The following is a 57671-nucleotide window of genomic DNA, read 5'->3' as shown; positions in this document are numbered from 1 at the left end:
CTCAAATGATGCTGGAGTTTGATCCGGTGAAATATGTGGTTCAAAACCTGAGTATGCTCGCACAACTCAAAGGTACTGATCCTGAGACTCTCCTAGTAGAGACAATGAAACAAGAAACAGATGCACCACTATTGGAGGAACTTGAACTTGTCTAAAGAAATCAAATGCTACGATGAGATGGTTAAGCACCAAATCAATGGTGTTGCTAATCGTAAAGCAGTCATTGAAGGCATCCTAAGAGACATGAATTGCGATTCCTACAGTAGCTTCACTGCACTAACTGATGCAGTTGCCGCGAAATTTACCAAGCAAGAAGGCGAATCTATGAGCGGCTCGACTATTAGGCGTAAAGGGAGTAAATACAGGAGTCTTGTTGAGAGCTATTACAAAACTGAAGAGCGCATAAAAAAGCAATTCCAAAACAAGGAATCTCAGTTGCAAGAGGAATTGATGATTGCACAACTTGAACTGAGTAAAACCTCATCTGAGTTGAACTCAGCTCGTAAGGCGCTCCAGCACGCTAATTCTGAGATGGATAGGCTAAGGCTATCTGATATTGAATCTCGAACTGATGAAGGCGTAAAACAAGAGTATTCAGATAAAGAGGTTGCCGCATACAAGGTCTTAGTGGAACTAGTGAAGGCTTGCGAAGAGTCTGGGCTTGATATTGATGGCTATCAAATCACAACCCTTGGTTTCCAAGGCGTTAAAACGCTAATCAGTCAGGAGAAATGCCCAGCATTCTTCAAATGGTACAGGGAACAACTTAAGGGTTAGCCTGCATGAGTTTAGAGACAGGTCAAGAAAGGCATTCTACATTTCGACTATGGGTTTATGACCATATTGATATGGTTAAGTCATGTGAAAATGAGGCAGCAAAACTCAAAAATATTAAGGAAGAACTAGACCTAAGCAACCTTACAATTTCTGAGGAAGGGGTCTTAGACCTCCTTGCTCATATTAGTAACCAAACAGGCGTTTTCGCCCCACAGACTCTTGCTGATACGCTTGGCTTCCCTAACCGGGATAGTGTTCGCAAGAGCAAGTCCATACAGGCTGATCTTAAGTCACTGCTGGATTACCTAGTTCTAAACGAACACCTGCAACCACAGAAAGGTAAAAAAGGCTCCACAGCAAAAGGTAAAGCGTCATCAACAAGTAAAGTCAGCATAAATGATCAGGCACTTATTGCTGAAAATGAAGTGCTCAAAGCTAAAATCGCACAACTTGAGTCTGAGCTGGAAAGTCGAGGAAAGGCAGGCAGGTTGGCTGATGTGATAGCTAAACACGGAGTGGTTTTCCTTGAAGAGCATTAATCAACTCTGGACTATGCGTGTAATTGCCATTTGGTTTTCTAACGCGAACTTAGTCTTTACGGCTGAGCGAATTGAAGGGCATGACGCTGATCCAGATTTAAATGATAAAGACAAGCTGTATGTCGTTAAGGCACCAAAGGACTCTAACGCCATCCCCCTCTCTAAGGGGCAGCTATGGAAAATAGAGGGCGACTACGAAGGATACCCAGAGGAACTAAAATTCAGTTCTGGCAAAACTCGTAAACGCTATACAATCAGAGCAACCAACTTGCGCTGTTTGATGCCTGACACAGGTGATGAGTTCAAGCGCTACGTATCCGACAGTCCTGACTTTAAAGGGATTGGTGCGCATAAAGCTGAAGTTATATGGACTAAGTTAGGTAAAGATGTCTTCAGATTCGCTTACGAAAATGACTTGTCGAAGTTCGACTTTTTGACACCTGAGACAGCTAAGGTATTCGTAAAAGCCTGCAAGCAATACTCAACATTAGAGCACGCTGAAGGGCTAAGGAAATTTGGCTTTAAAACATCAGCAATCAATAAAATCATCACCTTTCATGGCACCGACTCGATTGAAGCAATCAAGGAAAACCCATACGTCGCCGTCTCTCTAGGCATGACATTTAATGAAATAGATGCTCTCGCTCAGAATCCAAACACATTCAATATATCCAGCACGGACGATGAAAGGCGGCTGGTTGCTGCACTCGAATATGTAGTTAAAAAAGAGCTTGAGAAAGGTCATACTGTTAGCGACGAGAAGACTCTCTACAGGCCATTAAGAAGCCTTCTGGAGAGCCAAAGTTTAGCATTCAAGGCATTGAGTCTAGCGAACAAATCCTTGCAAATTCGTAAATCTGAGTTCGGCTTTCATGCTTCAGCCCCGTTAATCATGGAGCATTTTATTGCAGTAGAATTACTCCATCTGAAGTCCCAAGTATCAAGCTGGTCTTCTGAGATGGACTGGGCATTCAATGTTGCTCAAAAGGATCTTCCATTTGAATTAACTGCAAAACAAAAAGAGGCAGTCAAAACAGGGATGTCCAGTGGGGTTTTCATACTGACAGGTGGTGCTGGCACTGGAAAGACAACAGTGCTTAAAACCCTATTCAAGGCTTTGAGCCATACTGGCTACAAGGTTTATCCGATGGCGCTCGCGGGGCGAGCCGCAGAGTGCATCCGAGATACGACGGGATATTTATCTCAAACGATACATGGTGCCCTCATGAGAGGTGATATGAAGTCGGGAGATAAGTCGGTTGTAGTCATTGATGAAGCTAGCATGGTGGACATCCCAATATTGTTCCGCCTACTGCGAAAAGTTCCTGAAAACACTAGATTCATCTTTGTAGGTGATCCATACCAATTGCCGCCAGTGGGATATGGTTTGGCACTGCATGATTTCATTAAGGCCAAATGCCTACCAACTGTCGAACTAGATATTGTTAAGCGCTCATCTGAACAGAGCGGGATTCCAGAGTACACCAGATTGATTAGGCACGGTGTTACACCGGATTGTTTGACTATGGGGAATATCACTTTCCACAACACCCCAAGACAACTGTTCTCTAAGAAAGCTGTTGAGTTGATGACGGAGGCTTGTGGTGACGCTATGGTGGTTGCTGGGAGTAATACTAGAGTGACAGAAATCAATCGAACCACACAGTTTTCTATCAACCCTGACGGTACGCCTATCTTTGATCCAGAAGAAGGAGATTTTGTGGACAATTACAAAATCATTCTACGAAAAGGTGATCCTGTTGTGTTTAATAAAAACTACTGGGATGAAGGCGTCCAAAACGGGACTATGGGGCTTTTAGAAGTGGTGTCTAGGCGGAAGGGCAGCTTTGGAGACGTAACCCTGTCAGACGGCTCTACAGTGGCAATAACCGGCTCTCTATTACAAAGCCTCTCAGCGTCATACTGTATCACAGTACATAAAGCTCAAGGTTCGCAGTTCGACAGAGTTATTGTAGTTGTTGATACGTCTAGAGTTGTAGACAGGTCTTGGATATACACTGCCTTGACTCGTGCAAAAATCAAAGTGGATATCATCAGCACGGAAGAGATATTCAAAGAGACCGTCAAAGCTCCACCACTTTTCCAAAAGAGGCGAACTTTCTTATGGCACTTGCTTAACAACCCAGACTTTAAAACGGCTGCTTAGTCAGCTCAAGCTAGGTAGCACAGTTATGAAAAGGAGCTTCCTAGCACTACAATTTTCGATTTCGGATAAAAGCGAACGAAATGTTCCAACCTAGCTCAGAATTGTCCCTTTCCTATTTAGTGCTTCTATTCATTCACATCCTGTTCATGGGCTTTTCCCTACTAAAAGTTATCCATTCTTCTAATGCATTTCTTCGTGAATCCTCCGTGTTGTATCAAGGGGGTAAATCCCAACTCCTGACTAGCTTTGGCAATTGACATAATGCAAATTGAATCATACGACTATTCATGGCACTCTTTTATTAACTACGACAAACTTATTTAGGGCTGCGCTTGGATATCAAAGAATTCTTAACAAAAATAGATAAACATGAAAGTCTAACAATGTCTTTTCTGGATAGAGAACTAGATGTTTCCGGTGTTTTTGAACAGCAAGGTATTGATGTTTTCATTAAAATAGATTCACCTAGACCTTTTGATGATAACTTCATAGATCTCAGCGTTAGCACCGATACAATTGATTCAACCATATCTGTATCTATAATTAAGATGTCAATGTTATCTTATGAAGGAAAAGTTCAAGAGATTAGAGTTTCTGATAAGGTCGGTAACTATATTGATAAATTCGATTATCTACTAGCAGGTGTTACATCTCCATTTATTGTTAATGATTATAAATGGGAAAGAACATATGAATTCGATGGTGAATCGATAGATGTTAATTATCATTTTGTTAGTTTCTCTGTCACAGCAACGCTGTCCACGAAAATTAGTAGAAATAGTAATGTTTTTTCTTTTATTTCCCAGAAAATAACTGATGAAATTGATGTCCTTACTTGGTGTTACGGCTTTTGCAGAAGTGCTCGTTCTGAGTGGTATATTAGAAGAGAGTTATTTAATGACAAGACCTTTTCTTGTCATTATCTTAGCTCAAATGCTACAGAGTCTTACTCAAACAGAGTAAACCCAATGAGGCAGGAACAAGAGATGTTTAAGCCTTTTATAGAGAATGCAATTAAGAAAGGCTATAGCAAGGAATTGTTGACGAAAAAAGGTGTTTTTCAAGCTATACGCAACTTAGAGTGGAATTCGAAATCTATAGACGATTGGACGCTGCTGTCACATGTGGCTGCGTTAGAGGGGTTTGTTAAGAGTAAAGATGTAACTATTTTGAGCCGCAGTAAGTACAGAAAGATAAGAGATATAATGTTAATAGCTTTGAAGGATAATTATTCTAATTTTAATATAGATATAAAAGACATAGATCAGATTTCTCAGAATATTTATTCAAATAATAGAACGTTAAATGGTTATCCAACTAAGTGGTATGTAGATAAGGCACTCTGTGACTATAACTTGATCGGTTTTCGAGATTTGTATATAGATGATATAAATCAAGCATTATCTAAAAGAAATAAAATAGCTCATGACGGCTGGGGACAACAGTGGGAGCGATGTGTTTTTGATCATGTTGAAGTTGTGCGTAACACTCTATATGTGCTTCTAATGAGCTTTTTTGGTTATCAAGGCGACTTTTATCTATTTGGACAAGGAAAATCAAACCTACAAGAGTTTAAAAATAGTAACTCTGAGTCATAATCAAAAGCCCCAGAGTTAAAGTAATAATTAGCAATAATTTGCCTTATAAAAAATTATTCACGAATTGCTAATGTTAAAATTTTTGAAATACATTTTTGTCCAAAGCCGTGCTTGCAAAACTACAGCTAGCACGTTTCTGACCCAAACTATTTAGCGAATACTGTTAGTAAAGATATGCCGGGTTCATTTTGGCCTAAATTTTCTAATACTAAAGTGTCGACGGTCTTCAGTCTTTACCAAATTACGCCGAACGTGCAATAAAGTCACTGGTTATTAGTAGAAAAAATTAGTTATTCTCAGATAATCCACGAGGTGCCGATGCCAGTGCCATGTTCTACAGTATCATCGAGACAGCCAAGGCGAATGGTCTTATCCTTTATAACAATATGCTTGAGTGCATGAAAGATGCGGGATCGTGGCACGCTTAGGGATGTTCACTCGGAAGGGCTTGGACGTTCTGTATTCAACTACCTAAATTCTGAATCTATGTCTGTACCGTCGGTTGAACAATACAACGGGCATAAACAGTTATTGCTTATGCCCTTTGACTTACTGTTCGTTTTCAGCAGCATTAAGCTGGTCAATAATCGCTTGAATGTTGGCCAATGGGTTTGGTGACGTTGTTTTCCCAAATGCAAATCCATAAATTGGAACATCATCAGGGATCATATCTAACTCTAGCAATACGGATGCTACTGCATTCATTTGTGCACCAGATGTATATACATCATCTAGAAGCACTACTGCCGTAATATCATCAGGGAAGTTAGCTTCATCTTCTAGATACACACCTAGTGTTTCGATGTGTGCCTCAGGGGTTCTAGCATCATTAGATTTGTGTGAAGGCTTTTTAGGCTGCCACCTTTCAATAACCTGATGCGCCTTTATTCTATAGGGTAGTCCCCTTTTTGCATTAGCCCACTCTTCCCACCACATCGACACCTGAATCATGGGTCTGGAATGGTAGCACTCTTCTGGAACAGAACTTGGTATCGGCACTAAAGCGACTCTACCCTCTAAACCAACACCTTCAGCCCACTCGTAAAACTTCTGAATATAGATACCTGACAAACGTTTTAGTGCAACGTTGCGACCATTACTGATTTCTCCTGCATTAGTACAAAAAGGAACACCAAGGTTTCTATTTAATTGCCCATAAGTACGATTTTTAGCTGGCTTTAGACCGTAATAAACATCAAACCAAGTGCTTCTGTATTGCGGTGTATTACAGTCACGATACCTTGGAATAAAATGTCTGGCGTAACCTATATTTGCATCAGGGATTGTGTAGACGTTTGTGTCTTCAAGCCTCACTGTACGGAAGTGTTGTTGGAAATCATAAGGCTCGTATTCTAAGTCGTCATTGATGAAATCAGTGATCACTTCATCTAGTTCATCAATGTTACTCACAACTGCGGTAGGCATCGCGTTGTCTGTAATGTATTTGACATTGAACTCAGTACCCCAAGTGCAAAATACTGATGGTGATTCAATGTAATGACCAAAGTGTATGTCTTTAGCAGTGTCACCGACGACTAAAACCCGAACATCGCTAAAGTCTTGGTCATGATAAGCTGCCAATTCCTCCAAAAACACCTCAATCTCACAACAAGGCTTTCCAGCGTTAGATAAAATGTGCTGGTTATCATACTCGAAACCATGTAAGTTCAGCACAGTTTCACAGTACCTACAGTCTGGGGAATTTGGTGAATCAGTAACGAAAACAACATGCGTATCATGATACATCTCCGATAGCTTATTGATGTAATCAACAATATTTGGGTCGTAAAGTCTGGTTTGGACTTCATTCTCCCGAAGTTTATCGACGATTAATGCTCGACCATGCGTTGTACGCAAGTAAGGTTGGCAATCTGTTGTATCGACTAGCGTATTATCCAGATCAAAAATAATAACTTCCATCGGCTGAACTCCAATAGATTATTAGAATTACTGCCTGATCACTTTCATATTATCTTTGTATTTTTGAACCCACTGGTACTCAGGTTCATAGATGTTGTTTTCTAGGGCGTATAGTTGTTTTCCCTGCTCGACACAGTGCCTAATAGCGTACTGTGTTCCACTTCTATCACCCGCTCGGGCGACTACAACACCTTCACTTGATAGACCGACTGTTGTTCTGTTCCTGTTAGCAAAGAAAGAACCAAAGCTACGTATGCCGATCGGATACTCAGATACCAAAAGATGATTCTTGGCAATTTCATCTTGAAGTTCCCTGTTTTCCTTTGGAAAGTACTGGTCTAAAGGTGTCCCTAGAACCGCTATAGTCCTTCCTGAATGCTTTAATGCAGCTTGATGACCCAATGTGTCAGAACCAGCAGCTAAACCGCTTACAATCGCTTGGTAACCAGCATTCAGCAGTCTACCGATTACTGCATCCCCATGCCTTATGTGCTCGGGGTTGTGTAATTCCCGTGTTCCAATGAATGAAATGGTTTTATTTGCATTTAGCAGGCTCAAATCACCACGGCAGTACAATACAGGTGTTGCACCCTCTACAGACCTTAATTTCTCCGGATATTCAGGATCATTTATGGTGATTACTTTGAAGTCGAAGTCAATCTTGCTGTAAGTCCTATCCAATTGATTTTCAATCTTTTCTTCAATTGGAAACATACCAAAATGCTGATTATAGATGTCTTCAAAAGAACCTATGTTCAACAACATGTCTCGTAGCTTGTTATTAGCTGTGACACTACCTACTGAAACCTTTTTGGTCAGTATCAGGGCTGCGTGACACCATGCAAGTTTTTGATCTTTATTCAAATTAATCACAATAATACTCCAATCACTCTCGAATTTATGCTAATAGGTGCAGTAATTGCAATTGAATATAACTACTTTTTGTCTGCCAATTGATTTAGTTCAAGTTTTAGTCTCATAAGTGGTACTAATACTTTACAACAGCATTTATAAGTGGTGAAAAGTCAATAGATTACACTAATTCTGGGGTTTGCTAAATGATTGATGCTGTTTGTACATATGATGGGAAACGTAAGACTTACAACATCTTTAATTTTCAAAAGATGTCTGATTCAGACATCGAAAAGTACAGGCAGTACCTAGAATGTCCTAATCCTAAATGTGCAGCAGAAGCGTACTACCGCAGACAAAGTGTCGATGGCAAAGCAGCATGTTTTGGTTCACGATACCATGTCCAAGGATGCAACGAAGGACGTTCATCACCGCAACGTGAACGTGAAGTTAAGCATGCACTCGAAGTAGATAAGATCATCGCTGACTCAAATGAAGTTATTTTTGACTTTTTTGCTGCTGTCTCTAAACCATCAGGAGAAAGTAAAACTGATCGCCCATCGAAACCCAAGCCAACTGGGTTGGGCAGCACCAAATCACATACTGGTGCTGTAACTACGGTTAGAAATACTGTCTTAGGCATGGAAATAGCGTTGAATAGTTTAATGCGTGGAAGCGATTTAGCTCAATCAGACACGATCATCACAATAGATGAAAAGTATCCCTACAAAGCTAAGAACTTGTTCGTGAATTTTGCAGATGCAGAACCAGCAGATAACCCAAAAGATGCCCGTCCTAAGATGTTTTGGGGGACAATCTCGCATTCTGACGCAGATATGGAATGGTTAAATCCTGCTGACTGTGATGATGTGGGGATTCCAATCAAAAAACATAAAGATAAGATTTTTAATCGCTTTAAAATCACCGAAAGACGTGATCTAGAAGGTGCGGGATTTATCTTATTTGGCAAGTGCTTCTGGAATGCTCAGAAAACTAGAAAAATCATTGAACTGTGGAATGCTGATAGGATTTTTATATCAGTCGATGAAGACTAAAGCACATTGGTCTGAACTTGTAGTTCCCCCCTCTAATAACGCTAAACTTTAGTGGATGAGAGATTTTGGACAATCTATAAGAGGATTTGCAATACCTTAGGTTGTCCGTTAAATGCTAATTTAGCGAAAGCTGTAGCTTATTTGTGTCCATAAACGTTTTTAGTGGTGCTAAAGTCAGATTTGTACTAATAAGTCAGGTTGCACCACTAGGATACTGATTTTAACTTGAGTATTTTAGCGACTAGTTCTCTTGTGACTCCCTCTCCAAACCTAGAACTTAGGTAACGTTCTGGGTATGGCTGAAATAGCTCTTTGGAACCAGTATCGCCGCAGACATACCATTCAGCGTTTAATCTATGGGCGTGTGCTATCAATCGACGTACAGGGTCACTGTCGTCCATTCCCATCTTAAAAGGCAGTTCAGCTTCGGGAGCTAACGCATCTTCACTAAATACACCATATTCTATAAGAAGCTCACGGGTGTAATAAGGACCTAGCGGGTAAAGCAAAAGTCCAGCTTCTAATGCAGCACTTCTTAGCCTATTTACACCTTTAGGATCAGGTTTCACCATTTTTAATAGCATCGTTGATGGAGTTTTGACCCACTTTTCGAACGCAGCATGCACACTTTCATCGCTGTGAATGTATTGATGTGAGTATAAAAGGCTACGCGTATCGAAGTATAAAATTCTCACTGATATCACCGAATGCTATTGTGTTTTCTGTACTTGATTTGCACTACGCCTATCAAAGGTTAGCATTCAGCATTGATAGACAAAGTGAGCGACTAAAGAGCGGTCATCATTTACGACGCTTAATATATTTCACTGTAGCAAACGCACCGACAAATATACCGATGATGACTCCTACCAAAATAGGCACAACAATATAAGTATTAATAAGTAACATATCTTCCATTAATCGACTTCCCTTTTTGAGTTAATCGTTAACTATCCGGATTTTTTCCAATAGCCTTACGGTACTAAATTCTGGTGAGATTGGGCCCCGGTCTATGAGAGAGCTGATTTCAGAACGAAGATATCTATAAGTGCAACATTTTCCGTCCCAATAGCTCATAGACGCCAAATAATAATTTAAGCGTTCAAGCCCCGGTGGTGGTAGTGGACACTCCTCTTCAACCTCTTCTGAGTTAGTCCAGTAAAGGCATCTATAACCCAGTTTTATGACCTGAAAAACAATATCCCTTAGGTGATCTATATCATTAACAAGAAACGATAACAGGTCTGAATTATGTGGCTGTTTCGTGTGATACGAAACATCGAGTAATTGAGCTTTTTTGTCTAACGTTACGTAAGCACTATTTCCCTGAGATGGATAGTAATTTTCGGCGCAACTCATACTCATCGCCGAACCTATTCTTTTTGAAAACTGTAAAAACCAAGTTCCTTCGGTTCGACTATCACATCTGAAACACATAGCTCCTCCTCACTGCGCTTTAACGTGTTTATATGTATAAAGTAAAAAACACCGTTTGGCAAGAAGGGGTTTTGAGTCAAATGTTTTTAAAAACAAAGACTTACTTGTCATTGCGTCACCAAGTAGAAGGTTGTTGTCCATGCGTAAGTCTTTTGCATTTTATTCACTTTTCAATAGGCAGTCCTAGTCAGATAGGTGAGATCGCCAATAGATTTTCTGCTTGTTTTAATACAGGTTTGGGAATGTGAATAAATTAACTTGAAATGAAAATAAGGTACTGATTATTAAGGGTTAAAGTTTGAGTTTTTGGTGTGACAAAATTGTTTTGTTGGGCGATCTTGATCTATGGGCATGGGAGGCTTCGGAGCTTTAGGTGATAGAGTTTCGATTTCTTCCATGAGGGTTAACATTGTTAAGGATGGTGAAATTCTTGATGTCGATAGATTCCGAGACAGACTTGAAAAATAGCTGCTAATTCTGACTCGCCAAAAGAAAGGGTTGCTTTTGTCAATCAGTTTTTCGAAGTCTGGAGCACCTAGAGAGAACGTTAAAATTGGTTGGCACCTAATCAAATTAATCTACACAATAGTATTTGTGAGCAGAGTTAACAGTCAGGTATTCGAGCAAAGAGAAAGCGACACGCTCTCTCTTTGTTCTCACCAGTAATGTTACTTAATTAGAACTCTTGAATGGGTGTTAAAGGTAGGTAGGACTCTGCTACTTTCTCCCTTTTCTCTATAAGGGTATGAAACCCTTTTTTTGCAGAGAGAGTGGCATACTGAATAATCTTTTGAATATTTGTATTAGGGGTCTCATTAAAGGGGCGACCTGTTAGTTCCACCGAGAATTTCCAATATATGACACACATATCAAATGTCCAATTAGGACGATTTTTTCTGAGTTCGCGAAAATCTTCGTTATTATCTATTGGTGGTTCACTATCCATATAATCTAGCCACAGAACCATTCGCATTTGAAGAGAGGCAGTCAGATCAATGGGGCGCTTATCCCAGTCGGGGAACTGAAAATGGATCGTCCTGTCTGGAGCAAGAACTATATCGTAATGTCTGTAGTTATCCGGAATGAAGTCTTCGACTAACTGGTAGTAGCCTAGCGAGTACATACCATGGTGGAAGGTATGGGAATCTTCAAAACTTTCGATTTTTACTGTTCGGTACGCTTGGCCTTCATCGTTCAGTACCGCACTAAAAAATGTTCTGTCTGAGCCAACTCGCGCACGCAAATTCTCAGAGAAACGACTTGGCTTATGACTTGATATAAGCTCCTTGACATCTTCATCCTTCATTGACGGGCGCATGCCGTGGATAGTTGAGGAATGTACCTTGCCATTAGGTGAATATAAGACAGTCACAGGGTAGATGTCGGCAGTATCACCTATGGACAGTTGGTGGATAGCCTTGTGCCAACCTCCAGACAGACCATTTTTTTCTGCAATGATATCAAGAGCTCGACTGGTACTCAGCTTGTTGCCTGAAGACGCAACTTCTTTCTTAAGTCTCTTTACGTCGTTACGGCAGGCTTTCACCGTTCTGCCGGAAGGGAATACTAGATGGTTGGTTTTATTCGATTGTGATTTAGACACAACTAACTCCTTAACACAGGATAATGTGTAGCCACCGACACACCTGCATCTCTAGTTAAGTTGCAAGAGTAAGAGAGTCTGTTTGTCTACTGTTGGTCTGAAGCGACCTTCGCCATTGGGTGGCTAACTGGGACACATGAAGACCCATACAAGCCAAAGCTAGCATAAGCCTCGTCGTTTTGACAAGCGGTTAAGACTTGAAGGATGATAAATATATTCTATTTAACAGAATGTTAGAGGTTAAGGTGTTTACAGTTTATGGATTAGTTGATCGTCCAATCATACTATTTTTTATGTTGGGTGCACTGATTAGAGTATACGCTTAGCTATACTCAGATCTCTGCAAGAGGTTATGGGTATGCCGAAGAACCAAATTTAGTTTTGGAACATATTTTTTGAATCGTAACCGAAATAGTCACTGATTTCTTGAAAGGAAGGATTAACGAGGGCTCTTGTTATTGTTTTCTGTTCGATGTTGCTCATTACTAGCCTTAAACATGGAAAGGAGACTCTTCATTGTGTCTTCTTTTGTTTTATCGACCACTGGAACGCCTCGGTGCAGATCACCGATTTCGCTTGCCATTTTTAGCAGGTCTAAGTTTGGGTTAGTCATAGTATCTACTTGTGTTTTTATAGTTGTGTCGTAAACCCATACATACCACAAAGATACAGTATAGAACTATGAGAACCAATGTTTTTCAGTTTCTACCCACTGAGCTGCTGTCCAGACTTGGTAAACACTTTACCTCATCGCAAACAGCAACTTGCGCGAAGGGTTGGTCGTTTTTTTGAGCATGTAAACCAAAACATTTTCGGCAGATCATTCGTAAAGGCTGAGTATCCCTATACGAGTGCAAATTCTGTTAATACGGACTTACCTTATCAAACGTTATCCGAAGTAACGTAGGATTACTGAGCGTGTCGACTTCCTGTTCAAGTCATTAAAACCTGTGCAGCACTTAAGTGTTGTGCTAGCTAAGTCACTTAAGCAACTACCCAAAAGAGTTATAAAAACAATATCAAACAGTTAGAATATGTCTATTCAAGTAGGTAGGGTAAGACATGTACTTAAGTAACTTAAAAGCTGAAGGTTTTCGGTGTTTTGGTAAAGAATTCAATATTCAACTAACAGATGGGTTAAACGTGATAGTGGGTGAAAACGGAGCAGGTAAAACCGCCGTCATAAGTGCAATTCGACAGCTATTTCACGACTCTGAATCAGGCATATACAGCGTTACCAGCGATGACTTTTTTAGCCCTTTTGTTGTTCGCGGAAAAACCGCACCATCTTTCTCAATTAGCGCTGAGTTTGATGGACTAGATGTGGGGGATAAAGTAGCTTTTCTTCCATGGGTTGGAGCTTCCAGTACAGCACTATTAAACCTACAAGCCGAAAATAAGGAAATACGAGGGCGATTCAAAAAAGTCATATGGGGAGGAAAGTCCAAAAGCTCCCTGTTTGATCCTGAGTTACTAGATCTAATCCAGTGTATTTATTTGCCACCACTAAGGGATGCTGAATCAAAATTGTCGAACGGGCGTCAGTCCAGACTATCCAAACTTCTTAAAGCCCTAAATCGTAAACAGCTAAAACAGTGTAAAAAAGACAATGAACTACACCCTCTTGAATCCAAGCTGAAAGAATTCAACGAATCCTTGGCTGGTGACGAAAAATTAGGTATCAAGGATGCCAATAAACTCATTACAGAAAACCTGACTAATGCAATCGGACACTACTTCGGGCAAAACACCAGCATCCAATTTGCAGAAAGTGATTTTACTAAAATCGCTGAAAGCCTAACCTTGCTTTTCTTTCCTGACTTATCTGTAGAAGATCAGGAACTATTCCGTGAGCTGAGCCAAAATAGCTTGGGCTATAACAATCTACTTTATATTGCTTCAATTTTGGCGGAACTTACGCTAGATGATGAAGATGAAGAGCAACCCCTTTTTAAACTGCTGCTTATAGAAGAACCAGAAGCTCATTTGCACCCACAATTGCAAATTAGGCTGCTAAATCATCTCAAATCCGTAGCGAATGAAAACAAAAGTGTTCAGGTTATTGTGACGACACACTCGACGGTTTTAGCCTCTTCAGTTGAACTTGAGTCAATCATTCATTTATCGAAGTCACCAGAGCCAACCGCGACACCTCTACGTACCTGCGGGTTGCCTACTGCTAGCAGCCAATTCATCAATCGATGGCTAGATGTGACAAAGTCAAACCTACTATTTGCAGGCGGTGTAATCCTTGTTGAAGGGATTGCGGAACAAATGATAATTCCGACTTTGGCAAGAATAGCTCTAAAAGAGCAAAAGGAAGGGCGAAAAAGCCTTGAAGATCTTGGGATTTCGACAATTAACCTAAACGGGATCTACTTTAAGCATTTCATGCAATTGTATTGCAACATTGACAATGTGGATGATGCAAAAGGAGAGCTTGTAAGTAATAGCATTCCAATAAGGTGTGCGGGGCTAACCGATCTAGACCCACCCAAAGTGACAAAAAAAGACGTTCCAGACCCTAAGAATAAAGGGAAAACTAAAGAAATAGAAGAAAACTTCATCCCATACGAAGGCAATATGAAAGCTGGGACTAACCATGCTATCAAACTAGTTGATTCTATCAATAAGTCAACTAATGCACGGCTATATGTGAGCAAGTACAAGACATTAGAGTATGACTTAGCCATGGAGGGAAACAATGCAGCATTAATGTCCAAAATAATTGCTTCTCTGTGGCCTAAGCCCCAAAAAGGAGAAAGCTCTGTAATCAAGGATTTTGCAGCAATGTCCAAAGTAGATTGGACTAAAAAAACACCGCAGGAAATTGCCGAGGCAGCCCATAAAATTCTTAAACGAATTGATGATGACAATATTGGAAAAGGGATGTTCGCTCAAGTGTTGACCGATGAGATCCAATGTGATGGTTCTAATTTTACTGTTCCTGAATATATCAAAAATGCAATTTTCTGGGCTTCATCGATAGATGTTGCAAAGGAAAAGTGATGAAAATCGAATTTACCGATGAACAACTTGATTATGTGAATTCCAGCATTGAAGAGCACACTTTCTTGGAAGCCTGTCCCGGAAGTGGCAAAACCGAGGTGGTTGCTGCGAAAGTGGCTAAGGAAATCGATTCTTGGAAGAAAAAGCCCGGAGGACTGGCCGTACTCTCTTTTGCCAACAGTGCAACGGATGAGTTAACAATCAGGGTATCAAAGTACCTTCCTCATGGTCAGAGTATGTCCCCTCATTTTTTAGGTACTTTTGATAGTTTTATCTACAAGAATGTTGTATCTCCTCTAGCTACAGAGCTTACTGGATATTTAGGGGAAGGTGGTGACGCGTCGATACGCATCATTGAACCTAGCGCAAATTTAGGCTTTAGAACAAAATATGGTATTGCTAGTCGGGGGAAGATAAATGCTCATCATTATTCTTTCGATCTAATAAATAAAACTGTAGTTTTTGAAACAGGAAAGCCTGAACTAGATAAAGTGCTTAATTCTGTGACTCTAAAAGATTGGGAATTTAAGCACCTTCTAGAGACCAAAAGAAGGATGCTAAAAGGTGGTTTTGCCACTTACCGAGATATTGAATGCTTGGCTATAGATGCCCTTTCTGATGATAAATATCAGCACTTTGTTGAGTTATTTGTAAAGCGCTTCCCACTCATCATTATTGATGAATGCCAAGATCTCTCTGAAGAACAGTTAACTATTCTTCAAGTGCTTGCAAATAAAGGAACCAAGATACATTTTATTGGGGATCTCCATCAAGCTATCTATGGCTTTCGTGACGTTGACCCAGCCAAAGTACAGCAGTTCGTAAAAGAAAATCACTTCACTAACTTACCGCTGACTAGAAACTTTAGGAGTTGCCAGAACATCGTCGAACTTTGTGCCAAATTGACAGGGCGAAATGACATTGTTGGAAATGTATCATGGCTAGACCCTAGATGTTTGGTTGTTCAATACGACAACTGCCCCACTGAGCTGATAGATACCTTTAAAGAAAAGTGTAACGGCTTTAACGACAGTGTACTAGTCTCGAGAGGCCACTCGCAGATTGGCAAATTTCAGGCCTCCGTTACCCAGCCTAATAACATCCAAAAATTGGCTCTTTCTATGAAACTTTACAATCCTAAAGACATGGAAGCTCTAGGTCACTCATTGAAATATTTTTCAGAGTTTATCCGATACCACCTCAGAGAAAGCTGCAAACCAAATAGCCTCAATTGTCCTCAATCTATCGATTCAAACCTTTCTTGGCGAAAGTTCTTGTTTGATTCATTAAACTATCTGATAAACAATAAATTGAGTAGCATTGAAGTTAACTGGTCGACTTGGACAAAGAATGCAAAAACATTAATTCGAGATCTTCCAAGACAGGATTTCTGTTCAGAAACAATTGCTAACATATTAGCTCCCTTACTAGAGGTAAATTTAACCTCTCCATCTGGCTCAGCCAAACTTGAAGTAGCTTCATCATTGGGCTCTACTACTACATCATTAATCCCGTACAGGAAATCAACTATCCATGGAGCAAAAGGTGAAAGTCATGATGTTACCATAGTCATATCATCTGCTCGTGCAGGCAATGATTCTCACTGGAAGAGTTGGATTAAAAACCCTGATAGTGAGGCAGCTAGATTTGCTTATGTTGCGTCATCACGGCCAAAAGAATTTTTGATTTGGGCCGTCAAAACTCTTAAGCCATTAGAAAGGAAGCAACTGGAAGCTGTTGGGTTTAGCGTAATTTGATCTCACACATTCAATTTATCACTTTTCCATACTTCAGCTTACGCAAAATGGATACCTGTGTTTATACAAGGATGATGATCAACATTACTCATATGACTTTCAGATAAGCTAGAAGTACAAATGAGAAAGTGAGTTTAGTATGCGATTAGAACAAATGACTGGGTATTTATTCCCAACTTTAGCTGTGTGGCCTAAACCTTGGTACGAGGGTGGGTTATGGCAAATGTATGATTTTAAACTTCGAGAAGACGGCACGTTGGAATGGTATAAAAGCTACATAGCGACTGCATCAGGTCATGCTAAAGCTGATGTTTATGAATCTTACGAAGATGCCAAAGAGGTTGCTGTAAAAAGAAACGGTGAACTAAAAAGCGTACTTGATAAACTAGGTGTTTCATCCAGCCAGAAGGCATCTCTGTCATTAAAGGTTGATAAAGCAGTCACAAGACAAAGTCGTCTTTTCGGTGAAGAACAACTCATGTTATTGGAAGGTATACGTCGACATAGTGAATCTCCTCGTCCTCAAGAACACGAAATAGTCTTGCCAAAAAATTGTACTTCACTTCTAAAGCCGTTGATGGATGTGTTGCAAGAAACTCCGTACGTAAAACTGGTACGACTTAAATCTTTCGGGGTTAGTTTACTCAGACAGGGAGACCATGATTGGTCAACATTGGCAAAACATACGAAATTAACAGCAAAGTATTTTTATCGAGAAAAAATAGCCGCAGCATATGGTTTGGATGGAGCAGACCATTGGGGACAAACTAAAGCTAAAATTCGAGAAATATTACTGCCTAGAGCAAATCAATTACTCCAGTTGACAAGCGTAAAGCGAATGCTCTCAGAAGCAGAACTCAAAGGAAAGAAAGTCGTTGTTGCTTCTGGATTTGTATTCTGGTTTGAAGATAAAGATAGTGTTGGATGGATTGTGAAAGAAGCCAGCTATTCACAGGCGGAAAAATCTGGAAATATCCTTTGGAAGGAAGGAACTATTTTGTCAAAAAACCACGGGCGTATTGTCGTTCTTCCATACGTAAAGGAGAATGGAGAGCTCGTTCAAGGTCATACAAAGAATGCCCCTCATGATGGAAAGGCAAAGCCAAGGCACCCTAAAGAGTATGTGGAGCTTCCTTTTGAAGTGCTCGAAGATGATCTAATGATAGGCTTGTTTGGCGATTTGAAGTATGAGTAGTTTGGGATTTTCGTATAAAGGGTACTGTGAGGCCGTATTTGAGCATCACTTAGGTTAGCGTTAGGCAGTACGAGTGTAGTTTAGTCGCAATAATAATATTTTTAATGAGAAGGTAAGTTTTATGGGAACTTCGATAGAGCTACGCCTAGGAAAGGTTTCCCTATCGTATTCCAAGAATCATATGGGGATAGATTATGGCTTTTTATTTCAGGAAGGTGACTTAACACGCCGAAAATCAGAGCCAATAGGTTACGAGTACTACGAAAAATACCCAGAAGATAAGCAAGAACTTGACGAAACGGAGGAGGTTTTCGCTAGAACTCTATCTCGCGTCTTGCCTCGTCTCAATTTGCTTGGCTTTACTCTCAAGACTGCACGCGCTGAGTACCAAGCACTGGTTGCAGAAGCTGAAGAAATATCAAACGATATAGAAGAGTTAAAAAAGGAATTTCTTACGTTTGAAGAGTTCTGCGATTTGGCATGTCGCTATCCGTTGATAGATTTGAAAGACGACTATGTTGATTATGATACACCAAATCGAGACTTAATTTCTCAGGGATGTTTTGCTGCTGATATGGATCTATTTGAGCGAATTCCTTCGTTTGAAAACTCAGATCTTTATTGGTCCGAAGCCAGTTACTTTTCCGATAGGGTTTGCATTCTTAGTGCGGAATCCATGCTTCAGGTCTTTTCATTAAATGCGGATAATGCTGAGGTTGAAGTTACATGGGAGTTTGGCCCTATTGTCGATGCTGGCTGGGTTCTACGTGAAGAATTTCGTCCCGGAGCGCGACAAAGACAAAAAGTTTTAATTGCAACCGAGGGAACATCAGACTCACGCATCATTCGAAGAGCTCTTGATGTCTTATCTCCAGACGTGGCTGATTTTTTCAATTTCGTAGATGTTGATGAGCGCCATCCTTTTTGGGGAACTGGAAATCTCGTAAAATTCGCAGAGGGACTTCTACGAATCGAAGTTATGAATCAGGTCTTATTCGTTTTCGATAACGACGCAGAAGGCGTTGATGCTTTTCGCAAACTTGAAAAGTTGAATCTTCCTTCCAACATGAGAGCGATGCTCTTACCTGCTCTTGAGGAATTTAAGGAGTTTACTACTCTCGGACCTGAAGGCGTGAACATTTCTGACATCAACGGGCGGGCAGTTGCGATAGAGTGCTATCTTGACCTTCTTTTAGAACAATATCCTCCTGCTCAGGTCACATGGAGTAACTTCAAAAAGGATATCAATGCATGGCATGGGGTATTGGATTTTAAAGAGTCCTATTCAAAGCACTTCTATGATCAGTCCGATGAACAGCTGCTAAATGGTAGTTACAACGTACAGAAATTATTGAAACTGCTTGATTCGTTAATCCGAGAGGCGGGATTGGTGATCCCAGTTATTTGAAAAGAGCCTTTTGGATTAATCGCTCTAACACCATCAGTTATCAACTAAGTGAACATTAAGGTTTTAACAAGGATACTTTGTTGTTCACTTAGTGTGGTGTGATACAACATTAGTTATAAATCTTAGCAAAATCTGCCTACCTTTAACCAATCCCCCTGACATTGTCCATGCCTCTTTTTATAAGGGCAATATAATGGACTTTTAGTGAGTTAAGGCTGAAATGGGGTCGAAACGGAAGTCAGCCTTTTTATGGTCTCCTAGGTTTCGTTTCGAAAGATATAAATGAACCATTAATGAATCATTTACAGCTCTCTTAATACCTAGTAATGCCGCTTCTACCGTCTGTGAAGGGTGAGTTTATCATTTCTGATATCAAACTTCGCTATTTAACATATAGTGCATAAAGCGCCGTACATTCAGGGCTGGCCAAAAGAAAAAGCCAGTTCCATGCTGCCCATTAATTGTTATTACGCTACAATAGCCTTGTCACTGGAATTGCAGCACACCAAAAGATGAGTGAATCTCAGTAACTGGGGAGTTGGCGCTCCCCAGTTCAACTGAGAAGCTATGCGCCCTCACAACTATGCCTGTTTTCGTCAACAGCAGTGCTTAGCATAGTTATCTCTTCTTTCGCTGCGTCCAAGAGCCATTGCTAATGTATTAAATACGTAACATTAAGCGTGCTTATACCACTCAATGTTACGTATTTAACACATTAAACTCCTCTCATACAGTTAGTTACTAATGTTCAATGTTACTATATAGGCATTAGTTACTAACGGATTGCCTCTACACAAGTCCATCTTAAACGTCTGGACTAATCAAGCTACGTTGCTTAGGTGATTTGAATTAATCATTCTGTCGAATATGCGTTAGTTCTCACTGTAAAGCTATGTGGCTGTGTGGCAGCCCTCATCTATTGTCTAGATTTATTCATCTATGATGGCTGCTGTGATTCAAATGCATGATTTTTAAGCGTTACCATCAGTTGCGAATGGGTATAGCGTGGTATGATGATTAGTAACTAATGGTGTGGAAGGTAACAATGGCGAAGATTAGTAAACCCGCAATATCCAAGATGAGAGAGCACGAACTAGAAAAGATGCTCAAATACTTTCAGACAAGGTTGATCAAAAGGGATGAGTTACTGATTGAAGAGTTAAGGCAGATGGATGCTTATAAGCAGACGGCGAAAATCTCCGGTCTTAATCATGGCTCAAACGAACTGGATGGGCGAGTTATAGATAACTGCCTACGTGCGCTTTCAACATGGAATAATGAGACGTTTGAAGATGGTAAGTGGAGAGAGCTGGCTGATAAACAGGAATATGTTGATACATGGGTAAATAGGTACATATCAAAGAAAGCGTGGGGTAGATATCTAAACTCCGTAAGGGTTTCACGAGCTTCAAGGCTTTCTACATCAAAGGCGGATAACACATCAGCAGTAAAAGTAACGTCGCCTAGAAACCAAACATACTTTGAAGGGAAGCTGAAGAGTCTTTCTAAAGAGTTCGGTACTTCGATGCCCGAGACACGTGGAATTGCAATGGAACTGGGTGTAGAGCTTTTAGAACTGTTTCTAGCTGAAGCTAAAGAGGAGGAGCACAGTGATATTAGAACTGTGATTATCTCAAAGAATCTCAAAGAAATGACTCTAGATGAAGAGAAGCAAGCACGGATCAAACTCGGTGTATATATTGGCTCAGTGGTAGACTCAGCTCGAAATAATATTGCAGACTTTAATGATGACAAAAAGGTAAAGCGTTAAGTAGCCATGACCGTTAACATTTATTGTTAAGCATGTGTTACATATGGAATCGATGAGAAATAAGAAGTAGCATTATTTTTGATCTACGTTTGCACTCGGATGCACTGATTGAGAATTTCACGTTTGCACTTCAGTGCATCAATAAATTATCGCGGATGGGTTGACGGAAAGATCTGCACTTCCTATATTGAGCGCATACATAGAAGGCTAGAACCCTTGTCCTCCATGTGTTCAGGCAAGTTACGCCGATTGAGAAATGGCAATGTGGTGCGGTGAGATTACCCACCCACCCACCGAATGGATATAGGATTTATACTCTATAAAGGTTCGAATCCTATAGGGCGTGCCATTTATTCGAAAAGCCCCGATAGCTCAATGAGTTGTCGGGGCTTTCGCGTATTTGGAAGCAATGTTTTATGCTTTGGCTAGGGATGCTTTTATCGTAAGAAGAAATGTATGAGCACGATGCGAAATTTAGCCCTCTTTGATTTTGATGGCACCATTACCAGCGAAGATACCTATTCAAAATTTCTATATTTTGCCACACCTAAGCCACGGCTTGTTATTGGGTTATCTTTCATATGGCCTGCGATTGCTTTATATCGATGCGGAGTGTTGCCCGCCAGCCGTTTGCGACCGGTACTCTCATTTCTCGCTTTTTGGCGACGTGATGCTGACGAGGTAGAGTGCCTTGCAAAACGGTTTACCCAACAATATTTACCAAGCGTGATTAGAGAAATCGCTCAAACGCGTATCGATTGGCATTTAGAACGTGGCGATGATGTTTTTGTTGTGTCGGCAGGCGTGGATCCGTATTTGAGCATCTGGACTGAATATCAAGGTATCAAGTTGGTGTGTAGTGAGCTCACTAGACGTAATGGTCGATTCACTGGTCGCTACCAAGGTGGTGACTGCAGTAGCGAGAACAAAGTTCGGCTGCTAGCAAGTCGTGTGGATGTTTCCGCTTACACTAAGGTCTTCGCTTATGGCGATACCTTCGAAGATGTCCCCATGTTGCGTATTGCTGATGAAAGCTACCTTAACTGGAAACCGTTCGGTGGAGTAACGCCTGACTCCATTAAAGCATCTTAAAAAAGAAACGCTTGCAGCGAGTTTTCACTAAAATAATATCCATATCGAAACGTTACATATTAGTTCTGCTTATAAGTTAAATAGCAGTCAATATGCCCAAAGATGTCACGGAAATAAGGTGTAACGTTTTATGGAACAAGTCCAAGATAGTTCTGAACTTCAACTGCAACTTGCCAGCCGAGGTTCTCGCTTAATCGCTGCGTTGATAGATTCTATCGTCTTATCTATTTTCATACTTCCCTTGATGTACTTTACGGGAGGATTTGAGAGTTTTGCTCAATCCCCCCCGACAGAGCCAAGCTGGGGGTATCTATTTTTACTCGGTATTCTCAACTTCATTTTATTTGCGATTATCAACCGTAATTTGCTGCGAGATAGAGGCCAGACAATTGGCAAAAAATGGATGAAGATAGGCATTCGCAATCAACAGGGGGATGTACCCAAGCTTAATGAGTTACTGTTCAAACGGTACGCCTACTATTTTTTGATTGGTTATGTACCGCTTATCGGTGGTGTGATAAGCTTTGTTGGCGTTTTGCTCATCTTTGGTAGCTCTAGACGTTGTTTGCACGATATCATTGCCTCGACGCAAGTTATTCGTTTGAACGATTGTTAACTCAAAGGCCGCCGCTATACTAAAGCAACGCAGATTAGCGTTGCTTTTTTGTTTCTGTACATACGCAACGCTTTTCGGTAGCATGACCTCCCTTCCATGAATGAACAGTGTTTGTTCAGCTTCGATTTTAGTTCTTCAGTTTAGACATCATGCGCAGTATTCACACTAAAATTAAACCTGAGTTTGAGCCTTTGTTGTCAGAGCTTGCGCTGCATGCACTGCTTCACCTATACACGAGTAACGCAGGGAAGGTCTCACTTAAGCGTTCGCGCAGCGATGTGAATGATGTCATTTCAGCCTGGCTCAACAAGGCGTCGAACAGTAAGAAATACAAGCCCTTTAAAAAGAAGATTCGTTCGCTTGTTACTCACGCACGCTCACAACGTCTCGACATGGAAGCAATGTTGGAAAATTTGTTGCCGCCTGAAGGTGGGGATGAGTTACCTCATCTTGACAGTTTTCTACTGCTCATCAATACACTAGAGAAAGAACTCAATACGACGGTGTTGGTATCAAGTCCGGAATCCGTCGACCTTCAGTTTAATCCAAAAGGGTGTTTGCTGTGTGTATTGTCTCAAGATCTGAATGCGCATTTTAGCGAACGTAACCGCTTTATCGCCGATATTTCGATGTTGTTCCGTGGTACCAATGGTGAGAAACACGCTTTCTTAAGAACGATTTACTCATCCTCAATTTTTGAACATAAAGTCGAATTTGAAGATGGTGAGTTTGTGAGGATCACTTTAGTACTTCGCTAATTAAACGTGGTGCAACTAAAGTTTATTTGCGTCTGGATTATCATTCTCCCTTACGAGTTACTTACTGATTATAAGTGTATCAATAATGAGATGTCTCATTATTGAACAGAGATTCCCCCTGTCTATTGTTGAAGTCTTTCTTATATCCAACGATATTCTCGCTTCCTAAAATAAAAAAGGAAGTCCGTAATGGAACACAAATATATTTCCCTCACAGCAGTGTTAATATCGTTGAACTCAATGACGGTTTTTGCTTCTGCTGAAGAAGGTGTAGGTTGTATCGTTAGCAAAGAAACTGGAGATAAATACTGCTTAAACGTAGGGGAGCGTTCAGGTTATTCTCTCCCTTCTTTTATTTATGAACATGAAGTCGATGTTTATGCAGGCGCAGGCGCAGGGGTGATGCTTAGTGATTGGGACAATTTATCCTATAACCGTTTGGCGGTTTTTACTGGTTATACCCCCAACTCAGAACTAGAGGCTGTAAAAGCATATAATGGTAAAGTACTAGACTTCTCCGCACCTCGTTCAATGCGAGTTGTTTCTCGCTCTCCTGAAGTTGAACCGGTATTGGCTTGGTCTTGGCAAGGAAGCAGCTTCATGCCGGAATATGATCAAGTGATGGTTTCTCCGGTTGTCGTGCAACTGAATGACGATAACAATGATGGAAAAATCAATAATGAGGATACAGCAGATATTATCGTCATTACTTTTAAAGATAATCAATATACCTACGGTGGATTAGTTCGTGCACTGAGTGGTGTCGACGGCAGCGAAATTTGGGATTACAGCAACAGTGGTATTATTGCTGATGCTCGTAACTCTGTAGCTGCAGGCGATCTTGATGGAGATGGAGTTGTCGAAATCATCACTAGCAATCGAGAAGAGAATTATTACCGCGTTCTCGATAACTCGGGTAACCTAAAGAAAAAAATTGATAAAAATGAAACAAATTGGCGTACTATCGGACAAATTAGTATTGCAGATTTGAATAACGATGGATCAATCGAAATTATTGCACCAGACGGTGTCTATAATTACGATACAGGCATGTTATTGTTTAGTTATGGCTGGACTCCTTCCCCTATACCTCTCGATTTTGATAGTGATGGTAGACAAGAAGTGTTTGCGGAACAAACGTTATTTGATAGAAATGGTGCCTCGATTTGGGCCTATCAATCTAATAGTTCAATTTGGTTCTCGTCTGTTGCAAACCTCGACAGTGATAATGCACCAGAGCTGATTGTTTCTACTCCTGCATCAAAGTCTAGCGCTGAAAATAGTTTTATTTCTGTATTGGAACATGACGGAACCGTTAAATGGAGCGTAAACAATACGAGTAACCCTGGTGGAGGTGTACAAGCTGTTTCCAATTTCTTGGGACACCCTAGTGAAACCTTAGTGGAAGAATCAGATCTTTTTGGCTTCGAGTACGGTGATAGTAAACGCTTGGCTGTGGGTAATGACAGCTTGTTGTACGTAAATTCTGGTCTGGCTATAGACGCAGTTGGTACAACATCGACAAATTTATTTGGTGGGGATGGAGGCCACACTAATAGCCCTGTAGATCTGACTGAGGTACGCAAAATAGCCATTACATCGGGTAAGTATTACTGGGGTGGTAAACACTTATTAGCATTGAAGTTCTATATGAAAGATGGATCGACTAAGAAGTTTGGTTCAACAAATTCTTCATTTTGGCAGCAAACGGATTATTTCCATGTACCTCAAGACAAAGCAATCACTGCGGTGAATATTTGGTCAAATGGCTGGTTGGTTGAGGCATTGCAGTTCGAACTTACTTCTGGGCAGTCAACTAACAATACTGGTATCGTGTATGCTGGCTACAATGCGGTAGATATGTATGACCGTACTGGGCAATTAGTTTGGTCTGTACCTAATGACGACTCTAGTAGTGGAAAAATTGGTGTCTCAGCTTATGATTTTGATGGCGATGGTATAGATGAGGTTGTTGCTCAAGATTTGACGCGTGTTAGGGTTTTGGACGGACGTAGTGGTCTGGTATTAAACGAAATCAAAAATTCGACTGGTACGTTATGGGAATCCCCGGTGGTAGCAGACTTAGCTGGTGATAATAATGCAGAGCTTATTGTTGTTGCTAATGACCATAATCCGAGGTATTCAATTAATCACGGTGTTTATGTTTACAAATCTGTGGATGCTAATAAACCTTGGAAGAACGCGACACGCATTTGGAACCAACACTCTTTCCATCAATCGAACATCACGCAAGATGGTACAATTCCAACCTCCTATGAACCGAGTTGGTTGACACACAATACGTACCGCTCGAGTACATTACCGACGAAGAAGGGCACAGGTACTGACATCATCGGATTCCCAACAGGCAAGCCTACCAACGTAGATTTGGATGATAAGCTTTACGTACGATCTGGTTGGATGATCGATGCCTTAGGCGAAGATAATGACGAAATGGTTGGCGGACCAGGTGGTGTTCTTGGTATCCCTGTTGACTTGGAAAAGGTAGCGAAAATTGAAGTAACTTCAGGCACGTTTTACTGGGGTGGAAATCATATCGTTGCACTGACGTTTACCTATCATGATGGAACTGTCCTGTTTTATGGGTCAAAGCATTACGCCCATTCTCAGAAAACAGATATTGTTGAAATTCCTTCGGGTGAAGAGCTTGAAGAGATCAATGTTTGGAGTTCTGGACAGTATGTTGACGCAGTACAGTTTATTCTAGATTAATTGAAACAAATGCCAGCTTTATCGCTGGCATTTTTCTACGCCAACTTAAACTCCTGCAATTGATCGTGAACTTGGGCTACTTCAGTTTTATAGTTTGTGACAATACTATCCATGTTCGCTGCAAGTTCTCCTGTCCTTTAGGCAATTTCCGCCAGAACATCGATATCTTTGTCAACATCTTCACTCGCTTTGGATTGCTCCGTTGTTGAATTTTTGCGAGAAAAAGCCCCCGTTTAGAGCGCCTCGGACCTGACCTGCTCTTTCTTTCATCTCCATGACGGCGATCAGACTTTTACTTAGGCTGACAACCTATGGGTTCGATAGTTCGCCACTGATTATAGACGCGTTATCAATTTACAACTGATTCAAGCTGGAATAGTACCCAAACGGAGACAACTTAGGTGAGAGAGTATCGACCTGACGACGTACCTCATTCAACTTCGCCAGTTCATTGGCGACATCTGATTTAAGCTTGGTTTGCCAAGGGCGTGGCAAAGTGTCGTCTGAGAATGACATTAATTTTTGAACGTGATGATCGGCCTTTTTGCGATGAGCAATCAGAGCCTTCACTTGCTCAGGATTGCCCTTACTACCCAACACTCCGGCGCTCAGACCACGCTCGACCGCAAGGTTATGGGCAAGATTGTCATAAAGTAAAATCAATTCAGTCGCAGACTTGTCGCTGTTGGCGTTTTCTAAGGTAGTTCGATAGTTAAGGACTAACTCTACCGCCAGCGATAGCGAGATAAGAATGGGTATCCCTGCAAGAAAGAGCACTAAGTGATTAAGGCTAAACCTGTGAATTAACGTATTCATTAACGCTCCTAGCAAAACTGTTGTTGTTATTCAATCAGTATAAGACGTTAAAATGGGGAGGCGTTGTACGTAGAGATTAAATTAAGAAAAATGAATAGGTTCGCACTTGTTGTGTGATCGAGTTTATATGCTGTTCATAGGCAACATTTCAAAGCTTTTGATGCGATGTCATAAAAAGTTCATTGAATACAATATTGAGGTTTATTCAATAATTCATCATATTGTAATGACTATGTAACAAAATAAGGAGTGCCTATGCAGCATCAAGAAATGATTCAACCCACTCATCTTGGCGTGATCAGCCGAACTTGTTTGTTTTCTATTTTTGCTATTTCCCTCGTCTTTGCTTTTATCTAAACCCCAACTGAACTAAGCCTTAGTAAGTTTGTGGTTACTTACTTCTTCTTCACTTATTAGGGCGGTTCACTGGCTCTTGTCGATAAGGTTGTGATATTTTTGCTGTATCCGCTTATTGTTAAAGAGTTGTATGCCTAATGTCTCTGCTTATCCCCAATTTTTCCAATCGATATGCTGACTTACCAAATGCCTTTTACTCCTTGGTGGATCCTCAACCACTGGAAAACAGCCATTGGATAGCATGGAATAGCATATTGGCCGAGCAACTTGGGTTACCTGAAAATCAGCCAACTGGTGATCTGAAATATTTTCTTTCGGGAGAAGGGGACTATCAGACAACCCCAGTACTCGCGATGAAATATGCTGGGCATCAATTTGGTAGCTATAACCCTGATTTGGGTGATGGTCGCGGTTTATTGCTTGGTGAAGTGACGTCGGTAACAGGGCAAATGTTCGATATTCACCTAAAAGGTGCGGGACTCACTCCTTATTCCCGTATGGGAGATGGTAGGGCGGTACTACGTTCGACGATTCGTGAATATCTTTGTAGTGAAGCGATGGCAGGGTTGGGTATTCCCACCACCCGCGCTTTAGGGATGTTGACCAGTGACACCCCAGTTTATCGAGAGAAAGTGGAAAATGGCGCTTTGTTGCTGCGTGTTGCCGAAAGTCACATCCGATTTGGTCACTTCGAGCACTTTTTCTACACCAATCAATTAAGTGAGCTGAAACTGCTGGCTGATAAAGTGATCGAGTGGTATTGGCCAGAATGTCTAAAATGCGATCAACCTTATGCCGCGATGTTTGCAACCATAGTCGAGAAAACCGCACACATGATCGCCTATTGGCAGGCATATGGTTTTGCTCATGGCGTGATGAATACCGATAACATGTCGATCTTGGGTCAGACGTTTGATTATGGTCCGTTTGGGTTCTTGGATGATTACGAACCGGGCTACATCTGTAACCACTCTGATTATCAAGGTCGGTACGCTTTTGATCAGCAGCCTAGAATTGGTCTTTGGAACTTATCGGCTTTAGCGCACGCGTTATCGCCCATTATTGATAAGAGCGAACTTGAACAGGCTTTGAGCCAATTTGAAGTGACTCTGGGCAAAAAATTTAGCCGACTGATGCGAGCAAAGCTCGGTCTAAACTGCAAGCTGGAACAGGATAGTCAACTGTTCAACGCGATGTTTGAGCTACTTCACCAAAACCGAGTCGATTACACACGGTTTATGCGTGAACTCTCTAATCTTGATACTCAATCAACTCAAAATGTCTCAGACTTATTTATAGATAGAGAGGCCGCGAAAGCGTGGCTTGAACTCTACCTTGCTCGTTGTGAATGTGAGGTGGGCGAGGAGGGACAGATCATCTCATCGGAAACACGTTGTGAAAAAATGCGTCAGGTAAATCCCAAGTACATACTGAGAAATTACTTGGCTCAAATCGCTATTGATAAAGCAGAGCAGGGTGATTTCAGTGAAGTAGAAGCGCTTGCTGAACTGCTAAAACATCCATTTGATGAGCAACCCGATAAAGACGCCTATGCGAATCTGCCTCCGGAATGGGGCAAGAAGATGGAAATCAGTTGTTCGTCTTAACAAGATGAATGACTGATAGATCTGTTTTTATTCGCATGACAAACTTGTGAACCTCGTCTGCACTTTGTTCAAATTATGCAAAATAATCAATCAGCTTCTGAGTACCATCTCACTACACTAATAGCCAAGCATCATTGGTAATGAATTAGGGTTTATGAGCGCTAAAATACTTGTTGTAGATGACGATCAAGAGATTCGAGAACTGTTAGACGAATATCTAACTAAGTCGGGCTACCTTGTAGACACGGTCGCAGATGGGGAGCAGCTTAAGCGATACCTAGAGCAAGCCGGTTATCCAGAACTGGTTTTGTTAGATGTAATGCTACCAGGCGATGATGGCTTTACCTTATGTCAGTTTATTCGTCGTGAGTCTAGCGTTCCGATCATCATGCTCACTGCGGTATCGGATGAAACGGATCAAATCATTGGCTTAGAAATTGGCGCTGATGATTACATCGCCAAGCCGTTTAACCCGAGGCAGCTTGTTGCGCGCATCAAAGCCGTGTTGCGTCGGGTGCAATTGAGTGACGACAAACCAGCAGATGCGCTCCCTAAACATATCACCTTTGGTGATTGGCGCCTTGATACCCTCGCACATAAGATTATCCACCTTGAAAATGGCCAAGAGCATGATTTATCTGGCAGTGACTTCGCGCTTTTGATGCTGTTTTTAACTCGTCCGAATGAGGTCTTAGACAGGGACACGATTTCATTTGCCACTCGCGGTAGAGAAGCGTTGCCGTTCGAGCGCGGAATTGACGTTCAATTAAGTCGCTTGAGAAACCGTCTAGGCGACAGTGGTAAATACCCCCAGTACATCAAAACCATGCGGGGTAATGGATATATTCTGGCTGTGCCTGTCACTATCGAGCATTAACGAATGCTGAGTTTACTGCGTCTCATCAAGCCAAACTCACTAGTGACTCGCACCTTGGGTCTTGCGTTGTTGGCGGTGGTGTTGGCGCAGGGAATCGCGACCGCCATTTGGTACAGCGAGTCAAAGCAGAAGGAACTGGCGGGTATTCAAGATGCGTCGCAAAGCATGGCCAATATGTTTGCCTCCACGGTGACCTTCTTTCAATCTCTGCCCGTGCGCTACCGACACATCGTTTTGGACCAAATTCGCAATATGGGTGGGACGCGATTCTTCGTCTCGTTTAATAAAGAAAAGCTGATTGTTGAGCCGATTGAAGAGACTCGCTTAAAGCAGGCTTCGATCCAAGCCGTGTCTTCTGTGTTGAATCAAAAACTCACCAAGGTGGACTCAATTTCCGTTGATTTCTCGCGTCCTGACAATCTGCGTCTCCTTAAAAATGACATTTACCTGCACGATCTTCCGAAATCTTGGGCGCATCATACGTTAACCTTGTCTCCGATAGACCCTCCGATATTGGTAGTCCAAATTGAACTGAGCAGTCATGAATGGGTGTACATTGCGGCGCTGTTGCCCGCACCGTATGTGACCTTGGATGATACGGTTATCGCTCGCGAGCAAATTGTCTTTTTAATTCTCTCAACGACTCTGTTATTGGGTTTGACCTATTTACTGATGCGTCGCCAAGTCAAACCGTTGAAGCGATTAGCCAAAGCGGCGAATGAAATGAGTATGGATATCGATCAGCCTCCGCTTGCTGAAGAAGGGGCAAGTGAATTGGTCACAGCGACTCGGGCTTTCAATCGAATGCAGCAACGTATACGGCGTTATGTCGCGGATAGAGAACATCTGTTTTCGTCCATCTCTCATGATCTAAAAACGCCCATAACTCGTCTTCGTTTACGTGCTGAACTTCTGGAAAATGACACAAAGCGCAGCAAATTTAATAAAGACCTCGATGAGTTGGAAATGATGGTCAAGGGGGCGCTGCAATGTGTCAGAGACACTGACTTACACGAAAACAACGCCTTTATTGACCTCAATGAGATGATCTTGTCCGTGATTGAACCCATGAACCACAGAGCGCAAGTCGTGGCGTTCGTGCCGGTTCCGATGGATCCGATCGTTGCTAAACCATTGGCGATGAAACGGGTCATCACCAATATTCTCGATAACGCCGTCAAGTACGGTACCAGCGCCGAGGTATCCATCGGTGTTTCGGACGAGTGGATTACCATCACGGTAGATGATGCCGGCCCTGGCATCCCCGAAGAGAAACAAGAGCAAGTGTTTGAGCCCTATTTTAGATTGGCTGACGATGACCAAGGACATGGTTTAGGGCTTGGAATCTGCCGCAACATTCTCCATGGACATGGTGGAGATCTCATTATTAGCAATCTTCCCAACGGCGGTCTTCGCGTGCAACTCTTTATCCCGCCTAGCTTAGAAGTCTAATGTAACTTTCTTGTTACATTGGCTTTACGCTTTGTTTCAATCAAAAAATTCTATTTGGATAGACTCCATAGTGTTCAAGCACGAAGTGAACGGGTCAGGAATGTGGTCGGCCCTGATTTCTAATCCAATACATGGAAGATAACAATGAAAATGAATAAAACCCTACTTACTTTATCGCTCTTGTCTGCCTCTGCTCTTTCTCATGCGGGAGAAGTGGAAGTGCTTCACTGGTGGACTGCTGGTGGTGAGGCCAAATCTGCTGCTGTACTGAAAGAGATGCTCGAAAAGCAAAACCACACATGGAAAGATTTTGCGGTTGCAGGTGGCGGCGGTGAGTCCGCGATGACGGTATTGAAAACGCGTGCAGTCTCTGGAAATCCTCCTTCAGCCGCGCAAATCAAAGGTCACGATATTCAAGAGTGGGGCGGATTAGGTTTCTTAACGTCTTTGGATAAAACAGCGAAAGCAGAACAGTGGGATTCAATCCTTCCATCAGTCGTGACTAAAGTCATGAAGTTCGATGGCGAGTACGTGGCGGTTCCTGTTAACGTTCACCGCGTAAACTGGTTGTGGGCAAACCCAGAAGTGTTGAAAAAGTCAGGTGTTGAGCTACCAACCACATTAGACGAGTTCTTCGCAGCGGCAGAAAAGATCAAAGCGGCTGGTTTTGTACCACTCGCGCATGGTGGCCAACCTTGGCAGGATGCAACCGTATTTGAAGCCGTTGCTCTAGATGTACTTGGCAGTGAAGATTACAACAAAGCCTTTGTTGACCTAGATATGGATACCTTGTCAGGCGATAAGATGGTTGAGGTGTTTACCAAGTTTAAGAAAGTTCGCGACTACATTGATGCGAACTCTCCAGGTCGTGACTGGAACGTTGCGACCTCTATGGTTATCAACGGTGAAGCGGCGATGCAAATCATGGGCGACTGGGCGAAAGGTGAATTCTCTGCAGCGGGCAAAGTACCGGGCAAAGATTACATCTGTGCTCCTGCGCCGGGCACGGATGGTCAGTTCACGTTTAACATCGACAGCTTCGCATTCTTTGAGCTGAGCAATGCAGCGAATCAACAAGCTCAGCAAGATCTGGCGAAAACGATTTTAACCAAAGAGTTCCAAGAGGTGTTTAACCTAAACAAAGGTTCAATTCCGGTACGTCTTGATATGGACATGAGTAAGTTCGACCAATGTGCACTGGACTCGATGGCTACGTTTAAAGCGAGCGCGAAATCTGGCGACCTAGTGCCGAGTATGGCGCACGGCCTATCGACGACAAGTTACGCTCAAGGCGCAATTTATGATGTCGTTACCAACTTCTTCAACGATGATTCCGCCGACCCTAAAGAGGCAGCTAAGAAGCTAGCAAAAGCGGTTAAAGCGGCAATCTAACTTAGTCGTTAGAACACTCATCACCCCCAAAGGGCGAGTAGGCTTGTGGGGAGCCTATTCGCCCTTTCCTTAATCTCTAACCCGGATTTAGGTTAGATAAGATGACGTAAGGATTCGTTATGGAGCATGTTGTATCTCGGTATGCCAATAAGTCTGCGCCAAAGCCGAGCTTTGCTGACAGATTACAGCGCTGGCTACCGAAAATCGTTCTTGCGCCGACCATGCTAGTCACCGTGGTGTGTATCTACGGTTATATTTTTTGGACGGCTGCACTTTCAATGACCAACTCTCGTTTTCTACCAAGCTTCAATTTTTCTGGCTTTATCCAGTATGAAAAGTTGATGGATAATGATCGTTGGCTCACTTCAATTACCAATTTAGGTATCTTCGGCCTGTTATTCATGCTGATTGCGATTGGCCTTGGCGTCGGTCTAGCAATATTGCTTGACCAAAATATCCGCCAAGAGGGCGCAATCAGAACCATTTACCTTTACCCAATGGCCCTCTCATTCATTGTGACGGGTACTGCATGGAAGTGGATTTTAAACCCGGGGCTTGGCATCGAGAAGTTGATGCAAGATTGGGGATTTACGGACTTTAAATTTGATTGGCTAGTGGATTCCGAAATGTCGGTTTATACACTGGTTATTGCAGCGGTTTGGCAATCGTCAGGCTTTGTTATGGCGATGTTTCTTGCTGGGCTACGCGGCATCGATTCTTCAATCATCAAAGCGGCACAAATTGATGGTGCAAGCCTGCCAACTATTTACTGGAAGATCATTTTACCTTGCTTGCGTCCAGTGTTTTTCAGTGCCGTTATCATTACCTCTCATATTGCGATTAAGAGCTTCGACTTGGTGACAGCAATGACGGCTGGTGGTCCTGGTTACTCTTCCGATTTGCCAGCTTTGTTTATGTACGCACACTCTTTCACTCGTGGCCAAATTGGTTTAGGTGCAGCAAGTGCGATGATGATGTTAGCGGGTATTTTGGCGATTCTCGTGCCGTACCTGTACTCAGAACTTAGGGAGAAAAAATCATGACCAACAACATGAATTTTGCCCGCCTATTTATTTACGCATGCCTCATCTTTTTCTGTGTTGTCTATTTGATGCCGCTGTTTGTGATGGTGATAACTTCGTTTAAAACGCTACCTGACATCAAAGCAGGGAACTTAATGTCGCTGCCGAAAGAGTGGGTGTTTGATGCTTGGTATAAAGCGTGGGATAGCGCCTGTACGGGGGTGAAATGTGAAGGGGTGAAAGGGTATTTTTGGAACTCATTCCAGATGGTGATCCCAGCGGTAGCTATCTCTACGTTACTTGGGGCGTTTAATGGTTACGTTGTGACCAAGTGGCAGTTTCGTGGCTCTAACCTGTTTTTTAGTTTGCTGCTCTTTGGTTGCTTTATTCCGTTTCAGGTGATTTTGCTCCCTATGGCGGCGGTGCTGGGTAAATTAGGTTTGGCCAACACCACAACCGGGCTGGTGATTGTTCACGTCATTTACGGTATGGCTTTCACTACCTTGTTCTTCCGTAATTTTTATATTGGCATTCCAGACGAGCTGATTAAAGCCGCCAAACTTGATGGCGCGGGCTTCTTTACCATCTTCTTCAAAATCCTATTGCCGCTGTCGACACCTATCATCATGGTGACGGTCATTTGGCAGTTTACCGCAATTTGGAATGACTTCTTATTTGGTGTTGTTTACTCAGGCTCGGAGACACAGCCCATAACGGTTGCGCTTAACAACCTTGTTAACACCAGTACCGGGGTTAAAGAATACAACGTAGATATGGCAGCGGCCATTATCGCAGCTCTGCCTACACTCCTTGTCTATGTATTGGCAGGAAAATATTTTGTTCGCGGCCTAACGGCAGGATCAGTAAAAGGATAATTACCATGGCGACACTAGAACTTAAACAGATCCGCAAAACGTACCCAAAGGCGGAACAAGAAACACTGAAAGGCATTGATATCAGCATCGACTCTGGTGAGTTTTTGATTCTGGTCGGCCCATCTGGGTGCGGTAAATCGACCTTGATGAACACCATTGCAGGGCTAGAAGGGATCAGTGGTGGAGAGATCGTGATTGATGGCCGCGATGTGTCTCAAGTTGAACCTAAAGACCGTGATATAGCGATGGTCTTCCAGTCTTACGCCTTGTATCCGAACATGACGGTGCGCGGAAATATCGCGTTTGGCCTCAAAATTCGTAAGATGCCAGACAACGAAGTTGAAGAAGAAGTGCAGCGCGTGGCAACCATGCTGCAAATTGATCATTTACTTGATCGTAAACCTTCGCAGCTGTCTGGTGGTCAGAGACAACGTGTGGCCATGGGCCGTGCGTTAGCCCGTCGTCCGAAGCTCTACTTATTTGATGAACCGTTGTCTAACCTAGATGCAAAGCTTCGTGTCGAGATGCGCCATCAGATCAAGCGGCTTCATCAACAGCTCAACACCACTATTGTCTACGTAACGCACGATCAAATCGAAGCCATGACGCTCGCCGATCGCATTGCTGTGATGAAAGATGGCGAGCTGCAACAGCTTGGCACACCGCATGAGATCTACACCAAGCCGAACAATATGTTTGTTGCAGGCTTTATGGGTTCTCCATCAATGAACTTCATTAAGACCATGGTTGACCTTGATGACAACGATCAGCCGGTGATTAAGGTCAAAGGGAGTAACGATCAAGAGCATCACATCAAACTGCCACCTTCAATGCGTGAGCAAGATGGCAAGGAAATTGTGATTGGCCTACGTCCAGAACACATTACGGAGTCTGAAAATCCAGATTCATCGGCTTCTACCATGCTCAACCTCCAGCTTGAAGTGTTGGAGCCGACAGGACCAGACACAATAGCGATGATTAAAGTCAATGATCAAGAAGTCGCGTGTCGCCTTTCTCCTGAGTTTGAAGTGAAAGTCGGGCAAGTAGCACCACTTCATTTTGACCTGTCCAAAGCGGTGTTTTTTGACGCTCAGACCGAGCAACGTATCGACTTCAATTGATCGTCAATTTGAGTGCACTCCTGAGTAAAGTCACGGGGGATTGATCAGGTTTGGCTTGCTACCTGATTTGGGAGTGCACTCAACCCCAACTCTTTTTTGATAAAGATGTTAATAAAAGCCCTAATAGCGACTATGCTTAAAGGGAAGTTAGGAGTTAGCGCAGTAAGCACGCGTAGCTGACTTTGATGGAGGGGAGGGACTGCATGCTTTAGTCTCCTTTGCATACTCCCTCTCCTCACATTTTCTTGTTTTCCTCTCTTACAGTCACTCAACCTAGACTTTCCCACCCGTAGTTGCGTTTCTAAAAACACGAGTGGATTGCTACCCATTTGACTCGTTTCAATGAGTGGATTTCCACCCAAAAAAACCGTATTGAGGTTTGCAGAGAAACACAATCTCCAAGGTGTTCTCCGTTAACTCTTTGTTAAATAATGGTAAGTTGCGCAAATGTTAAAGTTGGCTTGATAGTTGCCCTTGTATAGGTACAACACCCAGTGATGGGGTTGTCCATTTTACAAGGAGAATAATAATGTTTAAGCCATTGACCCTACTATCTGTTTCGATTCTTGCTGTCACCAGTTTTAACGCTGCTGCAAACTGTGACCCAGGTGAAACAGTGATTAAATTTAGTCACGTAACGAATACAGATAAGCACCCGAAAGGGATTGCGGCTTCATTACTTGAGCAACGTGTTAACGAAGAGATGAATGGAAAAGTGTGTATGCAGGTTTTCCCTAACTCCACACTCTATGATGACGACAAAGTGCTTGAAGCGTTATTGAACGGCGACGTGCAACTTGCAGCCCCTTCTTTATCAAAGTTTGAAAAGTTCACGAAAAAATACCGTATCTTTGACCTTCCTTTCCTATTTGAAGACGTTGACGCAGTTGATCGTTTCCAAAACTCAGAAGCGGGTGAAAAACTAAAGAACTCGATGAAACGTCGCGGCTTGCAAGGTTTGGCGTTTTGGCACAATGGTATGAAACAGATGTCGGCTAACCAACCACTGCTCTCTCCTGAAGACGCGAAAGGACTTAAGTTCCGCGTTCAGGCGTCAGATGTTTTGGTTGCCCAGTTTGAACAACTTGGTGCTAACCCGCAAAAAATGTCCTTTAAAGAAGTGTATGGCGGTCTGCAAACTAAAGTTATCGACGGTCAGGAGAACACTTGGTCAAACATCTACGGTAAGAAATTCTTCGAAGTACAAGACGGCATTACCGAAACCAACCACGGTATTTTGGACTACCTAGTAGTGACATCAAACGACTTCTGGAAAGGCCTTCCAGCAGACCAACGCGACCAGCTAAACACTATCATCCAAGAAGTGACGGCAACGCGTAACGCGGAATCAACCAAAGTTAACCTTGCGAATAAAAACAACATCATTGAAGCGGGTGGTGAGGTTCGCACGTTAACGCCAGAGCAGCGCCAGCAATGGGTAGCAGCTCTGCAACCGGTCTGGAAGAAATTTGAAAAAGACATCGGTTCGGACTTGATTGAAGCGGCGTTAGCTTCAAACCAGTAGTGGTTTAAGTCAACCTGAAAATAACTATAACGATCCCCCTAACTATTGGCCCTCTTGTCGGGAGGAGGGCCTTTCTTTCCCTGTCATGCCGAGCTGGTTAGCCAGTTTGGTCTATAAAGCGATGTAACTATGGAACAGTCAATTTTTGCCAGAATAGGTAGAGTGACCGACGCCATCGAGGAAACGCTGATTGCTTTTTTCCTTGGTGCGATGACTATGCTCACTTTTGCCAACGTAATTTTTCGATATGTCTTTAACGACAATATTCTTTGGGCCTTGGAACTTACCGTTTTCCTATTCGCGTGGATGGTGCTCGTTGGCGCATCTTACGGCGTGAAAAAACACTTTCATATTGGTGTCGATGTCGTCATCAACTTGGCACCTGAGAAGCTTCGCAGAATTTACGCACTCATCGCGGCGGCATGCTGTTTGACCTTTTCTATTTTGCTTTTGATTGGCTCTTGGAACTATTGGTATCCATTTGCGACAGAGCGTGCGTGGTATGAAACAGACGATATTCCAATGCCTGAAATGCTGCAGTTTATGGCCGATTGGCTCAACGAAGGTGAGCGCTATGAAAAACTGCCGCGCTTTATTCCTTATATGGCGCTGCCAATTGGGATGGCGCTAATGACATTCCGTTTTGTGCAGATCACCGTTCAAATCGCCACCGGTAAGCTCGATCGCCTGATTGCTGGCCACGAAGCAGAGGAGGAGTTAGAAGCGCTCAAAGAAGAGTTAAAAGATGCGGGAGAGGCAATGGAGCCTAAATCTGCAGCCAACTCTGACAATAACGATAAGAGCAAGGAGAGCTAAACCATGGATATTTTGTTTCTATTCGTAATGGTGGTTGGCTTTATGCTAATTGGCGTGCCAATCGCCGTATCATTGGGCCTGTCGAGTATTCTGTTTTTGATGATGCATTCGGATGCCTCGTTGGCGTCGGTCGCTCAAACCCTATTTAATGCGTTTGCTGGTCACTACACCTTACTAGCGATTCCATTCTTTATTCTGGCATCGAGTTTTATGTCTACCGGCGGTGTTGCGAAACGTATTATCCGTTTTGCGATTGCAATGGTTGGCTGGTTCCGAGGCGGTTTAGCGATGGCTTCCGTGGTCGCATGTATGATGTTTGCGGCTCTTTCTGGGTCTTCACCAGCAACAGTGGTGGCGATTGGTAGTATCGTTATCGCAGGGATGATCAAAAACGGCTATTCGAAAGATTTCGCTGCTGGGGTGATTTGTAACGCTGGTACGCTAGGCATCTTGATTCCACCTTCTATCGTCATGGTGGTTTATGCGGCAGCGACGGATGTGTCGGTTGGTCGTATGTTCCTTGGCGGTGTTATTCCTGGTCTGCTTGCCGGTGTGATGCTGATGATTGCCATCTACATTGCGGCGCGCATTAAGAATCTACCTAAACAGCCATTTGTCGGTTGGGGTGAAATGTTTGCTGCAGCGAAAGATGCAAGCTGGGGTCTGTTGCTGGTGGTAATCATCCTCGGTGGTATCTATGGCGGTATCTTCACCCCGACAGAAGCGGCCGCAGTGGCAGCGGTTTACTCTTTCTTTATCGCGAACTTTATCTATAAGGACATGGGGCCGTTCGCAGACAAGAAGAATACTAAGCCTGCGATCGTCAAAGTATTCCAAGCGTTCGTGCATAAAGACACAAAGCATACTCTGTACGATGCAGGTAAGCTGACTATTATGCTGCTGTTTATCATCGCTAATGCTTTGATCTTAAAGCACGTGTTGACGGAAGAGCGCATTCCGCAAATGATCACAGAGTCTATGCTATCAGCCGGCCTTGGGCCAATTACCTTCTTGATTGTGGTGAACGTATTGCTTTTGATTGGTGGTCAGTTTATGGAACCATCAGGGCTGTTGATCATTGTAGCGCCATTGGTATTCCCAATTGCGATTGCACTCGGCATTGACCCTATTCACCTAGGTATCATGATGGTGGTGAACATGGAGATAGGGATGATCACCCCGCCGGTTGGGTTGAACTTATTTGTAACCGCCGGGGTCGCTAAGATGTCGATGATGCAAGTGGTGAAAGCGGCACTGCCTTGGGTTGCAGTTATGTTCCTCTTCCTCATTATTGTTACTTATGTACCTTGGGTATCGACATGGTTGCCAACCACTTTAATGGGACCTGAGATCATAACAAAATAACGTGACTTGCAAGAATTAGCCTCGCTTAACCGCGGGGCTTTTTTTGTTCTATTCGTTGTTAAATTAATCAGTTGGGTGGCGAGGGGAATCGAAAATGATTACTATGCGCAAAGTATTCATTTTATAAATGAAAAAGTTAGAAATACAAAAAAAACGGATATTAAATGAAACGACAGTGGTTATGGCTTGTAGCTTTAGTGATAAGTAGTGTGCAGGCAGCAGAAATAGAAATCTCCCCGGTACCAAGTTGGGTGGTCGAACAATCATTTGAAGCGCAGGCTCAGCGTAAAGATAGAGTAGATGGCAGCATCTACATGCTGGTTTCTAATCAGTTTAATGCGTTATCAAATACACCGACGTTTTATAGTCGTTACGTCACTCAAGCAGTGAACTCTGAAGGAGTAGAGAGCAACTCTCAAATAGCGATAGACTTCGATCCTAGTTATGAAGAAGTGGTGCTCCATAATGTCAAAGTGTGGCGTGAGGGCAAACCCTTGGAACGGTTATCTAGTATTGACGTAAAGCGATTCAAGCGCGAAGTCGACCTAGAAAAGCTGCTTTATAGTGGTCAAGAGACCTTCTACATAGTGATTAACGATGTTCAAGAAGGGGATATTATTGATTATAGCTACTCGATTAAAGGGCTGAATCCGGTCTTTAGTGGCAAAGTCGACCGTTGGATAAAAATGGGCTGGAGTGTGCCGGTTCTAAAGACTTATGCAAGAGTTCTAACGCCTAAGGATAGCCAATATACCGTTAATCGATACGGTGACAGCCGACACCTAAAAGCTGAAATTAACCAAGATGGTAAAATGGTTGAGCATATTTATTCTGATGAACGTCGTTCATACAGCTATCTAAATGAAGCGGATCAACCAGATTGGTTTATTGAGTACCCATATATCAATATCAATAACTATGAGAATTGGGCGGATGTCGTTTCTTGGGCTTTGCCTCACTACCAGATAGACGCCCAAGGTAGTAAGTTTGCTGCTGAAATGAGTAAACTGAAAGCTATTGAAGACCCAGAGAGACAAGTGATTGCTGCGATTAAACTTGCTCAGCAATCGATACGCTATCTGGGGATAGAAAATGGTATTGGCTCCCATGCTCCTAGACAACCGGAGCAAACTTTGCAGCAAGGGTATGGAGACTGTAAAGATAAGTCAGTGTTGTTGACAGCTATGCTACGGGAACTGGGTATTGAAGCAAACCCTGCACTAGTGAGTACCGTATACCGTAAGCATCTAGCCGGGCAACCTTCAGGGCACAGCGCATTCAACCATGTTATTGTCACCTTCTATTTTCAGGGCAAGACCTTTTGGATTGATCCTACCCAAACAGAGCTGTCGGATAGCCTAGCCACAATGACTCAATCAGAGCTTGGTTATGGTTTGATCATCAAACAAGGTGAAATTTACCCGACGCTTATCGACACAAATAACCTAAATCAAGTTGAAACGACATCCACCTTTAAAGTGGCTTCTCATGAGAATGGTGCTTCAACGCTACACGTAGAAACGACTTACAAGGGCAAACAGGCTGACAGAATGAGGCGTTATCTTTCGGCTAACTCAATTGAGCAAGTGATGGATGAATTTGAAGGCTTCTACAACAAACACTATGAAGGTATCTCTGCTTCTAAGAAATTCTATTATTTCGATGACTTAATGAAGAATGAACTGTACATGACAGAGAATTATGACATCGAGAAAATGTGGTACCTGAATGAAGATGATGACCCACAGTTTGAGGTGTATGCAGACGTGATTGGTGCAAATGTGTATGTGTCAGAAGCGAAACGGCGCAGTACTCCTTTTTACATAGGGAGACCAGTCAAAGTTGCTCAAACCATGGTGGTTGAGTTGCCATCACCTTGGAAAATTACTCCAGACGAGCTCAAAGTAAATAATGAGGCATTCGATTTTTCACTGTCGCTTAACGGAGAAGAGGGAAACTGGCTGTCAAAAGTTTCAGGCGAGTATCGTAAGGCAAGGATTCACTATCAGCTTGAAAGAAAGCAGCCAGATGTAATGCCGAATGCGCTCAAAGAGTATAATCAACAAATAGAGCGAGCGTCAGAAAGCGTGGTATATCAATTCACGCGCTACGAATAACGAGCAAAACTAAGCCCCTATCTTATTAATTTGGCTAGGGGCTTTTGCTTTTCTTAGGTCGAGTCTATTCCGTTTTGTAACTGTTCTTATCAATCCCATATTTTTGCATTTTGTCGTACAGCGTTTTGCGTGCAAGTTGTAGGGTATCGAGTGTTTCGTTGATCTTACCGTGATTACTCGCCAAGGCTTGTTCAATTAGAGTTTTCTCAAACTCCGCGACTTGGGTAGTAAGCGGAATTGAATCGGCAATCGGCTGTGTTGGGTTTAGGTGGCCAAGGTTTCCTAATAGGACAAATCGTTCAGCACTGTTACGTAACTCCCGAACGTTACCCGGCCAATCATGACTCATAAGAGTCTGTAAATCAGCTTCAGGTAGAGCATTTGCCGCTTTCCCGTAGCGAGCAGCCGCCACCAGTAAAAAGTGATGAAACAGGGCGGGGATGTCTTCTTTACGTTGTCGAAGCGGAGGAAGGTCGAGAGTCACCACGTTTAGGCGATAATAAAGATCCTCACGAAACTCTCCGGAGGCGGCGGCTTGCTTAAGATCGACTTTGGTGGCAGCAATCACTCTTATATCTACTGGAATCAGAGTGTTGGACCCAACTCGCTCAATCACGCGTTCCTGCAGTACTCTTAGCAAACGAATTTGCGCCTGCATTGGCATCGACTCAATCTCGTCGAGAAACAAGGTCCCCCCTTGGGCGTGCTCGAACTTACCGATTCGTGTGGCATCGGCACCAGTAAAAGCGCCTTTCTCATGTCCGTATAACTCACTCTCAATCAAGTTTTCTGGGACAGCGCCACAGTTGATAGCCACAAAGTTTGCTTCACGTCGAGAGCTCTGCTCATGGATTGATCGAGCGAAGAGCTCTTTACCTGTTCCAGTCTCGCCGAACAATAAAATGTCTGCGTTTGTATCGGCAATGTGAGAAATGGTGTCACGAAGTGATTGGATGGATTGAGTATCACCAATAATTCTTGGACCAAGAGTTTGGCTTGCTTTCAGGCTTCGCTTTAGCTCTTGGTTTTCAAGGGTCAGCTGGCGCTTTTCTATCGCACGATTCGTCGTATCAATTAAGCGGTCAATAGCAAAAGGTTTTTCGATAAAGTCGTAAGCGCCATTCCTTAACGCATTGACGGCCATTGATATATCTCCGTGGCCTGTAATTAAGATAACAGGGACATCGCTATCTTGGTTTAACACGGTCGATAAGAGGTTCTCGCCAGATAAACCAGGCAAACAAATATCTGAGATGACGACTTTAGGCATGCCGTGTTGCTTTATTGCGAGCATGGCGTCTTCTGCACTGGCGAAAAAGAGGGCAGTAATCTCCTCTAATTCGAAGCTCTGTTCAATGGCGATGCGAATGTCGCTCTCGTCATCAATGAAAAATACATCGTACATCAACATGTATCCTTGCGATTGGCATGTGTGGATTGAAGTCTATTGGGTAATGTCAGAGTAAACCTTGCACCGCCAAGAGGAGACTGGCCAACGCTGAGCTCTCCATTCATGGTTTGAACGATTTGCTGAGAAATCGATAGCCCTAGCCCCAAGCCATTTTTCTTGGTGGTAAAGAACGGCTCAAACAGATGGGCTGCGGTCGTCGTATCGATTCCCGGTCCACTGTCATCGATAAAAACCGATACCACAGCATCGTTTTGATGATAGGAAAGGTTTACGATACGTTCTGTTGACGTTTCAACGGCTTGAGCGGCATTGGTGATGAGATTGATCAGCACTTGCTCAATCTGGATAGCGTTAATGTCGACTTTGGCTAACAAGCCCTCGATATTGATGTTGAAAGTGACTTGATGGCTTTTTATCTGTGGGGTCACCAGTTCCTTGGCGGAAATGATTACCGGTGCAAGTTCCAAAAGTTGTACATCTTGGCTATCAGATTTACGGGTGAACGATTTCAGCTGATTACTTATTTTTGCCATCCGATCGGTCAAATTTGAGATACGAGCTAAGTTGTCATCGACTCGGTCAAATTTCTCTTTGGTCAAGAATCGCCTTCCGTTGTCAGCAAAGCTTCGAATTGCCGCGAGTGGGTTATTTAGTTCATGGCTGATACTCGCAGACATTTGACCCAGTACGGCAAGTTTTGCCGCTTGGATAAGCTCATTTTGCGTTTGTCGTAAGGCTTCTTCAGTGCGAGTTCTTTCCAAGATTTCTGCTTGAAGCTCGGACGTTCGCTCCATAACTAAAAACTCGAGCTTTTGTTTTGCTTCAGATTGCAGTTGTTCAAATTGGCGTTTTTTCTGATGTCTTTGATGCGTCAGTTGAAGGGTCAAAAATGCGATAACGAACAGGAGTGTTAATACTAATCCAAAGCTCAAAGTTGGCCACAGCAAGGTGACTTTGTCGGTGAGCACTCGGATGGTCAAATCCAGCTGAGGAAATGGGCGATTGGAAGCCATGTAAACGCCCTTAAATCCACCTTGATTGGATTCCCAAAGTTCAGAGTGTTTAGCGGTAAGATCTCCATGTAACGCGAGAGAGAGAATCGGGGTATCCAAGTATTGACGACTTTCGGTGATGAGCGCCCTGTTAGATTTGCTTATGTCAGTTAAGCTTTTGAACAGCCAAGTTGGGTTACTCGACATAAACACGATGTTGTATTTGTCGGTTGCAACAAACGTACTCTGCTTTCCTTTCCAGTTGCCCTCTATGGCCGAGAGATCCATTTTGACAACGATGACCCCAATGTTTTCCGCCGCGTAAATAACAGGAAACGAATAGTAGTAGCCTCGCTGACCAGACGTTGAGCCCAACGCAAAATATTGACTTCGTTGCCCTTGAATCGCTTCAGAAAAGTAGGGGCGCCAAGCAAAGTTTTTGCCTAAAAAAGTACGGCTTGAACTCCAATTGCTCGCGGCTATAGTGTTGCCCCAACGATCGAGGAGATAGGTGTCCGACGCTTGGATGATGGAATTGACGTCTTCTAAGTATCGATTGGTTAGATCAATCTGTGCCGGATTGTCGGGCTGCAACAGTGCAGATGTCAGCTCGCGGTCTTCGGCAAGTAACTGGGGTAAGTGGGCATACTTGTCTAACTTCGCGTAAATGTGACTAGAAAATCGGTCGAGCTGCGCTTGATGCTCTTCAAGTAGTGATTGATGATTGAAATTCCATACCAACTTTGAGCCAGCCACTAGGCAAGTGACGTAAGCTAAAAAAAGGTAAACATAAGGACGGCGGAATGAGGCCATAGACTTCCATGAAATCAAGGTGACAATCGAGCCTTCAGGGTAATATTTTTTGTTACGGTTGTGTTTAAAGGTGTAACAAAAATGAGGAATAAAACCGGACTTAGATCTCCTTTTTTTGTTTAATTCCAAAAAAAGGCTAGTTTCTCTTGAAAAAGCTATTAATGTCCCCATTTCTGAAGACAATAACGACTTTATTGCTTCTTTTTATAGCAGTTAAGTGAGTTTTTAGGGTAATCCTAACGGTATCTTAGGGATCGGCTCGACAGCTATCGACTAGGTCGGTAGAATGCTGCGTCTAAATTTTTATCCTGAGGCTAATCGGAGATACCTTTCACGAACTCGGATTCGTAAAGATATCGCTCATTAGTCCGATAGCGGATCTTTGCCGTTATCGATACTCGATTTATAAAGAGTACTCGCAGAGTACAAACAAGGATGGGTCCTAATACCTGTTTTTGGATTTTAGGGCACATAAGCTCAGCAAGACTGAGCCAGTTTTGAGGTTAATGAATAATGCAAGTTACTGTTGAAACTCTAGAGGGCCTAGAGCGCCGTCTTAACATTACTGTTCCAGCTGCAAACATCGAAGATGCTGTGACAGCTGAACTACGCAACATCGCAAAGAACCGTCGTTTCGATGGTTTCCGTAAAGGTAAAGTGCCTCTAAAAATGGTTGCGAAGATGTACGGCAAAGCAGTACGTCAAGACGTGATGGGCGAAGTAATGCAACGTCACTTCATCGAAGCGATCGTTAAAGAAAAAATCAACCCAGCAGGTGCACCAACGTTCGCTCCAGTTGAAAACAAAGAAGGTGCAGACCTAGTTTTCAACGCAACTTTCGAAGTTTACCCAGAAGTTGAGCTTAAAGGCCTAGAGAACATCACTGTTGAAAAACCAACAACTGAAGTAAATGACGCTGACGTTGAAGAGATGATCGAAACGCTACGTAAGCAACAAGCTGGTTGGGTTGAAGTAGAAGAAGCGGCTGAAGAAGGCAAGCGCGCAACTATCGATTTCGTTGGCTCAATTGACGGCGAAGAATTCGAAGGCGGTAAAGCTGAGAACTTCCCACTAGAAATGGGCGCGGGTCGCATGATCCCTGGTTTTGAAGACGGTATCGCAGGTAAGACTGCTGGTATGGAATTCGAAATCGACGTAATTTTCCCTGAAGATTACCACGCAGAAAACCTAAAAGGTAAAGCGGCTAAGTTTGCGATTAAAGTAAACAAAGTTGAAGCGCGTGAGCTTCCAGAACTGAACGACGAATTCGTTTCTAAGTTCGGTGTTGCTGAAGGTGGCGTAGACGCACTTAAAGCTGAAGTTCGTAAGAACATGGAGCGTGAGCTTAAGCAAGCTGTTAAGAACCGCATCAAAGAGCAAGCAATCGACGGTCTAGTTAAAGAGAACGAAATCGACGTACCTGCGGCACTTATCGATCAAGAAATCGGTACTCTACGTCAGCAAGCTGCACAGCGTTTCGGTGGCAACCCTGAAGCGGCTGCACAACTTCCACGTGAACTGTTCGAAGAACAAGCTAAGCGTCGCGTAGTTGTTGGTCTTCTTCTAGGCGAAGTAATCAAGTCTGAAGAGCTAAAAGCTGACGACGAGAAAGTGAAAGCGCTAATCGAAGAAATGGCGACAGCTTACGAAGATCCAGCTGAAGTTGTTGCTTACTACGAGCAAAACGAGCAAATGATGAACAACATGCGCAACGTTGCTCTTGAAGAGCAAGCAATTGACGCAATCATCGCTAAAGCTCAGGTTACTGAAAAAGAAGTTAGCTTCAACGAGCTAATGAACCAGCAGCCAGCGGCTTAATAAGCAATATCTTGCGTAGAAGGTTGACGAAACGTTAACTATTCTGCTAACAATGGTCCGTATGATATTTGTCATTCGGGCCATTTATTTTAGGGACATAAGAATATGAGCTACCAAGAAAAAAATGCAATGTCGCCAATTCTAGACGCGCTAGTACCAATGGTGGTTGAACAGACTTCCCGTGGTGAACGTTCTTACGATATTTACTCTCGCTTGCTGAAAGAGCGCGTTATCTTCTTAACGGGTCAAGTGGAAGATCACATGGCAAATCTTGTCGTGGCGCAGCTACTTTTCCTAGAGTCTGAAAATCCTGATAAAGATATTTTCCTATACATCAATTCTCCTGGCGGTAGTGTGACAGCGGGTATGTCTATTTATGACACCATGCAGTTTATCAAACCAAATGTCAGCACGGTATGTATGGGACAAGCGTGCTCAATGGGCGCATTCTTACTTGCTGGTGGCGCACCAGGCAAGCGTTATGTACTGCCTAATTCGCGCGTGATGATTCACCAACCACTTGGCGGTTTCCAAGGTCAAGCGTCTGATATTCAAATTCATGCGCAAGAGATTTTGACCATCAAACAGAAGCTGAACAAGCTGCTGGCTGAGCACACAGGGCAACCGTTAGAAGTGATTGAACGCGATACCGATCGTGATAACTTTATGGCTGCTGAGCAAGCTGTGGAGTACGGTTTGGTTGACGCAGTATTAAGCCACCGCGGTGAATAATTGATAGCAATTGTTTAGCGCAATTCGGTTTAAATTGATATACACTCAAATCATATGAGTAAAGGCTAAGAGGTTAGCGAATGACAGATAAAAGCAAAGAGAGCGGTAGTAGTAAGCTTCTTTACTGCTCTTTCTGCGGCAAAAGCCAGCACGAAGTTCGCAAGCTGATCGCCGGTCCATCCGTCTATATCTGTGACGAATGTGTCGATCTATGTAACGATATTATTCGTGAAGAAATTAAAGATGTTCTACCGAAAAAACAATCTGAAGCGTTACCCGCTCCAAGAGAAATTCGTGAACATTTAGATGACTATGTGATCGGTCAAGATTACGCTAAGAAAGTGCTAGCAGTGGCCGTTTACAACCACTACAAGCGTTTACGTAACGGCGACACGACAAGCGAAGGTGTGGAACTTGGTAAGAGTAACATTCTTCTTATCGGTCCAACGGGTAGTGGCAAAACACTACTGGCTGAAACCCTAGCTCGTTTCCTAGATGTACCTTTCACAATGGCAGACGCAACGACGCTGACTGAAGCGGGTTACGTTGGTGAAGATGTTGAAAACATCATTCAAAAACTGCTCCAAAAATGTGATTACGATGTCGCGAAAGCAGAGCGCGGTATTGTTTACATCGACGAAATTGACAAGATTTCACGCAAAGCTGAAAACCCATCGATCACTCGTGATGTTTCTGGTGAAGGTGTTCAGCAAGCGCTTCTAAAACTTATCGAAGGTACGGTTGCTTCAGTTCCCCCGCAAGGTGGTCGTAAGCATCCTCAGCAAGAATTCCTACAAGTAGACACATCTAAGATTCTATTTATTTGTGGTGGTGCGTTTGCTGGCCTAGATAAAGTCATCGAGCAACGTGTTGCAACGGGCACTGGTATTGGTTTTGGTGCGGAAGTTCGTTCTAAAGACGAAACTAAGACTGTGGGTGAATTGTTCACTCAGGTTGAGCCAGAAGATTTGGTTAAATACGGCCTAATCCCTGAGTTCATCGGTCGTCTACCAGTGACAACAACATTGACTGAGCTTGACGAAGATGCGTTGATTCAGATTCTTTGTGAACCCAAGAACGCATTAACGAAGCAGTATGCAGCCTTGTTTGAACTTGAAGACTCTGAGCTTGAGTTCCGTGAAGATGCACTACGAGCTATCGCTAAGAAAGCGATGGAGCGTAAAACAGGTGCTCGCGGATTGCGTTCGATTCTTGAAGCGGTTCTTCTTGAGACGATGTACGAGTTGCCATCAATGGATAACGTAAGCAAAGTTGTAATTGATGAGTCAGTCATCAACGGTGAATCTGAACCGCTGTTGATTTACAGCAACGCTGACAACCAAGCTGCGGGTGCAGAATCGTAACCCGATTCACATAATTTGCTAAATCAGAAAAGGAGGTAATCAATTACCTCCTTTTTTTTATTCTTTCATTGAATCCAACCAATTAGCCCCCATATACTGCTCATAAGACTAAGCGGAAGAGAGAATAATATGAACTTGGAACGTTCCGAACGTATCGAGATCCCTGTACTACCTCTAAGAGATGTAGTCGTTTACCCGCACATGGTAATTCCTTTGTTTGTTGGTCGTGAAAAATCCATCGCTTGTCTCGAAGCGGCAATGGATAACAACAAGCAAGTGCTGCTAGTTGCGCAGAAAGAAGCGGATACAGATGAACCAACGAAGAATGATCTTTTCGATGTTGGTACCGTTGCGACTATTCTTCAACTTTTAAAGCTACCAGATGGAACAGTAAAAGTTCTTGTTGAAGGTCAACAACGCGCAAAAATCAATAGTCTGACTGATGATGAGTTCTTCGTTGCTGATGCTGAATATCTGGTCACGGAAGAACTTGACGAGCGCGAGCACGAAGTCATTGTTCGTAGTGCAATCAATCAGTTTGAAGGCTTTATTAAGCTCAACAAGAAAATCCCACCAGAAGTTCTCACGTCACTCAGTGGTATTGACGAAGCAGCTCGTCTTGCAGATACCATCGCTGCGCATATGCCGCTCAAGCTCGCTGACAAACAAACAGTTCTTGAGATCTTAGACGTAACAGAGCGTCTGGAATTCTTGATGGGGCAAATGGAGTCGGAAATCGACTTGCTACAGGTTGAGAAGCGCATCCGAACTCGTGTTAAAAAGCAGATGGAAAAATCTCAACGCGAGTACTACCTGAACGAGCAAATGAAAGCCATCCAGAAAGAGCTGGGTGAAGGCGAAGATGGCGTTGACGAATTTGAAGCTCTGAAACAGAAAATCGCTGATTCTAAAATGCCTCAAGAAGCGCGGGAAAAAACCGAGCAAGAGCTACAAAAGCTTAAGATGATGTCACCAATGTCAGCAGAAGCAACTGTTGTACGTGGCTACATCGATTGGATGCTTGGTGTACCTTGGAGCAAGCGTTCGAAAGTTAAGAAGAACTTGGCGAAAGCAGAAGAAATTCTAAACGAAGACCATTATGGTCTAGAGCGTGTTAAAGAGCGCATTCTAGAATACTTGGCGGTTCAGAATCGAATCAATAAGCTTAAAGGTCCAATTCTATGTCTTGTTGGTCCTCCTGGTGTGGGTAAAACGTCTCTAGGTCGTTCAATTGCTGCTGCGACAGGCCGTCAATACACGCGCATGGCATTAGGCGGCGTACGTGATGAAGCGGAGATTCGTGGTCACCGTCGTACATACATTGGTTCAATGCCGGGTAAACTTATTCAGAAAATGTCCAAAGTTGGTGTGAAGAACCCGCTATTCCTATTGGATGAAATCGACAAGATGTCGTCTGATATGCGTGGTGATCCGTCATCTGCCCTGTTAGAGGTGCTTGACCCTGAACAAAACAACGCGTTTAACGACCACTATCTAGAAGTCGATTATGACCTATCTGACGTAATGTTCGTGGCAACGTCGAACTCGATGGATATTCCAGGCCCACTGTTAGACCGTATGGAAGTGATTCGTTTATCGGGCTACACCGAAGACGAAAAGCTGAATATTGCGAAGCGTCACTTAGTTGAAAAACAGATCAAGCGCAACGGCCTAAAAGTGGGTGAGATTGAGATCGAAGATTCAGCCATTATTGGCATAATCCGTTACTACACGCGTGAAGCGGGTGTTCGTAGCCTAGAGCGTGAGATCTCGAAGATTTGTCGCAAAGCAGTGAAGAATATCTTGCTCGATAAAGAGCTTAAGACCGTCATTGTTACTATGGATAATCTAAAAGAATATCTGGGTGTTCAGCGCCATGATTATGGCAAAGCGGAAGATAGCAACCGTATTGGTCAAGTGACAGGTCTAGCTTGGACGCAAGTGGGCGGCGATCTGTTGACTATTGAAACGGAAGCGATGCCAGGCAAAGGCAAGCTGACGCAAACAGGGTCACTGGGTGACGTGATGAAAGAGTCTATCCAGGCGGCAATGACGGTAGTGCGTTCACGTGCCGAGAAGCTTGGTATTAACTCAGACTTCTATGAGAAGCGCGATATTCACGTACACGTACCAGAAGGTGCGACACCAAAAGATGGTCCAAGTGCGGGTATTGCCATGTGTACCGCGTTGGTTTCCAGCCTTACAGGAAACCCTGTTAAAGCGGAAGTCGGTATGACAGGTGAGATTACCTTGCGTGGTGAAGTCCTACCTATCGGTGGTTTAAAAGAGAAACTGCTTGCGGCTCATCGTGGTGGTATCAAAACAGTACTGATTCCTAAAGACAATGAGCGCGATTTGGAAGAAATTCCAGACAATGTCATCGCTGATCTGAAGGTAATTCCGGTGCAATGGATTGATGAAGTACTTCAAGTTGCATTAGAAAAAGACCCGTCAGGTGTCGAGATTGCTGTCGCAAAATAGTGATGTGTAGCAAAAATAAGTAAAAGATTACGCTGATAGGCTTAAAAAGGCTTGTCAGCGTTTTTTTTGGGCGCTAACGTTAGCGACTATAGCTTCAGCCCTTGCGGTATAAGGGATTGTCGCTGATTTGAAACAAATGGAACGAAAGCTACCGTAAATAACTAAATAAGGTAGCGCAAAGGGGAATCACAGTGAATAAAACACAATTAGTAGAAAAAATTGCAGAAAACGCAGATCTATCTAAAGCATCAGCAGGCCGCGCACTTGACGCTCTTATCGAAGCAGTGAGTGATACACTTCAGTCTGGTGATCAAGTTGCACTTGTTGGCTTCGGTACATTCAGCGTTCGCACTCGTGCAGCTCGCACAGGCCGTAACCCAAAAACGGGTGAAGAAATTCAAATTGCTGAAGCGAAAGTACCTTCATTCAAAGCGGGTAAAGCACTAAAAGACGCTTGTAACTAATAAAAATTGGCTTCATCCCCAATTTTGTTAGAACCTTTTTAAAATATGCGCATCATACTGATGCGCATTTCTTTTTCTGGTATTATCGCGCTATTCATTTTTGTTTTAGTATTAGGCACATCTGAGTGTTCTCAACAATGCTGAGATGTGCGAGCGGAGAGTAGTTTAAGTATGATGGATCGATTACGCGAAGGCGTTAACAGCATCGCGGTAAAAATTATCCTGGGACTTATCATCCTATCTTTCGTTTTTGCAGGTGTAGGAAGCTACATTGTTGGTGGCGCTGGCAACACAGCTGCAAAAGTGGGCAACGTAGAAATTGGCCGTGGTGAGTTTGAGCAAGCGTATCAAAATGAACGCAATCGCATGCAAGCTCAACTTGGCGATTATTTCTCAAATCTTCTTGCAGATCCTAGCTACGTAGAATCTTTCCGAAAATCAGTTCTTGATCGTATGGTCAATGATTTGCTGCTTGAGCAACATGCCGCATCTCTAGGTTTACGTGTAAGTGATGCTCAAGTACGTACCATGATTGTTGAAATGCCTCAGTTCCAAGTTGATGGTAAGTTTGACCAAGAAATCTATCAGTCGTCTTTGCGTCGTGCGGGTTTCACTCCGGAAAGTTTTGCGGAGTATCTGCGTCGTGATTTGGTTCGTAACCAACTCCTAACAGCGATTCAAGCGAGTGATTTCTCTCTTCCAGCAGAAGTTGAAGCACAGGCTAAGTTGTTGACTCAAACTCGTGAGGTTCAAACGCTGAGTCTGCCTCTTGATGACTTCGCAGCTAAAGTAGAATTGTCGGATGATGAAATTCAAGGTTACTACGAGCAAAACTCAGAGCGCTATACACGTCCGGAACAGGTGAAAGTCGCTTACATCGAGCTGTCAGCTCAGAAGCTAAAAGATGCAATAACTGTCTCTGACGAAGAAGCTAAAAAGTACTTTGAAGAACATTTAGATAAATATTCTTCAGAAGAACAGCGTCGCGTAAGTCACATACTAGTCGAAGGTGATGACCAAGCTAAAGCACAGGCAATTTTGGATGAGCTTAACGCTGGGACAGATTTTGCAGCGTTGGCAGAAGAAAAATCAGATGACTTTGGTAGCGCATCAGAAGGCGGATCGCTGGGTTGGATTGAGCGTGATGTCATGGACCCAGCTTTCGAAGAAGCAGCATTTGCACTGAAGAACGTGGGTGATGTAACGGGTTTAGTCAAATCTGACTTTGGCTACCACATTATCAAGCTTGATGAGCTTAAAGGCTCGGTCGTTAAGCCATACGCTGACGTCGCGGCTCAGATCAAACAAGAGCTGAAAGACCAACAAGCCATCGACCAGTTTTATGAGCTGCAAAGCGAATTAGAGAAAGTTGCCTTTGAGTACCCTGACTCACTAGATGACGCTGCGGCAGCTATTGACGCGAAAATTGAAACGACGGATTTTATTTCGCAAGTCGATGCGCCTGAACTGCTGAAAGCTCCATCAGTGTTGCAAGCTATCCTCAGCCCAGAAGTAAAAGAAGATGGTTTGAACTCAGAAGTGATTGAAGTTGCACCTGAGCATGTCATCGTAGTTCGTGTCGAAGATTATCGTGACGAAATGGTTTTGCCTTTAGACGATGTTCGTGAACAAGTTGTGGCGACATTGTCCAAGATCAAAGGCGAGCAGAACGCGATTGCATTGGCGGATAAGCTTGTCGCAGAATTAAAAGAAGGTAAGCAAGAGCTGTTAAACGAAAATGGTCTCGCATTCAATGACGTACAAGCAGTTGATCGCAGTGCACCTATGGCAGATGTTATTTTCGCAATGCCTAAGCCATCAGAAGGCAAGGTTGAGTACGCTCAGGCTAAAGAGCTTAACGGAAACATTGCGGTTGTTAAGCTATCGAATGTGAGTGATGAGTTTGACGCTCAGTACAACGCGCAAATTAGTAACCAGTTGACACAGATGAATGCTCAACTCGACTTAACTGGATTGATAAGCGTTTTACGTAAAACGACCGATATTGAGTATTTTGTAGTGTCTCAATAATTTCAATGTAATTGATATATCGATAAAAACGGGCTGCATTTGCAGCCCGTTTTGTTTTTTGTACTGTGTAGTTTTCAATGCAATTTCTCAGGGTAACCTCATGCCTCTATCGTTACTTCAAGGAGAGTTTTGTGTTCATAAAATGGTTGTTTACATTCATACTTGTTCTTTCTTTGCCACAAGTCGCGTTGGCAGATCAAAAAGTGAACCCAAAGTATGAGGGAATAGAAATTACGGTGAACGTGAACCAGGCGAGCGCTGAGGAACTCGCAGATTTGCTTACCGGAATTGGAATGAAAAAAGCGCAAGCGATAGTCGACTATCGTGAAAAGCACGGAGATTTCGAGAGCACTGAGTCGCTAGTGAATGTCAAGGGGATTGGTCCGGCACTGGTTGATAAAAATCGTGAGCGAATTCACTTATAAATTTCGTTTAGAGCGCGTATGCGCTCTTTTTCAATTTTCCTCAATCCTTCCTAGCACCCTTGTTCGAATACCTCTATAATTTCACGCCGATACTGAATCAGCACAATTACGCTGAACCAAACTAACGTGGAGTTAATGATGTCGTCTCATACACCGGTAGTGACCGTTGATGGACCAAGCGGAGCTGGCAAGGGCACGCTTTGCATGCTTCTTTCTAAGAAGTTAGGTTTTCACTTACTCGATTCTGGCGCGATTTATCGTGTTCTCGCATTGGCGGCAATTCACCATGGTGTGGATCTAGAATCCGAAAACGCTCTTGTTCCTTTGGCGACACACCTTGATGTTCAGTTCATTGCTGAAGGGGACCTTGTAAAAGTGATTCTTGAAGGTGAAGACGTTTCAGGTGAGCTTCGTAAAGAAGAGACAGGTATGGCAGCGTCTAAAGTGGCGGCATTGCCGCGCGTTCGAGAAGCATTGCTTCGACGTCAGCGCGCGTTTGCTGAAGGTGTTGGTTTGGTCGCCGATGGTCGTGATATGGGGACGGTTGTTTTCCCCCAAGCGGAAGCAAAAATTTTCCTAGATGCCAGCGCTGAAGAGCGCGCTAATCGTCGGCTTAAACAGTTGCAAGGCAAGGGTTTAGATGTTAAATTTGACGACCTTTTGTGCGAGATCCAAGAGCGTGACGATCGAGATCGTAACCGCCCAGTGGCACCATTACGCCCTGCAGAGGATGCGCTTTTGCTTGATTCTACGTCGATGACTATCGACCAAGTGGTAGAAAAAGCACTACAATATATCAAATCTAAGCTAGTCGCCTAGGCGGCTAGGTCAGAGCGTTGGTCGCAAGGATGATGACTGGCGAATTTAATAACCCCATGCGGTAGGATACCCGTGGACGTTTAATTTATTGAAGATTAAATAAATGACTGAATCTTTTGCTCAACTCTTTGAAGAGTTTCTAAACGAAACAGAATTCCAACAAGGCAGCATCGTTAAAGGTACTGTAGTAGCTATCGAGAACGGTTTCGTTCTTGTTGACGCTGGTCTTAAGTCTGAATCTGCTATCCCTGCTGAACAGTTCAAGAACGCTGCTGGCGAACTTGAAGTTGAAGTTGGTGCTGAAGTAGACGTAGCTCTAGACGCTGTTGAAGATGGTTTCGGTGAGACTCAACTTTCTCGTGAGAAAGCTAAGCGTCACGAAGCTTGGATCGTTCTTGAGAAAGCTTGTGAAGAAGCTGAGACTGTTGTTGGTATCATCAACGGTAAAGTTAAAGGCGGTTTCACTGTTGAACTAAACGGTATCCGTGCTTTCCTTCCTGGTTCTCTAGTAGACGTACGTCCTATCCGTGACACTGCTCACCTAGAAAACAAAGAGCTAGAGTTCAAAGTTATCAAACTTGACCAGAAGCGTAACAACGTAGTTGTTTCTCGCCGTGCAGTTATCGAGTCTGAGAACAGCGTTGAGCGTGATGAGCTTCTAGAAACTCTACAAGAAGGCGCAGAAGTTAAAGGTATCGTTAAGAACCTTACTGACTACGGTGCATTCGTAGACCTAGGTGGCGTTGACGGCCTACTACACATCACTGACATGGCTTGGAAGCGCGTTAAGCACCCTTCTGAGATCGTTAACGTTGGTGACGAGATCCAAGTTAAAGTTCTTAAGTTCGACCGTGAGCGTACTCGCGTATCACTAGGTCTTAAGCAGCTAGGCGAAGATCCATGGGTAGCAATCGCTAAGCGTTACCCAGAAGGTCACAAGCTAACTGGTCGCGTTACTAACCTAACTGATTACGGCTGTTTCGTTGAAATCGAAGAAGGCGTTGAAGGTCTAGTACACGTTTCTGAAATGGATTGGACTAACAAGAACATCCACCCATCTAAAGTTGTTAATGTTGGCGACGAAGTTGAGGTTATGGTTCTTGAAATCGACGAGGAGCGTCGTCGTATCTCTCTAGGTCTGAAACAGTGTAAAGCTAACCCATGGCAATCTTTCGCTGAAGCGCAAGCTAAAGGCGACAAAGTTACTGGTAAGATCAAGTCTATCACTGACTTCGGTATCTTCATCGGTCTAGAAGGCGGCATCGACGGTCTAGTTCACCTATCTGACATTTCTTGGAATGTTGCTGGTGAAGAAGCTGTACGTGAGTACAAGAAAGGCGACGAGATCTCTGCTGTAGTTCTAGCTGTAGATGCTGAGCGTGAGCGTATCTCTCTAGGCGTTAAGCAAATGGAAAATGACCCATTCAATGCTTACGTAGCTGAGAACAAGAAAGGTGCACTAGTTAACGGTACTGTTACTGCAGTAGACGCTAAAGGTGCAACTATCGAGCTAGTAGAAGGCGTTGAAGGTTACATCCGCGCTTCTGAAGCTTCACGTGACCGCGTTGAAGATGCATCTCTAATCCTAAGCGTTGGTGACAGCGTTGAAGCGAAGTTCACAGGTGTTGACCGTAAGAACCGCGTAATCAACCTATCTATCAAAGCTAAAGATGAAGCAGAAGAGCAAGAAGCAATGGCTTCTCTGAACAAAGCTGATGAAGCTTCGTTCGGTAACGCTATGGCTGACGCATTCAAAGCAGCTAAAGGCGAGTAATTTACTCGTTTTTAAGAAAAAGGGGCCGTAAGGCTCCTTTTTTATTCTTACTCGAAAATGAGTAGTAATACCAATTGGCAAAAGCGGTTCAATTAAGTTGAGTTTCTAGTTGTGCAAATTGAACAAACTTTGTCTAAAATTGAAAGCAAGTGTTTGTTGGAATTGGTATTACTTACTATAATAAGTGATAAATTACTCTATGAGGGAAACTATGACTAAGTCTGAGTTAATCGAAAGACTCTGTGCTGAGCAAACTCACCTTTCAGCTAAAGAGATTGAAGATGCTGTAAAAGACATTTTAGAGCATATGGCTTCGACACTGGAAAGTGGCGACAGAATCGAGATTCGTGGTTTTGGTAGTTTCTCTCTACATTACCGTGAGCCTCGAGTTGGGCGCAACCCTAAGACTGGTGACAAGGTGGAGTTGGAAGGCAAGTATGTTCCTCACTTTAAACCAGGAAAAGAGTTACGTGAGCGTGTAAATATCGGCTAAGTTTCTAAAACGTTAGCGATAAGCGGCATTATTCAGTAGTGCCGCTTTTTTATTGGCGGTTATACCGATATAAGCATGGTTTGTTCATTGGTTTTACTGCATAATCGTAACGGCTGATTTTTGCTTAGGTGATGGACTATGAAAATTATAAAGATCGTTATCGTATTGGCTCTGTTTTTAGTGGCGTTAGCATTAGGCTCTCAGAACCAAGCGATTGTTAACTTCAATTACTTAATTGCTCAAGGTGAGTTTCACCTCTCTACGCTTCTAGGCGTCGTATTTGTGACTGGTTTTGCTATATCTTGGCTAATTTTTGGCAGTTTGCACCTTAAGTCTCAACTTCAAGTAAGAAAGCTGAAGAAGCAAGTAAAAAAACTTTCTCCAGCCACTGAGCAAGCTACCCAGGTCAAAGCATCTTAAGTTAC

At 43.1% G+C, this 57671-nt stretch carries 45 protein-coding genes and 1 pseudogene (1 of these 46 running past the window's edge); 38 read left to right on the top strand and 8 right to left on the bottom strand.

All coding sequences use genetic code 11. The features are described from left to right. The 6 genes and pseudogenes from OH458_RS02080 to OH458_RS02055 all read left to right on the top strand — a co-directional run. A protein-coding gene (locus OH458_RS02080; RefSeq protein ID WP_250154575.1) for a hypothetical protein crosses the window boundary here: on the top strand, nt 1-155 show its 3' portion. The gene continues 3061 nt to the left of window position 1, outside the view; the window shows 155 of its 3216 coding nt (coding positions 3062-3216); its start codon lies off the left edge, out of view; its stop codon occupies nt 153-155. Beyond that, nucleotides 148-777, top strand: coding sequence for a hypothetical protein (locus OH458_RS02075; RefSeq protein ID WP_269977116.1), 630 nt, complete (start codon nt 148-150; stop codon nt 775-777). Before OH458_RS02080 ends, OH458_RS02075 begins: the two co-directional genes overlap by 8 nt. A gap of 5 nt (nt 778-782) precedes the next feature. Continuing rightward, a complete protein-coding gene (locus OH458_RS02070) occupies nt 783-1316 on the top strand; it encodes a hypothetical protein (protein WP_140276108.1) in 534 nt (177 codons plus the stop codon). Beyond that, on the top strand, nt 1303-3483 hold the full coding sequence (locus tag OH458_RS02065) for an AAA family ATPase (protein WP_140276109.1): 2181 nt from the start codon (nt 1303-1305) through the stop codon (nt 3481-3483). Before OH458_RS02070 ends, OH458_RS02065 begins: the two co-directional genes overlap by 14 nt. A 332-nt stretch (nt 3484-3815) precedes the next feature. Next, nucleotides 3816-5081, top strand: coding sequence for a hypothetical protein (locus tag OH458_RS02060; RefSeq protein WP_213869441.1), 1266 nt, complete (start codon nt 3816-3818; stop codon nt 5079-5081). Between the two features lie 239 nt (nt 5082-5320). Further along, nucleotides 5321-5509: pseudogene (locus OH458_RS02055) on the top strand (IS66 family transposase); the annotation flags it as partial. 121 nt (nt 5510-5630) lie between these two features. Here OH458_RS02055 and OH458_RS02050 read toward each other — a convergent pair. Together OH458_RS02050 and OH458_RS02045 are read right to left on the bottom strand one after the other, a co-directional pair. Next, a complete protein-coding gene (locus OH458_RS02050) occupies nt 5631-7001 on the bottom strand; it encodes an HAD family hydrolase (RefSeq protein ID WP_193298389.1) in 1371 nt (456 codons plus the stop codon). Nucleotides 7002-7028: 27 nt separating this feature from the next. Further along, nucleotides 7029-7874, bottom strand: a complete 846-nt coding sequence (locus OH458_RS02045; protein ID WP_269977115.1) for a DNA-processing protein DprA — start codon at nt 7872-7874, stop codon at nt 7029-7031. 185 nt (nt 7875-8059) lie between these two features. On the opposite strand from OH458_RS02045, the gene OH458_RS02040 reads away from it, so the two are divergent. Next, nucleotides 8060-8908: a hypothetical protein gene (locus OH458_RS02040; RefSeq protein WP_193298387.1), complete on the top strand. Its 849-nt coding sequence runs from the start codon at nt 8060-8062 to the stop codon at nt 8906-8908. Nucleotides 8909-9114: 206 nt separating this feature from the next. On the opposite strand, the gene OH458_RS02035 is transcribed toward OH458_RS02040, so the two are convergent. The 3 genes from OH458_RS02035 to OH458_RS02025 all read right to left on the bottom strand — a co-directional run bounded on the left by OH458_RS02035 (nt 9115) and on the right by OH458_RS02025 (nt 12561). Further along, nucleotides 9115-9603, bottom strand: a complete 489-nt coding sequence (locus OH458_RS02035; protein ID WP_193278800.1) for a hypothetical protein — start codon at nt 9601-9603, stop codon at nt 9115-9117. A gap of 1418 nt (nt 9604-11021) precedes the next feature. After that, nucleotides 11022-11948 (bottom strand): hypothetical protein, encoded by a 927-nt coding sequence (locus OH458_RS02030; protein WP_029559311.1) that lies wholly within the window; start codon nt 11946-11948, stop codon nt 11022-11024. Nucleotides 11949-12387: 439 nt separating this feature from the next. Next, on the bottom strand, nt 12388-12561 hold the full coding sequence (locus tag OH458_RS02025) for a hypothetical protein (RefSeq protein WP_154219534.1): 174 nt from the start codon (nt 12559-12561) through the stop codon (nt 12388-12390). 449 nt (nt 12562-13010) lie between these two features. On the opposite strand from OH458_RS02025, the gene OH458_RS02020 reads away from it, so the two are divergent. The 9 genes from OH458_RS02020 (at nt 13011) to OH458_RS01980 (ending at nt 26287) form a co-directional block, all read left to right on the top strand. After that, complete coding sequence (locus OH458_RS02020) at nt 13011-14957, top strand: ATP-dependent nuclease (protein WP_269977114.1); 1947 nt, start codon at nt 13011-13013, stop codon at nt 14955-14957. Then, nucleotides 14957-16714 carry a UvrD-helicase domain-containing protein gene (locus OH458_RS02015; protein WP_269977113.1) on the top strand — a complete coding sequence of 586 codons (1758 nt, stop codon included), beginning with the start codon at nt 14957-14959 and terminating at the stop codon, nt 16712-16714. The genes OH458_RS02020 and OH458_RS02015 overlap by 1 nt, the downstream gene beginning before the upstream one ends. A gap of 139 nt (nt 16715-16853) precedes the next feature. Further along, the gene (locus OH458_RS02010; protein WP_029559308.1) at nt 16854-17909 is read left to right on the top strand and encodes a hypothetical protein; all 1056 of its coding nucleotides are present in this window, start codon (nt 16854-16856) and stop codon (nt 17907-17909) included. A gap of 121 nt (nt 17910-18030) precedes the next feature. Then, nucleotides 18031-19317, top strand: a complete 1287-nt coding sequence (locus OH458_RS02005) for a HEPN/Toprim-associated domain-containing protein (RefSeq protein WP_029559307.1) — start codon at nt 18031-18033, stop codon at nt 19315-19317. Nucleotides 19318-20362: 1045 nt separating this feature from the next. Beyond that, nucleotides 20363-21088, top strand: a complete 726-nt coding sequence (locus tag OH458_RS02000; protein WP_269977112.1) for a hypothetical protein — start codon at nt 20363-20365, stop codon at nt 21086-21088. Nucleotides 21089-21544: 456 nt separating this feature from the next. Beyond that, nucleotides 21545-22180 carry an HAD-IB family hydrolase gene (locus tag OH458_RS01995; RefSeq protein WP_269977111.1) on the top strand — a complete coding sequence of 212 codons (636 nt, stop codon included), beginning with the start codon at nt 21545-21547 and terminating at the stop codon, nt 22178-22180. Between the two features lie 130 nt (nt 22181-22310). Then, nucleotides 22311-22796, top strand: coding sequence for an RDD family protein (locus tag OH458_RS01990; RefSeq protein ID WP_269977110.1), 486 nt, complete (start codon nt 22311-22313; stop codon nt 22794-22796). Nucleotides 22797-22945: 149 nt separating this feature from the next. Continuing rightward, nucleotides 22946-23554 carry a DUF2913 family protein gene (locus OH458_RS01985; RefSeq protein ID WP_269977109.1) on the top strand — a complete coding sequence of 203 codons (609 nt, stop codon included), beginning with the start codon at nt 22946-22948 and terminating at the stop codon, nt 23552-23554. A 189-nt stretch (nt 23555-23743) separates the two neighbouring features. Then, complete coding sequence (locus tag OH458_RS01980; RefSeq protein ID WP_269977108.1) at nt 23744-26287, top strand: beta-prism lectin domain-containing protein; 2544 nt, start codon at nt 23744-23746, stop codon at nt 26285-26287. A 354-nt stretch (nt 26288-26641) separates the two neighbouring features. Here the strand turns inward: OH458_RS01980 and OH458_RS01975 are convergent, their stop codons facing one another. Then, a complete protein-coding gene (locus tag OH458_RS01975; protein ID WP_269977107.1) occupies nt 26642-27103 on the bottom strand; it encodes a nitrate- and nitrite sensing domain-containing protein in 462 nt (153 codons plus the stop codon). A gap of 494 nt (nt 27104-27597) precedes the next feature. On the opposite strand from OH458_RS01975, the gene OH458_RS01970 reads away from it, so the two are divergent. The 11 genes from OH458_RS01970 to OH458_RS01920 all read left to right on the top strand — a co-directional run bounded on the left by OH458_RS01970 (nt 27598) and on the right by OH458_RS01920 (nt 41629). Continuing rightward, nucleotides 27598-29067 (top strand): protein adenylyltransferase SelO, encoded by a 1470-nt coding sequence (locus tag OH458_RS01970; protein WP_269977106.1) that lies wholly within the window; start codon nt 27598-27600, stop codon nt 29065-29067. A 154-nt stretch (nt 29068-29221) separates the two neighbouring features. Continuing rightward, nucleotides 29222-29944 (top strand): response regulator, encoded by a 723-nt coding sequence (locus OH458_RS01965; protein WP_269977105.1) that lies wholly within the window; start codon nt 29222-29224, stop codon nt 29942-29944. Between the two features lie 3 nt (nt 29945-29947). Then, a complete protein-coding gene (locus OH458_RS01960; protein ID WP_269977104.1) occupies nt 29948-31396 on the top strand; it encodes an ATP-binding protein in 1449 nt (482 codons plus the stop codon). 144 nt (nt 31397-31540) lie between these two features. Further along, nucleotides 31541-32788: an ABC transporter substrate-binding protein gene (locus tag OH458_RS01955; protein WP_269977103.1), complete on the top strand. Its 1248-nt coding sequence runs from the start codon at nt 31541-31543 to the stop codon at nt 32786-32788. Between the two features lie 119 nt (nt 32789-32907). After that, nucleotides 32908-33831, top strand: coding sequence for a carbohydrate ABC transporter permease (locus OH458_RS01950; RefSeq protein ID WP_269977102.1), 924 nt, complete (start codon nt 32908-32910; stop codon nt 33829-33831). Next, on the top strand, nt 33828-34685 hold the full coding sequence (locus tag OH458_RS01945) for a carbohydrate ABC transporter permease (RefSeq protein ID WP_005473363.1): 858 nt from the start codon (nt 33828-33830) through the stop codon (nt 34683-34685). The genes OH458_RS01950 and OH458_RS01945 overlap by 4 nt, the downstream gene beginning before the upstream one ends. 5 nt (nt 34686-34690) lie before the next feature. Continuing rightward, nucleotides 34691-35806: an ABC transporter ATP-binding protein gene (locus tag OH458_RS01940; RefSeq protein WP_269977101.1), complete on the top strand. Its 1116-nt coding sequence runs from the start codon at nt 34691-34693 to the stop codon at nt 35804-35806. Between the two features lie 529 nt (nt 35807-36335). Further along, nucleotides 36336-37331, top strand: coding sequence for a TRAP transporter substrate-binding protein (locus OH458_RS01935; RefSeq protein WP_005473321.1), 996 nt, complete (start codon nt 36336-36338; stop codon nt 37329-37331). Nucleotides 37332-37460: 129 nt separating this feature from the next. After that, nucleotides 37461-38147: a TRAP transporter small permease gene (locus OH458_RS01930; protein ID WP_269977100.1), complete on the top strand. Its 687-nt coding sequence runs from the start codon at nt 37461-37463 to the stop codon at nt 38145-38147. Nucleotides 38148-38150: 3 nt separating this feature from the next. Further along, nucleotides 38151-39512 carry a TRAP transporter large permease gene (locus OH458_RS01925; RefSeq protein WP_005473339.1) on the top strand — a complete coding sequence of 454 codons (1362 nt, stop codon included), beginning with the start codon at nt 38151-38153 and terminating at the stop codon, nt 39510-39512. A gap of 164 nt (nt 39513-39676) precedes the next feature. Continuing rightward, complete coding sequence (locus OH458_RS01920; RefSeq protein ID WP_269977099.1) at nt 39677-41629, top strand: DUF3857 domain-containing transglutaminase family protein; 1953 nt, start codon at nt 39677-39679, stop codon at nt 41627-41629. A 64-nt stretch (nt 41630-41693) separates the two neighbouring features. Here OH458_RS01920 and OH458_RS01915 read toward each other — a convergent pair whose 3' ends face one another. Further along, entirely contained in the window at nt 41694-43034 is a 1341-nt protein-coding gene (locus OH458_RS01915) for a sigma-54-dependent transcriptional regulator (RefSeq protein WP_269977098.1), read from the bottom strand. Then, nucleotides 43034-44845 (bottom strand): sensor histidine kinase, encoded by a 1812-nt coding sequence (locus OH458_RS01910; protein WP_269977097.1) that lies wholly within the window; start codon nt 44843-44845, stop codon nt 43034-43036. The genes OH458_RS01915 and OH458_RS01910 overlap by 1 nt, the downstream gene beginning before the upstream one ends. A gap of 513 nt (nt 44846-45358) precedes the next feature. On the opposite strand from OH458_RS01910, the gene tig reads away from it, so the two are divergent. The 11 genes from tig (at nt 45359) to OH458_RS01855 (ending at nt 57666) form a co-directional block, all read left to right on the top strand. After that, entirely contained in the window at nt 45359-46663 is a 1305-nt protein-coding gene (tig, locus tag OH458_RS01905; protein WP_269977096.1) for a trigger factor, read from the top strand. 105 nt (nt 46664-46768) lie between these two features. Next, nucleotides 46769-47395 (top strand): ATP-dependent Clp endopeptidase proteolytic subunit ClpP, encoded by a 627-nt coding sequence (clpP, locus tag OH458_RS01900; RefSeq protein WP_005473337.1) that lies wholly within the window; start codon nt 46769-46771, stop codon nt 47393-47395. A gap of 80 nt (nt 47396-47475) precedes the next feature. Continuing rightward, nucleotides 47476-48759 carry an ATP-dependent protease ATP-binding subunit ClpX gene (clpX, locus tag OH458_RS01895; protein WP_038133983.1) on the top strand — a complete coding sequence of 428 codons (1284 nt, stop codon included), beginning with the start codon at nt 47476-47478 and terminating at the stop codon, nt 48757-48759. A 129-nt stretch (nt 48760-48888) separates the two neighbouring features. Then, complete coding sequence (gene lon / locus OH458_RS01890) at nt 48889-51240, top strand: endopeptidase La (RefSeq protein WP_269977095.1); 2352 nt, start codon at nt 48889-48891, stop codon at nt 51238-51240. 191 nt (nt 51241-51431) lie between these two features. Beyond that, nucleotides 51432-51704: an HU family DNA-binding protein gene (locus OH458_RS01885; RefSeq protein WP_005473436.1), complete on the top strand. Its 273-nt coding sequence runs from the start codon at nt 51432-51434 to the stop codon at nt 51702-51704. A gap of 171 nt (nt 51705-51875) precedes the next feature. After that, nucleotides 51876-53735, top strand: coding sequence for a peptidylprolyl isomerase (gene ppiD, locus OH458_RS01880; RefSeq protein WP_039483003.1), 1860 nt, complete (start codon nt 51876-51878; stop codon nt 53733-53735). 131 nt (nt 53736-53866) lie between these two features. Next, nucleotides 53867-54160 (top strand): ComEA family DNA-binding protein, encoded by a 294-nt coding sequence (locus tag OH458_RS01875; RefSeq protein WP_269977094.1) that lies wholly within the window; start codon nt 53867-53869, stop codon nt 54158-54160. A gap of 138 nt (nt 54161-54298) precedes the next feature. Beyond that, nucleotides 54299-54979, top strand: coding sequence for a (d)CMP kinase (gene cmk / locus OH458_RS01870; RefSeq protein ID WP_269977093.1), 681 nt, complete (start codon nt 54299-54301; stop codon nt 54977-54979). 103 nt (nt 54980-55082) lie between these two features. Further along, nucleotides 55083-56753, top strand: coding sequence for a 30S ribosomal protein S1 (gene rpsA / locus OH458_RS01865; RefSeq protein WP_038133994.1), 1671 nt, complete (start codon nt 55083-55085; stop codon nt 56751-56753). Nucleotides 56754-56964: 211 nt separating this feature from the next. Further along, nucleotides 56965-57246, top strand: a complete 282-nt coding sequence (gene ihfB, locus OH458_RS01860; protein ID WP_011080796.1) for an integration host factor subunit beta — start codon at nt 56965-56967, stop codon at nt 57244-57246. Between the two features lie 138 nt (nt 57247-57384). After that, on the top strand, nt 57385-57666 hold the full coding sequence (locus tag OH458_RS01855) for a LapA family protein (protein WP_038191525.1): 282 nt from the start codon (nt 57385-57387) through the stop codon (nt 57664-57666). Nucleotides 57667-57671: the final 5 nt, after the last annotated feature.

Source organism: Vibrio sp. MarTm2, assembly GCF_027587055.1.
Taxonomy (GTDB): domain Bacteria; phylum Pseudomonadota; class Gammaproteobacteria; order Enterobacterales; family Vibrionaceae; genus Vibrio; species Vibrio sinaloensis_D.
Note: the sequence above shows the minus strand (reverse complement) of the source record. Positions and strands in the feature narration are given on the sequence as shown.

What these genes read in the sequence shown, in the direction of transcription:
- OH458_RS02070 (WP_140276108.1), top strand. Translation starts at nt 783, where the DNA reads ATGAGTTTAGAGACAGGTCAAGAAAGGCATTCTACATTTCGACTATGG.
- OH458_RS02050 (WP_193298389.1), bottom strand. Translation starts at nt 7,001, where the DNA reads ATGGAAGTTATTATTTTTGATCTGGATAATACGCTAGTCGATACAACA.
- OH458_RS02040 (WP_193298387.1), top strand. Translation starts at nt 8,060, where the DNA reads ATGATTGATGCTGTTTGTACATATGATGGGAAACGTAAGACTTACAAC.
- OH458_RS02025 (WP_154219534.1), bottom strand. Translation starts at nt 12,561, where the DNA reads ATGACTAACCCAAACTTAGACCTGCTAAAAATGGCAAGCGAAATCGGT.
- OH458_RS02020 (WP_269977114.1), top strand. Translation starts at nt 13,011, where the DNA reads ATGTACTTAAGTAACTTAAAAGCTGAAGGTTTTCGGTGTTTTGGTAAA.
- OH458_RS02015 (WP_269977113.1), top strand. Translation starts at nt 14,957, where the DNA reads ATGAAAATCGAATTTACCGATGAACAACTTGATTATGTGAATTCCAGC.
- OH458_RS02010 (WP_029559308.1), top strand. Translation starts at nt 16,854, where the DNA reads ATGCGATTAGAACAAATGACTGGGTATTTATTCCCAACTTTAGCTGTG.
- OH458_RS02005 (WP_029559307.1), top strand. Translation starts at nt 18,031, where the DNA reads ATGGGAACTTCGATAGAGCTACGCCTAGGAAAGGTTTCCCTATCGTAT.
- OH458_RS02000 (WP_269977112.1), top strand. Translation starts at nt 20,363, where the DNA reads ATGGCGAAGATTAGTAAACCCGCAATATCCAAGATGAGAGAGCACGAA.
- OH458_RS01995 (WP_269977111.1), top strand. Translation starts at nt 21,545, where the DNA reads ATGAGCACGATGCGAAATTTAGCCCTCTTTGATTTTGATGGCACCATT.
- OH458_RS01990 (WP_269977110.1), top strand. Translation starts at nt 22,311, where the DNA reads ATGGAACAAGTCCAAGATAGTTCTGAACTTCAACTGCAACTTGCCAGC.
- OH458_RS01985 (WP_269977109.1), top strand. Translation starts at nt 22,946, where the DNA reads ATGCGCAGTATTCACACTAAAATTAAACCTGAGTTTGAGCCTTTGTTG.
- OH458_RS01980 (WP_269977108.1), top strand. Translation starts at nt 23,744, where the DNA reads ATGGAACACAAATATATTTCCCTCACAGCAGTGTTAATATCGTTGAAC.
- OH458_RS01975 (WP_269977107.1), bottom strand. Translation starts at nt 27,103, where the DNA reads ATGAATACGTTAATTCACAGGTTTAGCCTTAATCACTTAGTGCTCTTT.
- OH458_RS01970 (WP_269977106.1), top strand. Translation starts at nt 27,598, where the DNA reads ATGTCTCTGCTTATCCCCAATTTTTCCAATCGATATGCTGACTTACCA.
- OH458_RS01965 (WP_269977105.1), top strand. Translation starts at nt 29,222, where the DNA reads ATGAGCGCTAAAATACTTGTTGTAGATGACGATCAAGAGATTCGAGAA.
- OH458_RS01960 (WP_269977104.1), top strand. Translation starts at nt 29,948, where the DNA reads ATGCTGAGTTTACTGCGTCTCATCAAGCCAAACTCACTAGTGACTCGC.
- OH458_RS01955 (WP_269977103.1), top strand. Translation starts at nt 31,541, where the DNA reads ATGAAAATGAATAAAACCCTACTTACTTTATCGCTCTTGTCTGCCTCT.
- OH458_RS01950 (WP_269977102.1), top strand. Translation starts at nt 32,908, where the DNA reads ATGGAGCATGTTGTATCTCGGTATGCCAATAAGTCTGCGCCAAAGCCG.
- OH458_RS01945 (WP_005473363.1), top strand. Translation starts at nt 33,828, where the DNA reads ATGACCAACAACATGAATTTTGCCCGCCTATTTATTTACGCATGCCTC.
- OH458_RS01940 (WP_269977101.1), top strand. Translation starts at nt 34,691, where the DNA reads ATGGCGACACTAGAACTTAAACAGATCCGCAAAACGTACCCAAAGGCG.
- OH458_RS01935 (WP_005473321.1), top strand. Translation starts at nt 36,336, where the DNA reads ATGTTTAAGCCATTGACCCTACTATCTGTTTCGATTCTTGCTGTCACC.
- OH458_RS01930 (WP_269977100.1), top strand. Translation starts at nt 37,461, where the DNA reads ATGGAACAGTCAATTTTTGCCAGAATAGGTAGAGTGACCGACGCCATC.
- OH458_RS01925 (WP_005473339.1), top strand. Translation starts at nt 38,151, where the DNA reads ATGGATATTTTGTTTCTATTCGTAATGGTGGTTGGCTTTATGCTAATT.
- OH458_RS01920 (WP_269977099.1), top strand. Translation starts at nt 39,677, where the DNA reads ATGAAACGACAGTGGTTATGGCTTGTAGCTTTAGTGATAAGTAGTGTG.
- OH458_RS01915 (WP_269977098.1), bottom strand. Translation starts at nt 43,034, where the DNA reads ATGTACGATGTATTTTTCATTGATGACGAGAGCGACATTCGCATCGCC.
- OH458_RS01910 (WP_269977097.1), bottom strand. Translation starts at nt 44,845, where the DNA reads ATGGCCTCATTCCGCCGTCCTTATGTTTACCTTTTTTTAGCTTACGTC.
- tig (WP_269977096.1), top strand. Translation starts at nt 45,359, where the DNA reads ATGCAAGTTACTGTTGAAACTCTAGAGGGCCTAGAGCGCCGTCTTAAC.
- clpP (WP_005473337.1), top strand. Translation starts at nt 46,769, where the DNA reads ATGAGCTACCAAGAAAAAAATGCAATGTCGCCAATTCTAGACGCGCTA.
- clpX (WP_038133983.1), top strand. Translation starts at nt 47,476, where the DNA reads ATGACAGATAAAAGCAAAGAGAGCGGTAGTAGTAAGCTTCTTTACTGC.
- lon (WP_269977095.1), top strand. Translation starts at nt 48,889, where the DNA reads ATGAACTTGGAACGTTCCGAACGTATCGAGATCCCTGTACTACCTCTA.
- ppiD (WP_039483003.1), top strand. Translation starts at nt 51,876, where the DNA reads ATGATGGATCGATTACGCGAAGGCGTTAACAGCATCGCGGTAAAAATT.
- cmk (WP_269977093.1), top strand. Translation starts at nt 54,299, where the DNA reads ATGTCGTCTCATACACCGGTAGTGACCGTTGATGGACCAAGCGGAGCT.
- rpsA (WP_038133994.1), top strand. Translation starts at nt 55,083, where the DNA reads ATGACTGAATCTTTTGCTCAACTCTTTGAAGAGTTTCTAAACGAAACA.
- ihfB (WP_011080796.1), top strand. Translation starts at nt 56,965, where the DNA reads ATGACTAAGTCTGAGTTAATCGAAAGACTCTGTGCTGAGCAAACTCAC.
- OH458_RS01855 (WP_038191525.1), top strand. Translation starts at nt 57,385, where the DNA reads ATGAAAATTATAAAGATCGTTATCGTATTGGCTCTGTTTTTAGTGGCG.